This window comes from Nonomuraea zeae, from assembly GCF_005889725.1.
Taxonomy (GTDB): domain Bacteria; phylum Actinomycetota; class Actinomycetes; order Streptosporangiales; family Streptosporangiaceae; genus Nonomuraea; species Nonomuraea zeae.
Genome location: NZ_VCKX01000063.1, coordinates 1 through 49,353 on the forward strand (window position 1 = coordinate 1; position 49,353 = coordinate 49,353).

The following is a 49,353-nucleotide window of genomic DNA, read 5'->3' on the forward strand; positions in this document are numbered from 1 at the left end:
AGGTGTATAAGAGACCGCCCCTGACCCGCCCCCAGCCGGTGCGCCGGTAGCGGAGGACGCGGGCGGCGCGATATCCGAGCGCCGGCCGGATGCCTGGCTGCGGTACCGCAGGAGCGAAGTGAAGATCACCGTGACGCAGCGCAAGGACTGGCCTGAGATGGTGCGGGCGCTGCGCACCGCGCGCAACAGACATCTAGGGTGGAGGCCACTACGGAAGGGACCGGGCCGATGGCGGGCAGGACGATAGTCGTGACCGGGGCCAGCGACGGCATCGGCCGGGCCGCGGCGCGGGCCCTGAGCGGGCAGGGCGAGAACGTCGTCGTGGTCGGACGCTCGCCCGGCAAGACCGAGGCGCTGGCCCGCGAGCTGAAGGCCACCCACCACGTGGCCGACTTCGCGCGCCTGGCGGAGGTGCGGGCGCTCGCCGCGGCGCTGCTCGACCGCTGTCCGGCGATCGACGTCCTGGTCAACAACGCCGGCGGCATCATGGGGTCACGGACGACGACGGCCGACGGGCACGAGACGACCTTCCAGGTCAACCACCTCGCGCCGTTCCTGCTCACCACGCTGCTGTCCGAGCGGCTGGTCGCCAGCCGCGCCACCGTCATCATGACCTCCAGCATGCTCAACCTGCGGGCCCGCCTCGACCTCGACGATCTCGACCTCCGCCGGAACTACTCGGGCGTGCGGGCCTACTCCAACGCCAAGCTGGCCAACATCCTGTTCACCCGCGAGCTGCAGCGCCGCCACGGTGACGCGGGCCTCAACGCGGTCTCCTTCCACCCCGGCGCCGTCGCCACGAACTTCTCCGACGGCACGGACAGCATGGCCCGCCTGGTGTACCGCACGCCGTTGAAGCGGCTCATGCTCACGCCCGAGCAGGGCGCCGACACCCTCGTCTGGCTGGCCACCTCCGTGCCGGGCGCCGACTGGGTCCCCGGCGGTCACTACGAGAAGCGGCGCACCGCGCCCGTCCACAGGCTGGCCGGCGACGCGGACGCCGCGCGGCGGCTGTGGGAGCGCAGCGAGGAGCTGCTCGCCACCGGCTGAGGCCGGCGACCCGGGACGGCCGGACGACCGTCAGGTCACCAGGCCCTGGCGGTAGGCGTAGACGACGGCCTGGACGCGGTCGCGCAGGCCGAGCTTGGCGAGGATGCGGGACACGAAGGTCTTGACGGTCTCCTGGCTCAGCACGAGGGTCGCGGCGATCTCGCTGTTGGACAGGCCGTCCGCCATGAGGCGGAGGACCTCCAGCTCGCGCGGGGTCAGCGGGATGTCGTGCGCAGTGCCGTCGGCGGGCCGGATGCGGGCGGCGTACCTGCCCACGAGCTGGCGGGTCACCTCGGGGTCCAGCAGCGCCGCGCCCGAGGCCACGGTCCGGATCCCGTGCAGCAGCTGGGCCGGCGGTGCGTCCTTGAGCAGGAACCCGCTGGCCCCGGCGCGCAGTGCCTCGTAGACGTACTCGTCCAGGTTGAAGGTGGTCAGCACGAGCACCTTGACGGGCTGCGGCACCCCGGCGCCGGCCAGCAGGCGGGTGGCCTCGATGCCGTCGAGCACGGGCATGCGTACGTCCATCACCACGACGTCCGGGCGCAGCCGGGCGGCGAGGTCGGCCGCGGCCCGCCCGTCCCCGCATTCACCGGCCACCTCGAGGTCGGGCTGGGCGTCGATGATCGTCACCAGCCCGGTGCGGATCAGCACCTGGTCGTCGCAGACCAGGACCCGGATCGGCGCGGTCACGACGGGTTCCCCGCAGGGATGCGCGCGTGGACGACGAAGCCGCCGCCCGCCCGCCGGCCCGCGCTGAAGTCGCCGCCCAGGACGCCGACCCGTTCGCGGAGACCGGCCAGGCCCCGCCCGCTCCCGCCGGGGGATCCGGCCCGCGCGCCGGGGCCGTCCGTGCTGACCTCCACGGTGATCTCGCTCCGGCCGTGGTGCACCAGGACCGAGGTGCGGCGGCCGTGGGCGTGTTTGAGGGCGTTCGTCAGGGCTTCCTGCACGACCCGGTAGGCCACGAGGTCGGCGCTGCCGGTCGACTCCGCGGGCGTGCCCTCCTCGGTGAACTCCACCGGCTGCCCGGCCCGGCGCGTCTGCTCCACGAGCGTGAGAAGCCTGCCGACGGGCGGCGTCCTGGCCTTGACGCCGTGGTCGGGGTTGAGCAGGTCGAGCAGGTGGCGCAGGTCGGTGATGGCCCGCCGGCCGGTGTCGGTGACGGCGGTCAGGGCCTGGTCGAGACGCTCGGGCGCGGCGGTCAGGTAGCGGGCCGCCTCGGCCTGGATGACCATCGCCGTCACATGGTGGGTCACGACGTCGTGGAGCTCGCGGGCGATGCGGGCGCGTTCGGCGGCGCGGGTGTCCACGGCGACGCGGCGGCGGCGTTCGGCCTCCAGGGCCCGGGTGGAGCGCAGCCACGCCCCGATGCCCCACGCGAAGGCCAGCGCCAGGTAGAACAGCGCGAAGTCGCCCGGCGACTCGGCGCCGGAGCCGGCCACGTACAGCGCGACGGCCAGCGGCACGTACGCCAAGGAGAAGGCCAGCGCGGTGGCGCGCCGGTGCCGTTCCAGCCGGGAGCCCACGCCCAGCAGCGCGATGGGCAGCGCGGTGCCCGCGACCACGTGGTAGCCGCGGAGCTGGTCGACGGCGAAGCCGAGCGCCACCAGGGCCAGGCAGACGACCGGCCACCGCCCCAGGCCGGCCAGCGGCAGGCACTGGAGTGCGATGGCCACGATCGCGAGCGCGTCGAACGGGCGGGCGGGCAGGCCGCCGAGCTGCGTCCCGTAACTGTGCAACGCCGGGATGAGCGACGCGGCCATGAGCAGCAGGCCGCCCATCAGGTATCGGAGCGTGCTGTCGATGCGACGCCACCGCTCCGGGAGCCGCCGAAAGGCGATCATCGGGAAAGTGTAGTGGCGGCGGCGCGCGGGCGTCGGGGCACGATGTTGCCGCGCCGGCGGGCCAGCCAGAGGAACGCGATCGTCATCAGCACGCAGAACACCACCGAGTACAGACTTCCCTCGGGGCCGAAGTCACCACCGGTGATCAGCGCCGGGCCGGACATCGAGGCGTCCAGCAGTCCCTGGTTGGCGCCGTTGCCCGAGACCACGGTGCCGAAGATGGCGGAGGCGGCGAAGTTCCAGCCGAAGTGCACGCCGATCGGCAGCCACAGGCTGCGGGTGGCGGCGTAGGCGGCGGCGAACATGCCGCCGGCCTCCAGCATGATCGCGATGGCGCCCCACAGGCTGGCGTCCGGGTTGAGCAGGTGCGACAGGCCGAACAGCACTGCGGTCACCACCAGCGAGATCCAGGTGCCGAACCGTTCCTCGATGATCCGGAACAGGACCCCGCGAAAGAGCAGCTCCTCCGTCACGGCCGCCACGGCCATGAACCCGAACAGGCCGACCGCCGGCGTCAGCGAGCCCGGGCCGTCCACGTGGTAGTACCCGAGGAAGAAGATGTTCGCGATGACGGCCCCGAACAGCGCGACGCCGATGAGCACGCCCCGGGTGATCGTGGACGCGGCGCCCTTTCCGGCCACCTCCGTGACCGGGCGGTGCTCGGTCCGCCGCACCACCCACCTGTAGACGAGCACCGCGACCACCGACAGCACGATGCCGAGTGCGAAGGTGATCCACGGGTTGTCCCCCATCGCGTTGACGCCCTGGCCACCGATGAAGGCGACCGCGACGACGGCCAGGATCTGCCACACCAGTCTCATGAAGACTCCTTCGTCAGATCCGCGGCCGAAGCGCCGCGGCGGCCTAGACGTTACGGAGCCGGCCGCCCGGAATCGTCACCACACGGTGGACACCTGCGTGTAGCTCGCACGGGGGACAAACCCGCGGGCCGGCCATGGACAGCGCTGGCGCGCTCCGGCGATCGGGTCCGGGGTCGCGCATCGGCTCGCCGGGGTCACCGATCTTCCGGGTCGAGCCGGCCGTGGGCCTGCGCCGAAAGGTCCTGCCAGTCGGCCCAGGTCTTGAGCCGGTCGGCGTAGACCTGCTGGAGCATCGGGTAGAAGCCCTGCCCGAAGAGCACCCGCAGGGGCGGGGCGTCGGAGTCGACGATCTTGAGGAGTGCCTGGGCCGCGGCGGCCGGGTCGCCGGCGGGCTGGCCTCCCGCGACCTCCGCGATGCGCCGGCGCAGGCCGTCGTAGACCGGGTTGGCCTCGGCCATGTGGCCGTTGGCGAGCGGATCGGGGTTCTTGCCCGACCTGGTGGCGAAGCCGCCGGGCTCGACGACGGTCACCTTCACGCCGAAGCCGGCGACCTCCTGGGCGAGCGACTCGTTCAGGGCCTCCAGGGCCCACTTGGAGACCTGGTACGCGCCGCCGAGCGGCATCGCCATGAGCCCGGCGACCGAGGACAGCTGGATGACGTGCCCCGCGCCCTGCTCGCGCAGGTAGGGCAGCGCGGCCTGGATGACCCACAGCGCGCCGAACAGGTTGGTCTCCAGCTGGTCGCGCAGCTCCCGCTCGGTCAGCTCCTCGACCGCGCCGATCTGGGCGTAGCCGGCGTTGTTCACGATGACGTCGAGGCGGCCGAAATGCTCCTTGGCCCGCGTGACGGCCTCGAAGACGGCGGCCTTGTCGGTCACGTCCAGCGCCAGCGGGAGCACCGCATCGCCGTGGGCGGCGGCCAGTTCGTCCAGGCTTTCGGCGTTCCGGGCGGTCGCGGTCACCCGGTCGCCGCGGGACAGCGCGGCCTCGACGAAGTTGCGGCCGAGGCCACGGGACGAACCGGTGACGAACCAGACCTTGCTCATGATGTCTTTCCGTTCTCTCCGCGGTGGCGGTGGTGCGCCGCGCGAGTCGTTCGCGCGGCGTCCTGACGAGAACGAGGCGCCGGTGCCCCGCGGTTTGTGACAGCGCGGGCATGTGACGTGCGCCACCCATCTCGCGGGATGTCACACAGCGGTGAGTGACCTCGTCTCGGGCTTGGAGCACAGCCGAGAGCGAACAAGGCGGGAGCCGGCCATGAACGAACACAGCGAGCCGACGACGGGCGCGGCCGGGTCACCCGCCTGCGACGGCCGGCTGGACGGCGCCACCGAGACGTTCGTCGCCCACCGCAACCTGCTCTTCACCGTCGCCTACGAGATGCTCGGATCGGCGGCCGACGCCGAGGACGTCCTCCAGGAGACCTGGCTGCGGTGGATCAAGGTGGACGTGGCGCGGGTGCACGACCAGCGCGCCTACCTGGTCAGGATCACGACCCGGCGCGCGCTCGACCGGCTGCGGGCCATGAGGCGCCGCAAGGAGGCGTACGTCGGCCCGTGGCTGCCCGAGCCGCTGCTCACCGCACCCGACGTGGCCGAGGACGTCGAGCTCGCCGAGAGCGTGTCGATGGCGCTCATGCTCGTCCTGGAGACGCTGTCGCCGACCGAGCGCGCCGTCTTCGTGCTGCGCGAGGCCTTCGACGTGGGCTACGACGAGATCGCGGCCGCCGTCGGCAAGAGCCCCGCGACCGTCCGCCAGATCGCGCACCGCGCCCGGCGGCACGTCGATGCCCGCCGCCCGCGCGAGGTGGTGCCACCGGGCGAGACCCGGGCGGCGCTGGAGTCGTTGCGGCGCGCGTTCGAGACCGGGGATCTGCAGGGCCTCCTCGACGTGCTCGCCCCGGACGTCGTCCTGGTCAGCGACGGCGGCGGCGTCAGGCGGGCCGCGCCGCGGCCGGTCACCGGCGCGGGCAAGGTGGCCCGCTTCATCGTCGGCGGCACGGGCAAGGCCAGGGTCACGCTCACCGGCGACCCCGCCGTGGTCAACGGCAACCCGGCGCTCGTCCTGCGAGTGGACGGCGAGATCGACGGCGTCATAGCGGTCCAGGTCGAGAACGCCCGCATCACCGGCCTCTACTACGTCCGCAACCCGGAGAAGCTGACCCGCATCGGATCCGAGATCCCGCTCGTCCTGCGCTGAGTGCCACACCCGGCCCGGACGGCACGCGACGATCGGTGTGCGATCAGGGCGGGATGCCCGACGGATGGCGGATGATCCGGAGCACGGCAGCCGGGAGGATGACCGGCATGGATCCCGAACTGGAAGCGTTCATCCCGTTCTTCCCCCGGGCCGACCTCACCGACCCGGTCGCCGACCGTAAGAACTACGCCGACCTGGCCACCGCCAGGCCCGCGCCCGCCCCGGCGGGCATGGAGGTCGAGGACCGCACGGTGCCCGCCGACCCGGACGTGCCGGTCCGGATCTACCGCCCGCACCCAGCGCGCGGCGCCGTCGTCTGGTTGCACGGCGGCGGATTCGTCATGGGCGGCCTGGACACCGAGCACCCGTGGGCCACGCTGCTCGCGGACGGCTCCGGCGCGGTGGTGATCTCGGTGGGTTACCGGCTGGCCCCCGAGCATCGTTTCCCGGCCGCGCTGGACGACGCCTACGCCGTGCTGAACTGGGCGGCGGAGCACGCGGCCGAGCTCGGCGTGGACCCGGGACGGATCGCGGTCGGCGGCCACAGCGCCGGCGCGGGGATCGCGGCCGCGGTGGCGTTGCGGGCGCGGGACGAGCAGGGCCCGCCGGTCCGCTTCCAGCTGCTCAACCAGCCCCAGCTCGACGACCGGCAGGAGACCTGGTCGGCGCGGAGCTTCACTGACACGCCCTGGTTGACCCGCGCCAAGGTGGCCGCGATGTGGGGGCACTACCTGGGCTCCACGCCGGCCACGCCGTACGCCGCCCCGGCGCGGGCCGCCGACCTGTCCGGCCTGCCGCCCGCCTACGTCGCCACCGCCGAGTTCGACCCGAACCGCGACGAGGACATCCTCTACGCGCTGCGCCTGCTGCAGTCGGACGTTCCGGTCGAGCTGCACCAGTGGCCCGGCACGTTCCACGGCTCGCAGGCGATCCAGTCCGCCGAGGTGTCGCAGCGGCAGATCGCCGAGCTCGGCCACGCCCTGCGCCGCGTCCTGGCCGGCTGAGACGGGGGCCGGGCCGGCCGGACGCCCGCGCGCGGAGCCGGGCGCCGCGACGAGATCGACGAAGACGGGAGAACGATGACCACCACCGACCTCGCCCAGGCGAGGGAGCAGTCCACACCACCGCCGGACACCGCGTCCACGACGGGGCAGAGCCTGGCCGGGCTGCTACGCCCGCACGCATGGAGTTTCGCCGCCGTGATCGTCTTCCAGGTGATCGGCGCCCTGGCGGGTCTGGCGCCGCTGCTGGCGGTCGTCGAGCTGGGCCGGACGCTGCTGTCGCCCGGCCCGGTCGATCACGACCACGTGTGGTTCGTCGTGCTCGCGGGAGCGGCCGGCCTGTTCGTCCGGCTGCTGTTCACGGCCTCGTCGTCCGGCATCGGGCATCTGCTCGACGGCCAGGTGCAGCTGTCGTTCCGCAGGCAGCTGGCCGCGCGGCTCGGGCGCGTGCCGATCGGCTGGTTCGCCCGGCGCCGGACCGGCGAGCTGGCCAAGGTGGTGGGAGATGACGTGAGCGCCGTGCACCCGTTCATCGCCCACACCCCCGGTGAGCTCATCTCCGCGTTCGTGGTGCCGCTGGTGTCGCTGGTCTACCTGTTCACCGTCGACTGGCGGCTGACGCTGATCACGCTGATACCGGTGGCGCTGGCCGTGGCGCTGGTCCCCCTGATGATGACCCCGGCCAGGCTGCGCGAGCAGCAGGAGTTCGACGGCGCCATGGGACGGATCGCGAGCTCCGTCGTCGAGTTCGTCCAGGGGATCTCGGTGGTCAAGGCGTTCGGCGGATCCGGTCGCGCCCACCGCGCGTTCCTCACGGCCGTGGACGATTTCACCGGCGTCTTCTCCCGGATGGTGCACGGCATCTCCGGGATCGGCGCGGGCATGCAGGTGGCGCTGTCGCCGCCGTTCGTGCTCCTGGTGGTGCTGATCGGCGGGACGGCCCTGATCGCGTCCGGTGGCCTGGCCCCGGCCGACCTGCTGCCCTTCCTGCTGCTCGGGCTGGGCCTGACCGCTCCGGTGGCGGCCCTCGGCCACGGCTTCGACGAGCTGCAGGCCGCGCGGCGCGCGGTCGGCCGGATCCGGGACGTGCTCGGGGTGCCGTCGCTGCCCGAGCCCGCGCGGCCGGTCGCGCCGCGAGGCCACCGGGTGGAGCTGCGTGACGTCCGGTTCGCCTACGACGACGGCCGCGAGGTGCTGCGCGGGATCGACCTGGTGCTCGAACCGGGGACGGTCACCGCGATCGTGGGGCCGTCGGGCAGCGGGAAGTCCACGCTGGTGCAGTTGCTGCCGCGCTTCTTCGACCCGACCCACGGCTCGGTCGTCCTGGGCGGCGCCGACCTGCGCGACATCGGCAGCCGGGAGCTCTACCGGACGGTCTCCTTCGTCTTCCAGGAGGTCCGCCTGCTGCGCGCCTCGGTCGCCGACAACATCGCGCTGGCGGTGCCGCACGCCGGCCGCGACGAGGTGATGCGCGCCGCCCGGCTGGCGAACGTCCACGACCGCGTTCTCGAGCTGCCGCGCGGATACGACTCGGTGATCGGCGAGGACGCCGGGCTGTCGGGAGGCGAGGCCCAGCGGATCTCGCTCGCCCGCGCGCTGCTGTCCGCCGCGCCCGTTCTGGTGCTCGACGAGGCGACCGCCTTCGCCGACCCGCACACCGAGCGGGCGGTGCGCCGGGCCCTGGCGACGCTGACCGGCGATCGGACGATCCTGGTCATCGCCCATCGCCTGGAGACGGTCGCCGACGCCGACACCGTCGTGGTGCTGGAGAACGGGTCGATCGCCGAACGCGGCAGGCCCGCCGAGCTGCTGGCGCAGGGCGGGAAGTTCGCCGCGTTCTGGCGATCCCACCGGTCGGCGACCGCCGGCGAGCCCGAGACCCACCCTGACCAGTTGCGAGGAGACCAGCCCCGATGATCCGAATGCTGCTGCGCGTGCTGGGCCACGAGTACGCCCGGCCGGTGCGCCGCACCGTGGCCCTGATGACGACGACCGCGATGACCGAGGGTTTGTCCTACGCCCTGCTGGTTCCCGTGCTGCGGGCGCTGTTCGGGAGCGATCCCGCAGCCGCCTGGCCCTGGCTGATCGCGTTCGGGGCCGCGGTCGCGGTCTACGCGGCGCTGCGCTACTACAGCGATCTGTCCGGGTTCCGGGTCGGGATCGCGCTGTTGCGCGGCATGTATCGCCGGCTCGGCGGCCATCTGGCCCAGCTGCCCATCGGCTGGTACGACGCCCGTCGCGTCGGGGAGGTGTCGGTCCTGGCCAGCGAGGGCGTTCTGCAGGCGATGAGCGTGATCGCGCATCTGCTGGCGCCGTTCATCTCCGCCTGCGTGACGCCGCTGACGATCGTGGCCGTGATGCTCGCCTTCAACTGGCAGCTGGGGCTGGCCGCGCTGGCCGCCGTCCCGGTCGTGGCGGCGATCCAGGTCTGGACGGCACGCTCCACGGCGGCCACCGACGCCGAGCGGCACGAGCGCGACCAGGAGGCCACCGGGCGCGTCATCGAATATCTCCAGGCCCAGCCGGTGCTGCGGGCCGGCGGCCGGACGGGCGAGCGCTTCACGTTGCTCGACGACTCGCTCAGGGAGGTCCAGCGGGCGTCCCGGCGTACCGTGCTGGCCACGCTGCCCGGCGTGGTGGGCCTGACACTCGCGGTGCAGGCGATCTTCGCCGGGTTGCTGGTGCTGGGCGCGTACCTGGCGCTCGGCGGGGACATCGGGGCGGCGGAGCTCCTGGCGATCCTGGTGCTCGCCGCCCGCAGCGCGGATCCGCTGCTGTCGCTGTCGGACATCGGGGGCAAGGTACGTGGCGCGCGGTCGGAGCTGGCGAGGCTCGACACGGTGTTGCGCACCGAGCCGCTGCCGGAGGCTCGCGAGCCGATCGAGCCGGCAGGCCGTGACCTGGAGTTCGACTCCGTCGTCTTCCGGCACGGCGACCGTACGGTGATCGACGGGGTGTCGTTGTCCGTGCCGGAGGGGCAGCGGCTCGCCGTGGTCGGGCCGTCGGGCTCGGGCAAGAGCACGTTGCTGCAGCTGCTCGCCCGCTTCTACGACGTGGACGCGGGCGCGGTGCGCGTGGGAGGCGTGGACGTGCGCGCGATCGGCACCGAGGTGCTGATGGCGCGGATCGCCGTCGTCTTCCAGGACGTCTATCTCTTCGACGGCACGATCGAGGAGAACGTACGGCTCGGCCGTCCCGGCGCGAGCGAGGCCGAGGTGCGGGCCGCGGCGAGCGCGGCGCGGCTGGACGACGTGATCGAGCGGCTGCCCGGCGGGTGGGCGGCGAATGTCGGCGAGGGCGGCGCGCTGCTGTCGGGCGGTGAGCGCCAGCGGGTCTCGATCGCGCGGGCGCTGCTGAAGAACGCGCCCATCGTGCTGCTGGACGAGGTGACCTCCGCGCTGGACCCGGTGAACGAGGCGGCCGTCCACGACGGCATCGAGCGCCTGATGGCGGGCCGTACGGTGGTGATGGTCGCGCACCGGCTGCGGACCGTCCGGCGCGCCGATCGCATCGTCTTCCTGGACGGCGGCCGGATCGTGGAGGCTGGCGACCACGACGAGCTGCTGCGCCGCGACGGCCGCTACGCCGAGTTCTGGCACGCCTCCCTGGCACCGGTCGTGCGGGAATGACCCCGGCGGGCACCTGACGATGCTCCGGGCCTGCCCGTGGTGGACTCGCGGGGGTCGCGTGTCATGCGACGGAGCATCCGCTTCTAAGATCCGAGGTGTGGCGAGATACGTTGATCTGCATCCGGACAATCCCCAGCCTCGACTGATCAGTCAGGTCGTCGACTTACTGCATGCGGACGGGCTGATCGCGTACCCGACGGACTCCTGCTACGCCCTGGGGTGCCGGCTGGGCAACAAGGAGGGCATCGACCGGATCAGGGAGATCCGCAGCCTCGGCGCCGAGCACCACTTCACCCTGATCTGCCGAGACTTCGCCCAGTTCGGGCAATTCGTTCATGTGAGCAATGCGCTGTTCCGCCTGGTCAAGGCGGCGACTCCCGGCGGTTACACGTTCATCCTGCCCGCGACCAAGGAGGTGCCGCGGCGGTTGCTGCACCCCCGCAAGAAGACGGTCGGCGTCCGGATCCCCGACCACGTCGTCACCCAGGCGCTGCTGGCCGAGCTCGGCGAACCGCTGCTGTCGAGCACCCTGCTGCTGCCCGACGAGAGCGAGCCCCTGACGCAGGGCTGGGAGATCAAGGAACGGCTCGACCACGTGGTGGACGCCGTCATCGACTCCGGCGAGTGCGGCGCCACCCCGACGACCGTCATCGACTGCTCGCAGGGCGAGCCCGAGATCCTGCGCCGTGGCACGGGAGACCCGTCACTCTTCGAGTAGGCATCGCGCCTCGATCACCTCGTCCGGCCCGGAGGCATGCGACATACCGGCCGCATACCCACGCTCATTACGCTGACGGACCTGTCCTTGATCATGTTCGAAGGAACTCCTGGTGATCCGTCTCGCGCTCATGACCGTCTTCGCCGTGCTGCTGCCGGTGATCCCCGGTGCGTCCCACGCCGAGGTGCCTCCCGTGATGGGCACGGCGGGCAACCTCATCCGGGAGGAGGAGCCGCGCGCCGACGGGATCAGGCATGTGGACACCAAGGCGATCATCGCGGGGCTGACGGCGCTCCACGCGGACACTTACGTCTATCCGATGGCCGGTGACAACGTGCACTGGACCGACCTGCGTGACGAGTTCCTGCCGGCGGCCCAGCAGGCCGGGATCCGCGTGTGGGTGCTGGTGTACACGCCGAGCCAGTCCTGCTGCGTCTCCCGGCCGTTCAAGCACGACTACGTCGCGTGGTCCCGCGAGATCGCCACCCTGGCGAAGAGCTTCCCGAGCCTGGCCGGCTGGACCGTGGACGACTACGCCTACGACCTCAAGACGTTCACCCCCGCCTACGTCGGCCAGATGCGGGCGGCGGCCAAGGCGATCAGCCCCGCGCTGAAGTTCGTCCCGACCGTCTACTACAGCCAGTTCACCGACGCGTTCATCGCCGAGCAGATCCCGCTGCTCGACGGGGTGATCTTCCCCTTCCGCGACGAGCCGCACCGGGACACCTCCTGGACGTGGAGCCTGTCGTCCCAGGTCAAGCAGCTCGCCGCGCGTCTCCCCGGCACCGACGTCTACCTCATGCCCTACGCCCATCCGCTGAGCACCGCCGCCCAGAAGCCGACGGTCTCCTACGTCGAGGCGGTCACCAAGAAGGCGATCGAGCACGTACGCGCCGGGGAGCTCGCCGGGGTCCTGCAGTACAAGCTCCCGTTCGTGTCCCGTGACCAGAACTGGACGCGTCCCGCGACCGACAACCTGGCCCGCACGGGCGGCGGACGGCTGAGCTTCGTCGTCCAGACCGGCACGCCCACCACGGCGGGGATGTCCTGCGGGGCGACACGGACCGCGCAGCTGACGCCGGGTGCGGCCAAGCGCGCGGTGAGCTTCTGGCACCGGGACACCCGCGGATCCACGAGCCCGGCGGGGTATCACCGCAAGCAGCTCCTGCTCGACGGCAAGGTGGTCTGGGACCGGGACGTCGCCGCCGATCCGCAGGACACCTGGCAGCGGGTGACGGTCGATCTGGCGGCCGAGCCGGCCGGGGCGACCAGCGTGGCGCTGCAGTGGCGGCTGTCCGAGCGCAAGGGTGTGAGCAACTACTTCGTCGACGTGAGCGTGGACGACATCACGCTCACCGGCCTGACGCTGAGCGACCCCGGCGTGGAGAACGCCACCACCTGGACGGCCGGCCTGGCGCGCAAGGGCGGCCCGGTCTACTGCTCCGCCCAGGTCTACCACCCGAACTACGGCGCCGACCTCGGCACGCGCCTGGCCGGGCTGTACGCCGCCAGGTAGCCACAGACCCCGCCGTCGCGCCGGGCGGCCGGCGCGACGGCGGTCCGTTCTCACGCCCCATCGAGGTCCTGTCCGGCGCGGCATCGGGACCGGCACCATGACCGAGGACTGCACCGCCATAGTTTCCTGAAAATGAACCTCTAACTTCAAAAATAGGAAGTTAGCCTCTAGGATCGGTGCCCTGACCACCGAGAGAGGCGACCGCATGGCTCCGTTGAAAATCGGCTACCTGCTGCCGACGCGTGATCAGGCCGTCCGCGGCGACCACGAGCCGAAGCAGCTGGTCGACCAGGCACGCCGCGCCGAATCACTGGGCCTGGACTCCGTCTGGGCCGGCGACAGCCCCGTGACCAGGCCACGCGCCGACCCCATGCTCCTGCTGGCGGCCGTGGCCGTCGCCACCCGGCGCATCACGCTCGGGACCGCGGTGTTACTGCCCGCGCTGCGCCACCCGATCCTGCTGGCGCACCAGCTCGCCACCTTGGACCAGCTCTCCGGCGGCCGCCTGATCGCCGGCATGGGCGGCGGATTCCCCATTCCCGCCACCGAGGCCCAGTTCGCCGCGGTGGGGGTCGACTTCCGGCGGCGCATCAGCCGCCTGGAGGAATCGATCGAGGCGATGCGCCGGCTGTGGAGCGCGGAGGAGGTCTCCTTCACCGGACGGCACTTCGACTTCCGCGACGTGCGGCTGGCCCCCGCGCCGGCCCGTCCCGGCGGGCCGCCGATCTGGCTGGCGGGAAGCGGCGAACCGGCGCTGCGGCGGGTGGCGCGGCTGGCCGACGGCTGGCTGCCCTATCCGCCCTCCGTCCACGAATATGCCCGCGACCTGGCCGTCGTCCGGCAGGAGACGGTACGTCCGCTCACCCCCGCGCTGTACGCGACGCTGTGCCTGGACGAGGACTCCGAGCGGGCACGCGAGCGCCTGCGGACCAGCATCGAGCGTTACTACAACGCGCCGCTGGAGGCGGTCGAGACCATCCAGGCCATGTTCGCCGGCACGCCGTACGAGGCCGCCGGCTGGGTCAACGCCTACACCGCCGCCGGAGCCCGCCATGTGGTGATCCGCCTGGCCACCGATGACCACCACGCGGGGCTGGAGGAGTTCGCCGACCGCGTCCTGCCCCTGATCCACGCGGAAGGACGCCGATGACCACGTTCGTCCTCGTACATGGCGCCTGGCACGGCCCCTGGGCCTGGGACCGGCTCACCCCGTTCCTGCACCGGGCGGGGGTGCGCACCATCACCCCCGCCCTCACCCTGAACAGCGACATCGGGCTGCACGAGCATGTCGAGGAGGTCCGCACGGCCCTCGACGCCGTGGCCGGCGACACCCGGGCAGACGGTACGCGGGACGATGTGGTGCTGGTCGGGCACAGCTACGCGGGCCTGGTCGTCCGGCAGGCGGCCGATCTGCGGCCCGAGCTGGTGGACCACGTCGTCCTGGTGGAGGGGTGGGCCGGTGGCGACGGCGCCGGCATGTTCGGCCTGGCGCCCGAGTCCTTCGTCCACGCCATCCAGGCCGCCGCCCGTACCAGTGCGGACCACCAGGTCCCCGCCCCGGCCCCGGCGATGTTCGGCATCACCGACCCCGGCGACGCGGCCTGGCTCGCCCCGCGGCTGCTGCCCCAGCCGCTGCGCACCTTCACCGAGACGACCCGGCTGAGCGGGGCCGTCGACCGGATACCGGGCACGGGCATCTACTGCCGGCCGCAGACCTTCGCCTTCGACCGGTTCGCCGCGGCGATCGGCTACCGGCCCGTCGCCCTGGACGGCCCGCACGACGTGATGCTCACCCACCCCGAGGAGCTGGCCCGGCTGATCCTGGAGGCCCACGCCCGCCAGTTCAATAACGAGAAGCTGCCAAATTAGAATGTTGAAGTGGAGCAGCGAACCTACAACCAGTACTGCGCGACCGCGCGCACCCTCGACCTCGTCGGGGAACGCTGGACCTTGCTACTCGTCCGCGAGCTGCTGACCGGCCCCAAACGCTTCGGCGACCTCCAGCACAGCCTGCGCGGCCTGGGCACCGGCCTGCTGGCCGCACGGATGAAGCACCTCGAACGCGAAGGGCTGGTTCGCAAGGTCACCCTCCCGCCACCGGCCCGCACCCCCGCCTACGCCCTCACCCAGGCCGGCGAGGAGCTCGGCCCCGTCGTGCTGGCCATGGCCCGGTGGGGCCTGAAATGGGCGATGGGCGAGCCCCTCGAACAGGAGACCTTCCACCCCGGCTGGGGCGTGCTCGGCCTCAGAGCGTGCTTCGACGCCGAGGCGGCCGCCGGCCTGCACGCCCTGTACGAGTTCCGCGTCGGGGAGGAGATCTTCCACGCCCGCATAGACGACGGCGCCATCGAAACGGTGCACGGCCCGGCCCAGCACCCCGACGTGGTCATCACGATCGGCGACGAGGTCTTCCGCGATCTCGTCGCCAGCCGGTCGACCCTCGCCGAAGCGCTCGGCGACGGCACCGCCTCCGCCTCGGGCGACCAGGAGGCCCTGCGCCGGCTGCACCAGCTCTTCCGGCTCCCCCACCCGCAATCCCGATCAGCGGCACCAGCCCCCGCCGAGTGAAACCGGCACCACCGGCTCGGGATCCCCGGTCACCCGGGGAGGTCCCCTCCGGGCGACCCGGCTGCCCTGCCGGGTTTCCGTGCCCGCTCAACCCATGGCGGGCTCGTCCCAGAACGGCGGGACGAACGCGCCCTCGCGGCACGTCACCACCTTTCCGTCGAGGACGCTGAGCAGCTCGGGCTCATCGTGCTCGTACCAGCGCTGGTAGCCGAAGAAGGACTCGTTCTCGTGCAGCCGGGCGGCCAGCCAGCCGAGCAGCCCGGCCACCTCGGCATGCCCGTCAGGGTGGATCTCCCAGCGGCAGGTCAGCGCCCAGCGTCCGTCGCCGTGGTCATCCGCGCGCACCAGGATCGAACACCCGGCACCGGGAATCTTCGTGGCCGCGTACGGCGAGCCGTCCTCCCACGCCGGTCGCGGGAATTCCTTGATCACCCAGTTGCCGCTCTCGTCGCGCGCCGGCACCTGCTCGTCGTCCAGCAGATCGAGAACCTCGTTGACGATGATCGTCTGCTCTGTGATGTGCTCGGGCCGCGGGCCGAGGCCCAGGTGCCAGCGCAGCTCGGCGAGCTCGGTCTCGGGCAGGTCGCCCCGCAGGTCCATCGCGACCATGAGTTCGTGAATGTCAGACACGGCAGCACCGTACCGACGCGTGCCGACAAACGGGCGGCCCGTACCAGCACGTCCCGGACGTCGGCTCAAGCGATCATCTTTGCCCGTCCAGGACGGGCAGGACGGGCAGGCCGGAGCGGTGGACGTCCTTTCCGGCCCGGCCCAGCTCCCAGCGCAGCTGGGTCTCGCTCGGCGACTGCACCGGGAGGAACGCCGCCTCGCGCAGCCGCCGGTTGACCGGGCTGTCGGTGGCGTAGCCGCGCCCGCCGCTCGCGGTCGCCTCCAGTCGGGTGGCCGCGAGGGTGAGCTGGGCGGCGTCGTACCGCAGCCGCGTGACCTCGTGGGGGTCGGCGGCGGCGGGCGCGCGCTGCGCCCGCCGCGCCTGCTCGGCGACCCCGGCCAGACCCGCCGTCAGCTCCTCCAGGTCGGGGCCGAGCACGGCGCCCTCGCCCTTGATGATCCCGCGCGTCTCGTCCGTGGCCCGGCCCGCCAGTCCCAGGCAGAACGCGGTCTGCAGCAGCAGGAGCACGGGGCGGGCCCGCCGGACGAACGCGGCCAGGTCGTCGGTGACGACGTGGGCGGCGTCGACCCGGGCGGCGGACAGGGTGATCGAGGACGAGGCGGTCGCGTTGAGCGCCAGCAGCCGCTTGGGCGGGGCGACCGTGACGCCCGGGTCGCCGACGCGGACGACCGCCACGATGCGCTCCGAGCCGTCGCCGATCCGGGCGGGCAGCACGACCGCCGCGCCGGGGACCAGGTTGGAGGCCCACCTGATCGGGCCGTCCAGCCGGAACCCGCCGGCGTGCGGCGTCGCGACGACGGGCACGGTCCGCATGCCGGACATCTCCTGGAGGGCGGCGGCCATCGCGGTGGAGCCGACTTCGGTGCCCGCCGCTAGGCCGGCCCGCAGGAGCCCGAGCGGCGTGTCGCGGCCGGCCTCCCGCAGGTACTCGATCACCATCCGGTGCGCCCAGAAGGAGAAGGCGGAGCTCAGGCACTCGGCGGCGATCAGCTCGATGAGCTGCGCGACCTCGGTGACACCGGTGTCGCCCGGCCCGGCGTCCAGGGCGAGCAGCTCCCGGCGACCGAGATCACGCAGCAGGCCGCACGGATCGCTCACGCCGCCCCCGCCGAGGTAAGCGGCCGGCGGGCCGGTCACGCCGCCGCCGGCCCTCGCAGCCGGCGAGCCAGTCGGGCCGGCCGCAAGGCCGTCAGTCGTCGCGGCCTGCGAGCCGGTCATGCCGGCCGCAACGCCGTCGGCGGCAGCGGCCGGCGGGCCGGCGGCACCGCCGTCCACCGTTGCGGCTCGGTCGGCGATGTGGGCCAGCAGTTCGGGCAGGTGCCGCCGCCAGGCGGGCGCCGTCGTGCCGGTCACTCCGTCTCCCCGCCCGGTCCGCGGTCGAGCGCGTAGAGGCGGCTGACCGGGGTGGACACCGCCTCGCGCGCCCGCCGTACGGCGGACTCGCCGGGACCGTCGTACAGGCACAGGCACTTGCTCGTGTCCTCGCGCACATAGGTGCGCAGGAAGCTCACCTCGGGCACTTTCGCGTACAGCGGCGCCTTGGCCTTCTTGCGGGCGAGATAGTCCTCCATCCCGATGTCCGCGGGAATGTCCCACTCCACCAGGTAGTCGACCGTCCGCTTCGCGGCCTTGACCTCCTCGATGCCGGCGCCGACGAGCCGTACCTCGTCCGGCCCGGCGATCGAGGAGATCCCGGGCAGGGCCTCCCGGTCGAGGCTCAGGCCGGCGCACGAGCCGGCCTCGATGACGACGTACACCCGGGACAGGTCCCCCGTCACCTGGGACTCGATCAGCTCGCCGCCGAGTGCGGCGGCCTGCCGGCCGACTTCGGAGATGGCGGCCTCGACGGCGGATCGGTCGGCGGTCGTCGCGGTCAGTTCGATCAGATAGAGCGCCACAGGGCCTCCAGTCGTCGGTGCACCCCGGCCCGTGCGTGGCGGGGCCGGTGTGGCGTCGGAGCGTGCAACAAGGTCGAAGCATAAAACAGATCTGTCTGATCGGGAATACTAGAGCATCGTCAGCGCCGCCCGGCGTACACTCCTCGGATGGCCGACCTCACCTCCATCCGCCCAGCCGACCGCCTGCTGGACGCCGCCACCCGGCTGTTCACCCTGCTGGGCATCCGCGCGGTGGGCATCGACCAGATCGTCGCCGAGGCCGGGGTCGCCAAGTCGAGCCTGTACCAGGCGTTCGGCTCCAAGGAGGCTCTCGTCGTGGCCTATCTCGAACGCCAGGACGCCGCCGACCGGGCCGCGTACCGCGCCGCGGTGACCGGGGTCGGCGACGGCACCGCGCGGGTGCTGACCTCGTTCGACCTGGCCATCGCCGGCGCGGGACGGCGTTCCTACCGTGGCTGCCTCTACCTCAACGCCGCCACCGAGTTCCCCGACGCCGGCCACCCGGTGGGCGAGGCGGTCGAGGCGCACCGCGCCTGGGTGCGCGCCCGGTGGTCGGAGGCGCTCGGCGAGCCCGGCCCCGAGCGCGACTCACTGGTCGAGCGGATCCAGATCCTGTACGACGGCGGCATCGCCGGGGTCAAGTGCGCCCGCTCGACGGCGCCGATCGTCCTGGCCCGCGCGATGGCGGCCGAACTCCTCGCCACAAACCCCTCTCGATAAAAACCTTCCTGTCTGGTAGGTTTTGCGGCCAACGGCGGTTCGCCCTGCTCTGGGGACCGCCTGCCCACCCACCGTGCCGCGTTCTGGGGACAGCCCTATGCCACAGAAGATCGCCGAACTGGCCGCCGTCAGTGTTCGCTACGGGGAGCACGACGCTCTGTCCGGCATCGACCTGCAGATCGAACAAGGCGAGCTCTTCGCCCTCGTCGGACCGTCGGGAGCCGGGAAGTCGACCCTGCTGCGGGTGCTGTCGGGCCTCCAGGCACCCACGTCGGGCGCCGTGCGCCGCCCCGATGACGACGGCGGCGCGACCCGCTCGGTCTTCCAGTACCCGCACCTGCTGCCGTGGCGGACCGTCGCGCGCAACGTGCGCCTCGGCCTGGAGTACCGCGCCAACGGCGGGCACTGGCTCCGCGGTAAGGAGGCCGCCGACCAGCGGGTGCGCGAGGTCCTGTCCGATCTCGGCATCGGCGGGCTGGCCGGCCGCTACCCCGCGCAGCTCTCGGGAGGCCAGGCCCAGCGGGTCGCGGTGGCCCGCGCGGTCGTCGCCGGCCCCTCCCTGCTCCTCCTCGACGAGCCCTTCGGCGCGCTCGACCCCCTCACCCGGGCCGACCTCCAGGACTGGCTGCGTTCGGTGCACGCGAGGCTCGGCCTGTCCACGGTGCTGGTGACCCACGACCTCGACGAGGCGCTGTACCTCGGCGACAGGATCGGCCTCCTGCACACCGGGGGCCGCCCCCTGGAGGTGGTGACCTCCCCGGTGACGCGCCGCGAGCAGCTCACGGACGGCTCGGCCCGGAGGGAGCTGCTCGCTCGTTTCAGCTCCCCGGCCGAACGCGCCGCGCTGAGCGGCCACGACGGTCCTGAACGCGGCTCCCCCACGACGCTCGGAAACGCCAAGCTCGGAAACGCGAAGCTCGGAAACGCGGAGCCCGAAAGCCCTGGGGCCGGAAGCGCAGAGCCCGGAAACGCGGAGACCGAAAGCGCCGGGGCCGGGGCCGGGGCCGGGAGGGCGCGGACGCGGCGGGAGGCGCTGACCATCACCGGGGCGCTCGCCCTGCTCACCGCCCCCGTCGTCGGCTCGATGCTGACCTCCGGCGACCGGGCCGGCGCCACCGCCACCACCGCCGGAGCCAACCCGGGAGCCACCGCCGGAACCACCGCCGGAACCACCGACGCCAGGGCCGCGACCCTGCGCATCGGCTACCTGCCCATCACCGACGCCGCCCCGCTGCTGCTGGCCCACGACTCCGGCCAGTTCGGCAGGCGCGGCATCACCACGCCCGCGCCCGTCCTGTACCGGGGCTGGGCCCCGCTCGTCGAGGCGCTCCAGGGCGGCAACGTGGACATCGTCCACCTGCTGATGCCGCTGGCGATCCAGCTCCGCTACGACGCCAAGGTGCCGGTGAAGGTGCTGGCCTGGAACCACGCGAACGGCTCGGCCCTCACCGTCGCCAAGGACGTCGGGCGCGTGGAGGACCTGGCCGGCACGAAGGTCGCGATCCCCGCGTGGTTCTCCGTGCACAACGTGGTGCTGCAGAAGCTGCTGCGCAAGGCGGGCATCACCCCCGTGCTCGACACCGTGCCGAGCGCCCGCGCGCGTACGACCCAGCTCGTCGTGATCCCCCCGGCGGACATGCCCACGGCGCTGCAGTCGGGCTCCATCTCCGGCTACATCGTCGCCGAGCCGTTCTGCGCGGCGGCCGAGGTGCTCGGGATCGGGAAGATCCTGCGCTTCACCGGCGACGTGTGGAAGGACCACGCCTGCTGCGTCACGGTCGTCCGCGAGGACCTGGTGCGCGACCGGCCGGACGTGGCGCAGCGGGCCGCCGAGGCGATCATCGCCGCGCAGCTCGCCATCAGGGGCGACCGCGAGGGGTCCGCCCGCCGGCTGTCGGAGGGCCGCTACCTCCCGCAGCCGCTGCCCGCGCTGGAGCGGACCTTCACCGCGCGCCCCGACCCGGCCTACGTGTCGTCCGGCGCCATCCGGCATCCCGAATGGGATTCGCGGCGCATCGACTTCCAGCCCCATCCCTATCCCAGCTACACCGGCGAGCTCGTACGCGCGATGAAGGAGACGGTCGTGGACGCGAACGTGGCCTGGCTCGATGACCTCGATCCCGCGGAGGTGCACGGCGACCTGGTCGCCACCGGCATCTCCGCGGCGGCACTCGACGCCACGGGCGGGCTGACGGCCTTCGGCGCCGCCAGGGTGCGCACGGAGATCGTCGAGCCATGAACGCATCGGTCGACACTCTGAGGCGCGGCGAGCGCCGGACCTCCTCCCCTGCGCCGGACGCGCGGCGCCACCGGCCGGCGGCGTGGGCGGCCTGGCGGGTGGCCGTGGTGATCCTGGTGATCCTGCTCTGGGCGCTCATCGCGGACGTGCTCTTCGCCGGCAACGCCGTACTGTCCCGCATGGGGCCGGTCTCGGCGATCGGCGCGCTGGCCGGGATGCTGGGCGAGGACTTCACGCTCTCGGCGATCAGCGTGTCGCTCGGGCGGCTGCTGTCCGGCCTGCTGATCGCGACGGTGCTCGGCGTGCCCCTGGGGCTGCTGTTCGGGTCCAGGGCGCTGGTGGAGTACGCCACCGCCCCGGTCGTCCAGTTCCTGCGCATGACCTCCCCGCTCGCCTGGGCCCCGCTCGTCATCGTCCTGCTGGGCTCGGACGACGCTCCCGTGATCACCCTCATCGCGCTGGCCGCGCTATGGCCGATCGTGCTCGGGGTGTCGTCGGGCACGCGGGCGCTCGACCCCGGCGCGGCGCTCGTCGCCCGCTCGCTCGGGGCGACCCGGTGGGAGCTGGTCCGCAGCACGATCATCCCCGGGCTGGCCGGGCCGCTGCGGACCGCGCTGCGGGTGGCCCTCGGCATCGCCTGGGTGGTGCTGGTGCCCGCCGAGATGTTCGGCGTCTCCAACGGGCTCGGGTACGCGGTGCTGAACGCCCGCGACAACCTCGACTACGAGCGGCTGGCGGCGACGATGCTGCTCATCGGGGCGGTCGGCTTCCTGCTCGACCGGCTGCTCAGCGGAGGCCGCGCCGAGCGCCGCTGATCCTTCCGGCAAAACGATCGCCCGGAGCGGGAACAGATCGGCATTCCCTGGCATTCCTACCAATATTGCAGTGAATTGGGACGAGAGAGGGATGAGCCGACCATGACCGATCGTCGCCTGTTGCTCGCCATCGACCTGGACGGAGACGGCGCCCACCCGGCCGCCTGGCGCCACAGCGGCCGTCCGCCCGCGCAGACGCTGACGGCCGCCGCACTCCGGCGCGTCGTCGGGAACGTGGAGGCGGCGGGCTTCGCGCTCGCGACCTTCGACGACGCCCCGCTGCCTCCGAGCCGTACGCATGACGCCGCAGGTCGCCTGGAGGCGGGCACCCGGGCCGCGTTCGCCGCGACCCTGACCCACCGGATCGGGCTCGCGCCCACGCTGCACACCACCACGACCGAGCCGTTCCACCTGGCCACGCAGCTGGCCAGCCTGGACCACGCCAGCCGGGGCCGGGCGGCCTGGGTGGTCGGGGCGGCCGGCACCGAGGACGACCTGGCGACGATCGGTGCGCAGGCGCCGGCGCGGGAGGCCGTGCGGCGCGAGGCGGCCGACGTCGTGGAGGTGACGCGCCTGCTGTGGGACTCCTGGCAGGACGACGCGGTGATCAGGGACGTGGCCACCGGCCGCTACCTGGATCCCGGGCGCGTGCACCACGTGAACTACACGGGGGAACGCTTCACCGTGGCCGGGCCGCTCATCACGCCGCGACCCCCGCAGGGGCAGGTCGTCGTGCTGGCCCCGGCCGAGCTGGAGCTGGACGCGCACGCCGACGTGGTGCTGGTGGGCGAGCCCGACACCGGCGCGCTCGCCCGGCGGGCGGAGCGGGCCAGGGAGGCGGGGGCGGCGCTCGTGTTCGCCGAGATCGAGGTCGTCCTGGACGCCGGCGAGCCGGGGACGCGGCGGCTCGCCGCGCTGGACGCGGCCACGCCGTGGCCGGGCTCCGGCCGCCCGCGCTACACCGGGCCGGCGAGCGGGCTCGTGGACCTGCTCGTCTCGCTCGCGCCGGTCGTTGACGGGGTACGCCTGCACCCCGCCGTGCTCGCCACCGACCTGCCGGTGCTGGCCGGGGACGTGCTGCCCGCGCTCGCCGCGACCGGGCTGCACGCCGCGCCCGAGCCGGGGGCCACGCTGCGGACGACGCTGGGCCTGTCCCGTCCCGCCAACCGCTTCGCCGTCGCGGCGAGCACGACCGCCTGAGAGGACGACCATGACCTCCTCCAGCCCGACCGGCGCGCCGTACGACCCGGACGCCCAGGTGCATCTCGGCGTGTTCTACACCGGGGTCGGCCCGCAGCTCATCTGGACGAACCCGGACACCGCGCCCCACGTCGCCATCGAGACCTCCGTGCAAGTGGCACAGCTCCTGGAGCGCGGGCTCTTCGACGCCTTCTTCCTGGGCGAGGGGCTGCGGGTGCGGGAGAACCGCGGCCGCGTGTACGACCTCGACGTGGCCGGCCGCCCCGACGCGATCACCCAGCTCTCCGCGCTCGCCGCGGTCACCGATCGGATCGGCCTCGTCGCCACGCAGAACACCACCTACAACTTCCCCGCGGATCTCGCGCGCCGCCTGGCGAGCCTGGACCTGCTCTCCGGCGGGCGGGCCGGCTGGAACATCGTCACCACCGACAACGCCTGGACGGGCGCGAACTTCCGCCACGGCGGCTGGCTCCCGCACGAGCGGCGCTACGAGCGGGCCACGCAGTTCGTTGCGGCGGCCAAGGAGCTGTGGGCGTCGTGGGCGCCGGACGCGATCTCGGAGTCGGGCGAGGCGGCGTCCTGGGCGCGGCCCGGCGCGATCCGCGACGTGGAGCTCGACACCGGCCTGGTCCGGCTGCGCGCCCGCGCCACCGTGCCGGCCAGCGCGCAGGGGCGGCCGGTGCTGTTCCAGGCGGGCGACTCCAGCGGCGGCAGGGAGCTGGCCGCCCGGCACGCCGACGTGGTCTTCTCGGCCAACACCGAGTACGACCAGGCCGTCGCCTACGCCGCCGACCTGCGCGCCCGGCTGGCCCGCCACGGCCGGTCGCCGGACTCGGTGCGCATCCTGCCCGGCGCCGCGGTGATCCTCGGCGACACGCCCGAGGAGGCCAGGGAGCTCGCCGAGTGGGTGCACGCGGAGCAGGTCTCGCCGCCCAGGGCGATCGCGTTCCTGGAGCAGTACTGGGACACCGACCTGTCGGCGTACGACCCGCACGGCCCGCTGCCCGACATCGAGCCGAGCGAGGCGGAGCTGGACCCCTCGCGCGGCACGATCCCGATCGAGCGGCGCACCGGCAAGCTCGCGCTCATCGCCCAGTGGCGGGAGCAGGCCGCGGCGGAGAACCTGTCGATCGTGCAGCTAGTCCGCCGGGTCACGCCGCGGCAGCGCTCCTTCGTGGGCACGCCGTCCCAGGTCGCCGACGAGTGGGTGCGCTACGTGCGCACGCGGGCGGTGGACGGGTTCAACATCAGCCCGCACCTGCTCCCCTCCTCGCTGGAGGACATCGTGGACAAGCTGGTGCCGGAGCTTCAGGAGCGCGGCGCGTACCGCACCGAGTACACCGGGACGACGCTGCGCGAGCACCTCGGCCTGCCCGCGCCGGTCTCGTGAGCTCGCGCGCGGCTCAGTCCGCGGGCCCACGGCGGTTCGCGGCGAGCGAGACGGCACACGCGAAGGCGGCCACACCGGCGCAGGTGAGCACCGCTTGCCAGTAGGCCGTGCGGTGGCCGCCCGCCGGCGCGCCGTACAGGTAGATCCCCGACACCGCCGAGACGCAGATCGCGGCTCCGATGCGTTGCGACATCTGCAGCATGCCCCCGGCCACCCCGGCCGCCTGCCCGGGGGCGTGCCGCAGGACCGACGCCTGGAGCGGGGAGACAACGAGCCCGGAGGCGGCGCCCGCGCACATGGCGCACAGCGCCAGCAGGACGGGCAGGTGCTCCCCCGGGGCGAGCAGGGCGGCGAGCCCGGCGGCCAGCATGGCGGACGCCGACAGCGCCAGACCGGCCGGGACGGCGTGCCGGCCGAACCGGCGGGCGGCCCGCCAGGCCAGCGCGGAGCCCGCCACCATCGCCAGTGCCGACGGCAGCGTGACGGCGGCGGCGGTGAGGGCGGGCAGCCCGAGCCCCTCCTGGAGGAACATGGTCAGCACCAGCGAGTTCGCCAGCCCGGAGCCGAAGTACCCCATCGCCACCACCGTGCCCAGCGCGAACGACGGCGACCGGATCAGCGCCGGATGCACCAGCGGGTGACGTCCCGATCGCGCGTAGCGGTGCTGCCAGCCGAAGAACGACAGCGCGAGCAGGCCCACCGCCGGGATCCACCCGAGCGCCGCCGGACCGGCCACGGGCGCGACGAACGGCAGCATGAGAGCCAGCGTCAGCCCGCCCATCAGCAGCAGTCCGACCAGGTCGAGGTCGGCGGAGCCCATCCGGCCCCGTGCGGGCGGCAGGTGGCGGGCCGCGAGCGCCAGCGTGGCCAACCCGGACGGCACGGCGAGCAGGAAGACCAGCCGCCAGCCCGCGTCCGGTCCGGCCGCCGCGATCACGGCGCCGCCCAGCGGCGGCCCGAGCCCGCCCGCGATCCCGCCCGTGACCGCGTACAGGCCGAGCGCGCGCGTCCTGGCGTGCCCCTTGAACACGTCCTGCATCGTGCCGATCATCTGGGAGTTGACCAGGCCCGCGCCGAGCCCTTGCAGGAGCCGCGCCGCGACCAGCGCCCAGGGGTGCGGAGACAGCCCGGCCAGCGCCGCCCCGGCCGTGAAGATCGCCATTCCGGCCAGGAAGTACGGCCTGCGCCCCCGCACGTCCCCGAGCCGGCCGCCGGGGATGAGGGCCAGGCCGAAGGCCAGGGAGTAGCCCGCCACCATCCACTGCACCTGCGTGGCGTCCACGTGCAGCGAGCCGCGTAAGGCCGGCAGGGCGAGGTTGAGCACGGAGTTGTCGAGCAGGGTCGTGAATCCGCCGGCCGCGCAGACCAGCAGCACGCGACGCCCGGCGGCGTCGAAGCCGGCCGTCACGCCACGGGCCGCCCGGTCTCCGGCATGAGGGACGGGGGGACTTCCCTCATGAGCGGCTCCTTCCGGTCAGGCAATACCAAACTATTCAGGTAGGAATAATGGGATGTCAAGCCCGCCGGAACGCCTCGTGTTCGACGGCTTCGGAGCGGTCCGGGCGTCGCTCCTGCGCCGCAGGTCAGAGCCGGTGACTCCGAACCTCTACGCCCGCGGCGCACATCGATCGTGGCGATGAGGCATGTGCGGGTCTTTGCCGGGCAGACGCTGATCAGCTTCATCCCCCAACCGCAGGGAGCTTGACATGACCGTCACCGGCATCATCACCGCCATCGTCATCGGCGCCATCATCGGTGCGCTCGGCCGCCTGGTCGTCCCGGGCAAACAGCACATCCCGATCTGGCTGACCATCGTGGTCGGCATCGTGGCCGCCTTCATCGGCACGTTCATCGCCAGCGCGTTCGGCGTGGCCGCGACCAGCGGTATCGACTGGATCGAGCTGCTGCTCCAGGTCGCCGTCGCCGCGGTCGGCGTCATCATCACCGTCAGCCTGTACGGCCGGCGCGGCGTACGCCACTGACCCGTGCGCTGCCGGGACGCCCTTCGCGGGGCCGCCCGGCACCCACGAGGACGGGGTGCGGCACATCCGCGGCCGCACCCCGGGAGCAGGCGCCGCCCGTCCCCCGTGTCAGGTCCGGGGTGCGGCGCCGCCGGCTCAGGGACGCGGCGGGACCGGGCCGAACTCGGCGCGAGTGTCGATGACCTTCCCGAACCGGACCCAGCGATCCCCCTCGAAGCGCGTCAGCTGCATCGACTCGATCGGGAATCCGTCGCCGGGCCCCGTGGACAGTGTGATACCGGGCAGGAGCAGATCGAGCTCGACGTCCGGCAGGCTGCGCATCGCGTCCCGCAACCCCTCGCGAGAGGGGCACCTCATGCGTTCGAGCACCTTGACGAAGGCCTGCGCCGCCGTCCACCCGAAGACGGCCTGCTGGCCGGCGGGGTCGGTCTCGGGCGCGTACCGCGCCATCGCCGCCAGATAGGTGCGCATCCCCCGGTCGTCGGCCCACTCCGGAGCGCCGGGCTCCTTCTGGAACCCGGCCGTCACGACGCCCTGGACCTTCTCGTAGCCGACGGGCTTCAGTACGGCGGGCGAAGCGGCCACACCGTTGAGGATGTGCAGCGGGTTCCAGCCGGTCATGGCCGCGTCGGTGGCCAGCGCCTGGGCGGCGAACTTCGGCGTGCTGACGTCGAGCAGCACGTCTGCCCCCGAGGCGGCCAGGTTGGCCAGCTGGCCCTGCACGCTCGGGTCGGTCACCTCGTAGCTCAGCGCGGCCACGATCCGCACCGACGTGCCGGCGATCGCCCGGCGGAAGCCGTCGAGCAGGTCGTGACCGAAGTCGTCGTTCTGGTACAGCACCGCGACTCTTGCCTCTGGCCTGGCCTCGGCCAGGTAGCGGGCGTAGACGCGGGCCTCGGCGACGTAGCTGGGCTGGAAGCCGATCGTCCAGGGGTGCCTGGTGTCGCTGCCCCACTGGGTGGCGCCCGTGGCGACGAACGCCTGCGGCACCCCCCACCGGTCGGCGTACTCGCGCACGGCGGCCGTGGACGGGGTGCCGAGCGTCTGGAACAGCGCGAACGCCCGGTCGTGCAGCACCAGGCGGCGGGCCTCCTCGACCGCGCGGGCGGGCTGGTAGGCGTCATCGCGGACCAGGAACTCGATCCGCCGCCCCTGCACGCCGCCGCGCGCGTTGACGTGGTCGAAGTGGGCGCGGACGCCCTGAGCGACCGCCGCGTAGGCGGAGGCCGGCCCGGACAGCGGGTAGATGCCGCCGACCTTGACGGAGCCGGCGGTGATCCCGGTGCCCGACTGCCCCGCGCAGGCGCCGGTGAGCGTCACCTCGCCGGAGGCCAGGCGGCAGCCCGGCGCCAGGAGGACGAGCAGCCCGGCGAGACATCGGGCGAGCAATCTGGCCGCGCCTTTCATGCGCGCCTCCTGACCACTGACGAGCAAGCCGGCCGCCCCTCTCATGCTCGCCTCCTGACCACGCCCCAGGCGGCCTTGCGCAGCAGGCCGGCCAGGCCCGTCGGCGCCGCGTAGACGACCAGGACGATCAGCAGGCCCGAGACGATGCCCGGGGCGGCGGGATTGAGCTCCTGGGCCACGACGGGCACGCCCATCACGACGAACGCGCCGAGCAGCGGTCCGGCCAGCGTCGCCGGGCCGCCGATGACCACCCCGGCGAGCAGCGTGATGGACAGGCTGAGGGTGAAGGAGTCCGGGGACACGAAGCCGACCGTCCAGGTGTAGAGGGCGCCCGCCGTGCCCGCGTACATGGCGCTCCAGGCGAAGGCGTGCGTCATGTGGGTGGCGGGGCGCATGCCGAGCACCTCGGCCGCCGCCCGGTGCTCCCTGATCGCGGTGAGCGCCCGCCCGCCGCGCGAGGCGGTCAGGTTGCGGATCCACAGCGAGCCGGTGACGGCCACCGCGAGCACGAGGAAGTAGACCCACTGGTCGTCGTCCAGCACGGGCGCCCGCGGGGTGCGTACCGGCAGCCCCATCGCCCCGCCGGTGATCGACGGGAAGCGCTTGAGCAGGGGCGGCAGCACGACGGCGACCGCGAAGGTGACCATGGCCAGGTAGAGGCCGCGCAGCCGCAGCGCGGGCAGCCCGGCCGCCCAGCCGAGCGCGAACGTGAGCAGCGCCGCGACCGGCAGGGTCAGCGGGTACGGCAGGCCGAGCCGGGCGATCAGGACGGCCGCCGTGTAGGCGCCGACGCCGAAGAACGCACCGTGCCCCAGGGAGATCTGCCCGCCGTGCCCGACCACCAGGTCCAGGCCGAGCAGCGCGATGGCGTAGACCAGCACCAGGGTGGCCTGGAACAGCAGGTACGGCGGCAGCACGAACGGCAGCGCCACGGCGGCCACCGTCACCGCGCCCAGCCCGGCGCGCCGCCACGGCCACGTCTGCCGGCGGTCGCCGGCCACCTGCCCGACCGGCAGCCGGCGGTGACCGGCCGCGACCGTGTTCACGCCCGCTCCACGGGCGCCGAGCCGAACAGGCCCTGCGGTCGCAGGAGCAGCACGGCGACGATGAGCACCAGCGGCACCGCGATCTTCAGGTCCGCCCCGACGAAGCCGAGGTACGTTCCCGCCAGGGTCTCGGTGACCCCGACGATCAGCCCGCCGACGACCGCGCCGAGAGCGCTGTCGAAGCCGCCGAGCGTGGCGGCGGCGAAGGAGTAGACCAGGACACCGGTCATCATGGTGGGCTCCAGGAAGAGGATCGGAGCGAGCAGGACCCCCGAGACCGCGCCGACGGCCGAGGCCGCGCCCCAGCCCAGGGCCAGGACGCGCCCGACCCGGACCCCCGACAGCCGGGCCGAGCGCGGGTCCGCGGCGACGGCGCGCATCACCAGGCCGAGGCCGGTGTGGCGGACCACCAGGGCGGCCGCGCCGAGCACCAGCCCGGCGACGCACGCGGCGGCGAGCGCGGAGGCTCCGGCCGGGGCGTCGGGGAAGGGGCTGGGGAAGGCCCGCAGGGCCGAGGTCCACACGAGCGCGGCGATCGCGTTCACCATGACGTACAGGCCGATCGTGGTCACCACGAGCGTGGCCTCCCCCGCGCCCTGCTCCACCCGCCGGATGACGGTCCGCTCGGTCACGACCCCGGCCAGGAACGCGATGGCGACGGTGACGGGCAGCGCCACCCAGTACGGCATGCCGGAGTCGACCAGCTGCCACGCCACGTAGGCGGCGAGCATGGCCAGCTCGCCCTGCGCGAAGTTCACGATCCCGGTGAACCGGTAGGTGAGCACCAGGGCCAGCGCGAGGGCGGCGTATCCCGCGCCCGCCCCCAGCCCCTCGATCAGCTGCTGGAAGAACACCTGGTCACCACCTCCGGCGGGCCCGCAGGTCGGCGATCCGGCCCGACTCGACGAGATAGGCCCGGTGCGCCACCTCCAGCGCCGCCGCCACGTTGTGCTCGACGATGATCATGATGGTTCCCTCGTGCCGGTTGATGGCGTGGATGGTGCCGAACAGCCTGCTCCTGGCCTGCGGCGCCAGGCCGCGGGTCGGCTCGTCCAGGAGCAGCAGCCGCGGCCTGGCCATCAGCGCCCGGCCGATGGCCAGCATCCGCTGCTCCCCGCCGCTCAGCGTGCCGGCGGGCCGGCCCAGGTGCGCCTGGAGCACGGGGAAGTAGGTGAACACCCGCGACACGTCCTCGCTGACGCCGCGGCGCGGCCACGGGCGGGCCTGCGCTCCGACCCGCAGGTTCTCCTCCACGGTGAGCGGCCCGAACGTGCCGCCCTCCTGGGTGACGTGGGCGACGCCGAGCCTGGCGATCTCGTCGGGCGCGCGGCCCAGCAGCGCGACCCCGTCGAGTGCGGCCGCCCCGCGCCCGCCGACCAGCCCGGACAGCGCGCGCAGCAGCGTGGTCTTGCCCGCGCCGTTGGGGCCGAGCAGCACCACGATCTCGTTGTCCCCCGCGGCCAGGTCGACGCCGTGCAGCACGCGGGCCGCGCCGTATCCGGCGCGCAGGCCGCGCACGTCGAGGCCGCTCACCGGATCACCCCCATGCAGGCGGCGGTGACGGCCGGGTCCTGCCGGACCGCGCCGGCCGGGCCGTCGGCGATCTTACGGCCCCGCTCCAGGCAGACGATCCGGCGGCACAGCGCGAGAACGAAGTCCATGTGGTGCTCCACGACGATGATCGTGACGCCGCGTTCGCGGTGGATCTGGCTGATCAGGTGGGCGAGAGCGGGCACCTCGCCGGGGGCGAGCCCGCTCGCGGGCTCGTCGAGCAGCAGCAGCCGCGGCTCGGACGCCAGCGCCCGCGCGATCTCGGCCCACTTCGTCAGCCCGTACGGCAGGCCGCCGGCCGGATGGTCGGCGTAGTCCGCCAGGCCGAACCGGTCGAGCAACGCGTCGGCCCCGGCCCGCAGCCGCCGTTCCTCGGCCGTGGCCCGTCCCAGCGCCGCGGCCCAGAACCCCGCCCGGCCGTGCCGGTGAGCGCCGGTCATGACGTTCTCGCGCACCGACAGGCCGGGGAACAGGGCGGTGTTCTGGAAGGTGCGGGCGATGCCGCGATCGGCCACGAGGTGGGCGGGCAGGCGGGTGAGATCCTCGCCGGCCAGGCGCATCGAGCCTTCCTGCGGCCCGCACCGCCTGGTCAGGCAGTCGAACAAGGTGCTCTTGCCGGCGCCGTTGGGCCCGATGACGCCGAGGAGCTCACCCTCGCGGACGGCGAGGTCGATGCCCGACAGGGCGGCGACCCCGCCGAACCGCACGGTGAGCCCGCCGACCTCCAGCAACGCGGCCACGGTCAGCCGGCCGGTGGCACGGAGTACTCCTTGGCCAGGTCGGACACCGCCGCTTCCTTGAAGATCGTCGCGCCGCCGACGGCCTTCTTGTCCGGCTTGACGATGTAGGAGGAGCGCGAGGCGGGCTGGTCGAAGACGCTGAAGTCCATGGGCACCCCGCCCAGGCCGGCCTCCCACGCCTTCTGCCCCCGGTGGGCCGCGACGATGCCCGCCCGGCTGAGGTCCTTGGCCTCACACGCCTTGCGCAGCGCGTCGCCGACGATGATGGCCGCGGTCCAGCCGGCCGCGACGCCGCTGTCCAGGGGCTGGCCGGCGTACTTGGCCTGGTAGTCGGTGATGAGCTTCTGGTAGGCGGGCAGCGGCGCGCTGATGGGCGCGCCCGCGGTCACGTAGTAGAAGTCCTTCAGCAGCGCGGGCGCCGCCGGGGTGTCCAGCAGCTGCGGGCTGTAGGCGGAGTTGCTGCCCACGAAGGGCACGTCCATCCCGCCCGCCAGGGCGACGCCCACCAGCGAGGCGGCCTGGCGCGGGCCCACCGAGACCAGGACGGCCTTGACGCCCGCCTTCTTGAACGCCGCCACCTGGGCGGTCATGTCCTGGTCCGTCGCCTTGATCTTCTGCTCGACGAGGGAGAGCCCGAGCTTCTCGGAGGCGTACTTGGAGCCGGCGAGCGCGCTCTCGCCGTAGTCTCCCTCGAAGTACAGGTGACCGATCTTGTCGCCGGCCTTGATGCCCTTCTCCTTCGTCAGGAAGTCGACGCCGTTGACCATGTCGATGTCGTAGGTGGTGCCGGTGACCTGGATGGCCTCGCTGCCGAGCAGGCCGGTCGCCCACGCCATGGGAATGGTGAGGATCTTGTCGGTGGTGATCTTGTCTTTCAGCGCGGTCACCATCGGCGAGCCGATGAACTGCGGGATCGCGGCCGTCTTCGGCGCGACCTCGGCGTAGGAGGCCATCGCCTTCTGCGCGTCGTAGCCGTGGTCGCGCACGATGGTCTCGATCTTCCGGCCGCAGATCCCGCCGGCCTGGTTGACCTGCTCGAAGTAGAGCTGCTGCGCCTGGGTGAGGCTCTTGCCGAGCGAGGCGTAGGGACCGGTCAGGTCGGTGAGGAGGCTGAGGCCGATCGTGTCGGCGGTCACGCCGGGGCCGATCTTGACGCCGTCGCCGCCGGCGGCGGCAGTGGCGGGCGCCGAGTCGCCGCCGGTGGCCTTGCCGCTGGCACAGGCGGTGGCGGCCAGCCCCAGCGCCACGAGCGCGGCCAGGGCGGCCGTACGGTTACGGGACATGTGAGCTCCTGGTTTCGGGGGACGGAGTGGATGAGGCGGTGGGTGATGCAGCGGATGACGCGGGCAGCCGGAGGCCGGACAGCCTCAGGCGGAGCGAGCGGAGCAGGCCGAGCAGGCCGCCGGGGAGGAAGAGCACGACGGTGACCACGACCGCGCCGTACAGGATGCGGGCGGCCTCGGAGGGCGAGACGCCGGCCGAGCCCGGCGCGGCCACCAGCGGGATGGCGTCGCTGTAGCGGGTGAGCAGTTGCGGCAGCAGCGAGACGACGACGGCGCCGATCACCGCGCCGCCCACCGACCCGAGCCCGCCGATCACGATCATCGCGAGGTAGTCGAGGGAGAGCAGGATGCCGAAGTAGTCCGGCACGGTCCGCTGGAAGACCAGGGCGAGCAGCACGCCCGCGAGCCCGCCGTACATGGACGACAGCACGAACACCCCGGCCCGGTAGCGGGTGACGGGCACGCCCATCACCCCGGCCGCGATCTCGTGGTCGCGGATGGTGTTCATGGCCCGGCCCGGACGCCCGCGCAGCACCCCGCGGGCGAAGAGCGCCGCCGCGAGCAGCACCAGCCCGCCCAGGAACCACAGCCGCTCCAGCACCCCGAACGGCACGTTCGCGATGACCAGCTCCGGCGCGTCGGCGAAGGTGAAGCCGAAGATCTCCATGGCGGGCACGGCCCGGCCGTTGAACCCGCCCGTGATCGGCTCGGCGTTGAACAGCAGGTGCTGCCCGCCGAAGATCAGCGCCAGCGTGGCGATGCCCAGGTAGGCGCCCTTGAGCCGGCCGGCGATCGGGCTGAACAGCCCGCCCGCCGCCCCGGCGACCACGACGGCGAGCACGGCGGCCAGCGGCGTGGGCAGGCCCAGGCCGCCCAGGGTGCGGGTGGGCTCGGCGGCGAAGTACACGTAGGCGTAGGCGCCCACGGCCAGGAAGAACGCGTGCCCCATCGACAGCTGCCCGGTGGCCCCGGTGAGCAGGTTGATGCCGATCGCGCCGATCGCGGCCGACATGGCGAACAGGCCGGCCTGCAGCCAGAAGCCCTCCAGGTAGAAGGGGACGGCCACGAAGGCGAGCAGGACGGCGAGCAGGCCGATGATCTTCGACACGGGGAGCTCAGACACGGGCCAGCTCCTTGGTTCCGAACAGGCCCGCGGGCCGCAGCAGCAGGACCACGATCATGATCAGGAACGGCGCGACGTCGCCGATCCCCCGGCCCAGGAACGACAGGTCGTTCTGGTAGCCGGTCATGAGCGCCTCGGTGACGCCCACGATCAGGCCGCCGACCAGGGCGCCGGTGGTGGAGTCGAGGCCGCCGAGTATGGCGGCGGGAAAGGCCTTGAGCGCCGCCAGCGAGGAGCTGCGGTCCAGGCCCGGCGTGGGGAAGACGCACAGGAACAGCGCGGCCACCGCCGCCAGGGCGCCGGCCACCGCCCAGGCGCTGAGCGAGACGCGGCCCAGCCGCACCCCCATGAGGGCGGCGGTCTCGGGGTCCTCGGCGGTGGCCCGCATCGCCACGCCCCAGCCGGTGAACTTGAACGCCAGCAGGAAGGCCGTGATCAGCGCGCCGGCGGCGAGCAGCGCGACGATCCTGGTCTCGGCGATCGTGATGCCCCCGATGTGCAGCACCCGCGACTCCCACGGGTCGCCCATGGCCAGCACCTCGGTGCCGATCCGCCGGGTGAGCTCGGTGGTCAGCACGATGTCCACGCCGATGGTGACGATGGCCAGCACGCTGTGCGTGGCCGCCTTGGACCGGCGGATCACCAGGAACTCCACCAGCGCGCCGATGAGCGCGGCCGTCGCGATGCCGATCAGCAGGGCGAGCCAGAAGCCCACGTACGGGTGCAGCCGCGCCACCACGTAGCCGCCGGCCAGCAGCAGCGAGGCGTGGGCGAAGTTGACCACCTCCGTCGCCTTGAAGATGACGACGAAACCGAGTGCGATCAGCGCGTAGACAGCCCCGATGGAGATCCCGTTGACGAGCAGCTCCAGAAACGTGATCACGCAACCTCCTCCGTGCCCAGGTAGGCACCGATGACCTTGGGGTCGTTCTGCACCTCGGCGGGCGTGCCGTCGGCGATGCGGCGGCCGAAGTCCAGGACGGTGACCCGGTCGGCCAGCCGCATGACCATGCCCATGTCGTGCTCGACCAGGAGGATGGAGATCCCCAGGCTGTCCTTGACCGACACGATCAGCTCGGCCATCTCGACCCGTTCGCCGCTGTTCATCCCGGCGACCGGCTCGTCGAGCAGGAGCAGCCGGGGCTCCATCGCCAGCGCCCTGGCCAGCTCCACCCGCTTCTGCACGCCGTACGGGAGCAGCCCGACGGGTGTGGCCAGCAGCGCGGCGATCCCGACGAACTCGGCGATCTCCACCACCCTGGCGGCGTGGACGCGCTCCTCGCGCCGGGCTCGGGGCAGGCCGAGCCCGGCCGACAGGAAGCCGGCGCGGGTGAGCCGGTGGCGGCTCAGCAGCAGGTTGTCCCGTACCGGCAGGCGGGGCGAGAGCGCGATGTTCTGGAACGTGCGCGCGACGCCGAGCGCCGCCACCTCGTGCGGGCGCAGGGCCGTGAGCTCGTCCCGGCCGAATCGGACGCTGCCCGAGGTGGCTCGGTAGACGCCGGACAGCACGTTGAAGCAGGTGGACTTGCCGGCGCCGTTGGGCCCGATGATCGCGTGCACCGTGCCAGGGGCGACGGTGAAGCCGACGCCGTCGAGAGCCGTCAGGCCCGCGAACCGGACCGTCACGTCGCGGACCTCCAGCGCGGGCATACCGTCCAGTTGGTATGTCGTGGTCATGCCGTCCACCTCGACAGCCCGGCCCTGCTCTCCAGCGCCGGCGACTCCTCGCCGATGCCCAGGTACCGGTGCCTGACCTCGTCGCTGTCGGCGAGCGTGGCCGCGGGTCCCTCCAGGGCGACCGAGCCGACCTCCAGCACGTACGCGTAGGACGCCAGCGACAGCGCCGTGGCGACGTTCTGCTCGACGAGCAGCACCGAGGTGCCCGCCTCGTTGATCGCCCTGATCGTCGCGGCGATCCTGGCCGCCATCTGCGGCGCCAGGCCGAGCGTCGGCTCGTCGAGCAGCAGGACCGACGGCTCGGCCATCAGCGCCCGGCCGATGGCCAGCATCTGCTGCTCGCCGCCCGACAGCAGCCCCGCCCGCTGGTGCGCCCGTTCGGCCAGGACCGGGAACAGCTCGCGCACCCGCCCTCTGGCCCTGGCCGCGGCCCTGCGGGGGGTGCCCAGGCCGCCCGCGCGCAGGTTCTCCTCCACCGTCATGCGGGCGAACACGCGGCGGCCCTCGGGCACGTGCGTGACCCCCCGCCGGACCACGGCCGCGGCGGGCACCCCGTCGACGCGCGTGCCGGCGACGGCGATCTCGCCCCTGGCCACCCGGCCGCGCTGGAATCGGAGCGTTCCCGACACCGCACGCAGCAGGGTCGTCTTGCCCGCGCCGTTCGCGCCGAGCACGGCCACGACCGAGCCGGACGGAACCCGCATCGAGACCCCGTCCAGAGCCCGGACGGGACCGTAGTCCACCACCAGATCGTCGACAGTCAGCTCCGCCATTCGATGTCCTCACAAGACCCCATGTGGGCTCACCCAAACCGCCGACGTGCACTGTCGTCCAGATGCCGCGGTGAAGTCAGGCGTGCTGCCCACCCTGGCCGGGGGCTTGTTGTGCAGCCGCACAACGGCAGATCACAAAACGCTACAGAGCCTTGTTCTAGAGCGAGCCGGGATGGCAGCCTCGATGGATGCGTCCCCCTACGGTCGTGGACGAGGACGTCCGCCAGACGCTGCGCACCGCTGCCAGGGCCCTGCTCGGACGCCTGCCCGAGCTCACGGACGAACTGGTCAGCCGGACGCGTGGCGGCGACATGGTGTACTGCGCCTGCGTGCCCTACGACGAGCACTGGAAGAGCACCCAAGAAGGCGTGCGCCTGGGCCTCACCGCGATCCTGCAGAAGCCCTCGGAGCGGCGCGACCTGGTCTTCACCGCGGCCATGGCGCAGCGCCGGGGCGAGCAGGGGGTGCCGCTGGACTCCCTGTTACGCATGTACCGCCTGGCCGGCCAGGTCACCTGGTCGGCGATCGTGGAGCACATGGAGCGCGAGCGCCCCGAACGGCTGGCCGTCCTGGTCCGCGCGGCCAGCCACGTGTGGCACGCGATCGACCGGCAGTCCATGGTGGCCTGCGACATCTACAGCAGGCGGGAGCAGGAGATCCTCGGCCGCAGCCAGGAGCGGGTCAACGCCCTACTCGACGCGCTGCTCGACGGCACCGCCGACACCGGGATCGTACGGGCCGCCGCCGCGGCGCTCGACCTGCCGGAACGGGGCCGCTACGCCGTCGTCACCGTGCGCTTCCCCCGCTTCCGCCACCATCACGACGTACGGCTGCCCGCGGCCCTGGGCGCCACGCGGCTGCTGTGGCGGATGCGCCCCGGGCACGAGGTCGCCGTGGTCGCGCTCGGCCAGGCCACGCTGGACGAGCTGTGCCAGGAGCTCAGCCTCCTCGTCAGCGGCGTGGCGGGCGTGAGCCCGGTCGTGGACGGCCTGGACCAGCTGAGGACCGCACACGACCTCGCCTCCCTGGCCATGCGGACGTGCGTGGACGGCGGACCCGAGATCGCCCGGCTGGACGAGCGGGTCCCGGCCGTGCTGATGATCAGCCAGCCGGACGTCACCGGCCACCTCGTGGAGGGCGCGCTCGGGCGGCTGCTCGCGCTCGACCCCGCCGACCGCGACACCCTGCTGACGACGCTGGAGACGTGGCTGGCCTGCGACGGCTCGGCCGCCAGGGCCGCGGGCCGGCTCTTCTGCCACCGCAACACGATCATCAACCGGGTACGCCGGATCGAGCAGCTCACCGGCCGCTCGCTGGCCCGGCCACGGGACATCGTGGACCTCTCGCTGGCGCTGGAAGCGGTGCGCCTGCTGAGCGGCGAGCGCTGACCGGTCCCGATCTCCGGCCCCGGTGCCCCGTCGTGACGCGTGAGCGTGGTCGGGGCCCATCCCGGATGGGCCCCGACGGCGCTACTTCTGGCGCCGGAGGGGTGTCGGAGGAGTTCGCCGTGTATCTGTGCGAGCGGACGTCCGGGCTGCCGTTCGCGATCCAGGAGATGGTGGCGCTGCTGCGGGAGCGGGTGGGCGCGCAAGACCATCGACGAGCTGAACGTGCCGGGCGCGGTCGGCCGGTCGGCGGTGCGGGTGCGCGACACGGACGGAGCCGCCCGCGCCGCGATCGTCCTGGCGTCCAGCGCGACCTCCTCGCCCCGGAACGTGACCACCACCGACAACCCGGGCGGCGGCTCGCCCATGAGGTATCCGAGGAAGGCCAGAGTCTGCTCGTCGGCCCAGTGCAGGGTCCTGCAGCACGAGTACGGCCTCGCCCAGGGAGCCCAGCAGCTCCCACGGCGCCCCGACCCCGCTCGCGCCCTCGCCGGTGCCGCGCGGCGGGTCGAGGAGCGGGCCGGTTGCCGCGCAGGGCGTCGAGGATCGGGCCGAGCGGGAACGGCTCCCGGAGGTGCGTCCCGCTTTGACTCATCATGATCGAGCGCAATTCAAGCGCCTGTCACCCTTTTTGCCACGAGTTCGAGCGGGGGAATCGGTCACGCTTAAGTCCCGCCCAGGCACCGATCAGCCGGCGCGCGGCGGTCTCGCCGCCTGCTCCTTGACCTTCCGGCTCTCGGCGAGGTAGATCGCCAGCATGCCGCCGAAGCCCGCCAGGCCGATCAGGATCATGCCCGCGATCACCGGCCACTGCCACGGCTCCGGCATGTACAGCGCGAGGAACCACACCCGGTCGGCCGAGCCGCTGAGCTTGATGCCCAGGGGGACCAGGCCCTGCGGGAACAGCCCGAGGATGCCGACGGCCATGCTGCCCCACATGAGCAGCTGCCGCTTGGCCCCCATCGTCTCGAACGCCGACGGCGCCCGCGTCTCCCGGTCGGCGACGGCCGGCCGCTTGCCCGACCGCATCAGCTGCAGCAGGTCGGGACCCTGCGCGCGCAGCCGGCGCGCGGCCAGCACGCCGAACCACGCGTAACAGACGAAGCCGGTCAGGAGGGCGACCGGCACGCTCGCCCACAGGAGCGGGGGCCGGTCGAGCAGCTGCCCCGCGAGGGCGACGCCGAGCGCGGGCAGGACGGCCACCGCCGTGAGGAGGAGCGTCAGGAACGACTGGCCGGTGACGTCCCCGTGGTCCAGCGGCGAGTTCTTGCTCCTGTGCGGGTCCGGCCCCGGCACGAGGTCCGCGACGGAGATCCAGATCAGCACTCCGGCGCCGCCGCCGAGCGCGGCGAGGTTGGCCGCCAGCGCCCACGGCACCAAGGACGGGTCCCCGTGCAGGAGCGAGCCGCCGGCCGTCATCGCGAGGGTCAGGGGGCCGAACAGCGTCAGCCAGGCGAGCTGCCGGGCCCGCACGTCCTCCTTCTCCTTGCCGGGCAGCATCAGCGTCATCCACAACGCGGTGCCGTCCTGCCCGTAGAGGTTCGCGCACGTCGCGGCGGCCATCAGCGCGGTGGCCGCGCCGGCGAACGGGAAGAGGCCGGTGAAGCCGAGCACCAGCGGGAACAGCACGGTGATGATCGAGAACGCGACCGGCAGCGCGATGTTCTGGGTACGCAGCGGATCGCGCCACCACGTGCGCATCTCCCTGAGGTAGAGCGCGCCCTGATCGCCGCGCGGCCACCTCGGCGACGCCGCCCGCGCCGCCGAGGACCCGCGTACCACCGCGCGGGCGAGGCGGCGCGGCCCGAGCAGCCTCGTCCACACGAGGAAGAGGCCCGCGACGAGTCCGGCGAGCGCCGCCAGCGGCCCGGCGGTCCACCACCAGTCGCCGCGGCCCGCGGCCTCCACGGAGAGCAGGACCCAGCTGGAGGGCAGCCACCGCAGCACCGTGGAGAGCAGGGGCGGGAACCCGTGTTCGAGCAGCAGGTAGATCCCGACGAAGATGATCCAGGAGAACGAGGCCAGTGCGATCATCGCCGCGGTCACCGTCGCGGTGACGACCCCGCCGACGCGGGACATGGCCAGCGTTCCGAACAGCAGCGAGCACACCCGCGACAGGAGCACCACCAGCAGGAGCAGCAGGATCACCGCGGGGACGGAGACCATCACGGCCCCCAGGCTCAGCCGGGCCGCGAAGACGATCAGCGAGGTGAACGCGAGGAGCGTGACCACGGTGGTGACGGCCACCATGGCGGAGGCGAGCAGGCCCAGTGCGAGCGTGCCGCGCGGTATCGGCTGACGGTGGAAGTGCCGGCCGTTGAGCGGAGGCTCGCCGGCGAACGTCGGGCCGACCATCCAGCCCAGGGCCCACAGCGCGAAGGTCACCGCGAGCAGGTCCATCAGCATCCGCGGGTGCGAGAAGTCGAAGAACGCCAGGACGACGGTGGCGATGGCCAGGCAGAGGCCGACGGTCCCGCCCAGCGCGGCCCAGGCCGTCTTGCCGTCGCTCGCGGTGTTCCGCAGCACGGCGAACTTCATCCGGATCAGGACGCCAACCACGACAGCCCCTCCCCGCCGCCGATCTCGACCCCGACCAGGTCGACGAAGGTCTCCTCAAGCGAGCGGCCGCCGCGTACCTCGTCGAGCGGTCCTTCGGCCACGACCCGGCCCTTGGCCATCACGGCGACCGTGTCGCACAGCTGCTCGACCAGCGCCATGACGTGGCTGGAGATCAGCACCGAGCCGCCGCCGGCGACGAACCGCTTGAGGATCTTCTTGATCGTGGCCGCGGAGACCGGGTCGACGGCCTCGAAGGGCTCGTCGAGCACCAGCAGCCTCGGTCCGTGCAGCAGCGCGGTGGCCAGGCCGATCTTCTTGCGCATGCCGGTGGAGTAATCGACGACCAGCGTGCGCTCGGCCGAGCCGTCGAGCTCCATGACGGCGAGCAGCTCGCCGGTGCGCCGCGCGGCCTCGGCGGCGTCCAGGCCGTGCAGCTGCCCCAGGTAGGTGAGCAGCTCACGGCCAGTGAGCCGCTCGGGCATCGCCAGCCCATCGGGCAGCACCCCCATGAGCCTGCGGGCCGCCAGCGGCTCCTGCCACACGTCGACGCCGTGGACCGAGGCGCTGCCCTCGTCCGGCCGCTGCAGGCCGACCGCCATGGACAGCATGGTGGTCTTGCCCGCGCCGTTCGGCCCGACCAGCCCGTAGAAGGATCCCGGAGCGACCGTGAGGTCGGCGTGGTCCACCGCCGTGTGCGTGCCGAACGTCTTGTGCAGCCCCACCAGGCGGAAGGCGGCCACCTCCGTCCCGGTCGTCCGAGCGGCTCCTGAGTGCTGCACCTTGTTCTCCTCTTTCTCTGTCCGGAACGCGGTGACACCGCGATGATCACGGCGGGCACGTTCCATCAATCTCTGTCCTTCCGGGCCGGTGCCGGAGCGGCACCCCGGAAGCGGCGGATCGGCCGCACGCAGGCGGCCCGCCAGGCGGTCCCGGCCGCGACGGTCATGAAGAGCGCGGCGACGAGGACGTCGCCGGGCGAGACAGGCATCGACCAGCCGCCCCAGTCGAGCGCGTCCAGGAACACGGGGTTGAGCGCCTGACCGGACACGAGCAACCACAACAGGGGCAGCGCGATCGCGAGGTCCAGCGCGAATGCGCTGACCCGCAGCGCCGCCGTCCACCCCCTGCGGCCCACGGCGATCGCCGCGCCCGCCTGCAACGCCAGGGCCACGATCACGAACGGCCACCAGAACGCCCACCCGGCCGGGGCCAGCAACGGCACCGCCGCGGACTCCGCCGAGCACGGCGACACCACGCGCTGCGCGAAGGCGAAGGCGATGCCCGCGACCGCCGAACCGGCCCAGAGCAGCGTCTCCACCCGGCCGGGCCGCGTCCGGCCGGAGCTCACGGGCAGGTAGGCGGTCGACCACGGCACCTCCGGCTCGGCGGGAGCCGGCCACCAGCGATCGACGAGCACGAAGGCCAGCGTCGTCCAGAACATCACGTGCACGACGGCCTCCACCGCGGCGAGGGCGGCACCCCCGAGGATCTCGGCCACGCTCGCACCGTGCGCGACCTCGACGGCGAAGGCGGCTCCCGCGCAGATCGGGACCACGATCGCCAGGAGCAGCCGCACCAGCGTTCTCCACGCGGGATAGCGCACGCTCGAGATCAGCCCGAGCGGCCGGCCGCGGTAGCGCGCGGCGAACTGGAGCGGATCCCCGAACTCCGCCAGCACCGCCTCGACCGCGGCGGCCTCGTCGAGGCCCGCCTCGATCCGCTCGGAAACGCCTTCCTCGATCGCGTCACGGAGCTCTCTGCCCGCATCCTCCCGCTCGCCTGGGGCGACACCGGCGACGGCGACCTCCAGATAGCGCTCAACCGTCGAGCTCAACATCGCTCCTCTCCTGCAAGGCGGCAAGAGCCGACCGCATCCTGTCCAGGTCGTCCCGCAGCGCCGCCGCCACCCGATCGCCCTCGGGCGTCGTGCGGTAGAACTTCCGCGGCCGCGGCTCATCGGTGTTCCACGCGCTGACGAGCAGCCCCTGCGTCTCGAGGCGGCGCAGCAGCGGGTAGAGCGTGTTCTGCTCGACCGCGAAGCCCGCCTCCTCAAGGCTGCGGCTCAAGGCGTAGCCGTAGGCCGGGGTGGTCAGGACGGTCAGGCAGGCGATGACCACGCTGCCACGCCGCAACTCCTGCAGATGGCCGGCGAGGGCTGGATCCTCCATGGCGGCTCACCATACTGTGCCGCGATACAGTATCCAAACTCGATCACATATCAGATCGCGAATCCGCACTCCATCCAGCTCTTGGGATCGGCAGCGATGGCGGTTACCGCCGTGCCGCTCACGGACGAAGCGATCATCAAGCAACTACGATCGGTGACTGTCAATACACGATGAGCAACCAGAGGAGATGCTGATGTTCTCAGCGCTACGCCGGACCTCCATCGGGGTCGCCGCCGGCGCCGCACTGGCCATCACGCTGGCCCTGCCCGCCGCCGGCCCGGCCGCAGCCACGCCGCCGCCTGGCCTGCTGTCCGACAACCCGGGGTTCGACAAGGCCCTGCCGATGTTCGGCGCCGTGTTCCCTGTCCTCAGGAACCTGGTGATCAGGGTGACCAGCTCGCCGCTGCTGATCGTCCAGTAGCGGCGCGCGCGCAGCCGCAAAGGGGCTGCGCCGGATCAGCCCCGAAGAGGTGAGCCACCCCAGATCACAGCTGGTGATCTGGGGTCGCGCCCGGGGTTCCCACCGAGCCTCACCGCGCCGCGTCGGCCGGGACGCGGATCAGCAGGGCCTTGGGGGCGACCATGATCCGGGTGGTGACACCGGACTCGATCAGGTCCCCGTCGTACTGCCTGGGCATGGGCCTGGTGGTGTCCATCCGGATCGTCCGGGCGGTGAATCGCTCGATACGCCGGTCCTCGCGCGGCGATCGGGTCAGGAGCCGGACGGCGACGCCCAGCCAGTCCCGCAGACCGTACGGGGCGAGCACCAGGACGTCGAGGCGCCCGTCGTCGGGCTCGGCGGCCGGGAACAGCTGCAGCCCACCCTGCACCCGGCCGACGTTGCCGACCAGCACCATCCTGGCCCGCCGGGTGAAGGGCGGGCCGTCGTCCAGGCGCAGCGTGACCCGGATGGGCCGATCGCGCAGTCGCGACAACGCGCCGGCGACGTAGGCGAGGGCGCCGAAGCGGCTCTTGGATTTCTCGGTGGTGCTCTCCAGCATCGCGGCGTCCAGCCCGATACCCGCCATGACCGCGAACATCTCGCCGTCGATCACACCCAGGTCGACGACCCGGGTGCGTCCGGTGACGCCGGTGGCGATGCCCTCGGCCAGCGACGTGCCCAGGGCGAGGTTCTGGGCCAGCAGGTTGCCCGTGCCGACGGAGAGCACCGCCACCGGCACCCCGCTGCCGACCAGCCCGTGAATGACCGCCCGTACGGTGCCGTCGCCCCCGCAGGCGAAGACCAGGTCGACCTGCTCGTCCACGGCCCGGCGGGCCAGGCCGTGCCCGCCGTCCTCGACCGTGGTCTCCAGCCAGAGCGGTTCGGCCCAGCCGTGTTTGGCCAGCTCAGCGGTCACTTCAGTCCGATGCAGTTCCAGGTCGGGCACTTTGGTGGGATTCACGATCACAGCTGCGCGCGGCATGTCCCTGCTCTCATCGAAGACGTGGCCTCAGCGCGAAGGCCACGGAGATCCTGCGGACGACGGCGAGCACGGCCTCACCGCGTCGCGTGGTCGTCGGCGAGCGGCATCAGCTTGTGCAGGACGTTGCGGTAGGCGCGCAGGGTCATCCTCAGCCGCTCGGTTTCCGTGTCGTCCCGCTCGGTGTTCTTCCAGGGCTCCCGGAGCTCGTCCAGGCGGCGTTCCAGCGTCTCGCGGATCGAGGTCATCACCTCGTCCATGAGCGAGTCGGCGCGCTGGACGGCTTCGCGCGGGTCGTCCACGAAGGACGCTTGCAGATCGTGCCACCGGTCCAGGACGCCGTCCGGGTCGCTGCCGAGCAACGAACCGCGTTGCGGCGGCGCGGGCTCGGCCGCCGGGTCGAAGACGAGCTTGTCTGAGGTGGGGACCGGCGGCGGGATGTCGATGGCCTGGTCGAGAGGCTCTCCGGCGTTGCGGGTGTCCATGCGATCAGCTCTCTCAGGGTCGCCGTGCGGGGCCGGGTGGTGGTCCCGGGCCAGGAGATTCACCCAGGTGGCCGGCCTCTCGCGGGATCGCCGGGGCCGGCCGTCGAACTCGTTCTCCTTGAGCCAACATCCCTGTGTCCGGTACGGACACCGTTAATCCCGAAAAGCCTCATCATCACAGCCGATGACCGGGCGGAGCGGGAGCCGAGGACTCTCCGGCACAGCGCCCTCAGGACCTTACCGATCGTTGGCCATGCCCACCGCATCGAGTCCCAAGTGCACAGAGCGGTGATCAAAGCACCAAGAGAGGTGCGTCGGCCCACCAAGCGCCACCAAGAGACGACCGCGACGTTCGCGGCGAGCCACGGGTTCTCTTGCGATCGACCAAGAAATCTTGATTGTGGCGATGCGGGGTGGCTCGTGACGAAAGCGCCTGCGCGAACTTACTTTCGGTGATGATTCATCTCCGTAATTGAGGAGTTACCCATGCTCCGTCGTCCCCGGCCGCGCGGCCCGGTGAACGTGCGGCGGGCGCTGCGACCGCCGCACAGCGCCCGCCGGCCTGCCGCCATGCCCGGGCCGCCGTCCCGGCGCCGCCGCCGCGGATCCACACCGGGCGGCCGTCGGCGTTACGCGGATCAGATCGGCTGACCGACCGCCGATCTGATCGAACTAGCTATTTTCGGAGATGCAGTGGCTGTAAGCGTGAAGGTCGACCACCTGGTGACGCGGTGGGCGGCAGACCATGGGTCACGACTGTGGATGGTCGTCCAGCCGCTCAGCCTGGTCTGCATCGACCTGAGTTGCATGGCGCTCACTGCGGCCAGCGCGGGACAGGACATCCCGCGGATCGCGTGTGCGGCGATCCTGGTGGTGGCGGCCAACGGCATCGGCCGCGTCTACCTGCCGCGGCTCCTCCCGTCCTGCCTTGATCGCGGCTTCTGGCTCGCGGGATCCGGCCTCGTGTCCACTCTGGTCGCCTTCTGGGGGACGGCATCGCCCCTCATCGTCGCGCTTTGCGCGCTGGTCTTCACGTTCCTCGCCCTGTGTGGCAGGAGCGTCCTCTACTTCGCGACCCGCAAGGCCCGCCGGCGCGGCCGGACCAGCCCCGCGCTGGTGATCGGGGCCGGGACGCACGGTCACCGGCTGGCGGCGAGCCTGCTCGCCTACCCGGAGTACGGCCTGCTCCCGCTGGGCTTCCTGGACGAGAGCGCCGACGGAAGCTCCGGCCTGCCCGTTCTCGGCCGGCTCAGCGACGTCGCCGACGTCGTTCAGCTGCACGAAGTCCGCGCGGTGGTCATCACCGGGCAGGCGGAGCAGTCACTCGCGCGGACGGCGCGGGCGCTGGGGTGCGACGTCTATCTGGCCCCGGACCTGGGCGAGCTGATCGTCGACTTCATCACGCTGCAGGAGCACGTCCACGGCTTCCCGCTGCTGCGCATGCGGCCGGAGACGGAGCGAAGCGTCTCCTGGCCGCTGAAGCGGGCGCTGGACATCGCGGTCGCCTTCGCCGGGCTCATCGTGGCCGCGCCGATCCTCGCGATCTGCGCGCTGATCATCCGTACGGAGATCGGCCCCGGCCTGCTCTTCCGGCAGCGCCGCGTGGGCTACCGGGGGAAGCCGATCGAGCTCATCAAGCTGCGCACGATGAAGCCCACGGACGCGCACGAGTCCGCGACCCTGTGGAGCATCGCCCACGACAGCCGCGTCGGCCCGGTGGGCCGGCTGCTGCGAAGAGCGTCGGTGGACGAGATCCCGCAGCTCTGGAACGTTCTCAGAGGCGACATGAGCATCGTCGGCCCCCGGCCCGAGCGCCCGCACTTCGTCGAGGAGTTCTCCCGGACGATCCCCGGCTACGGCCAGCGGCACCGCATGCCGGTCGGGATCACCGGCTGGGCGCAGATCCACGGCCTGCGCGGCGACACCTCGATCGAGGACCGCGCCCGTTTCGACAACCACTACATCACCGGGTGGACGCTCCGCTCGGACATCAAGATCATGATGAGGACCTTGTGGTCGCTGCTCCGGCTGGGCGGGAGCTAGACATGGCCGCCCTCTTCCGCCCCAGCTCGGCGGCGGCCGTGACCGTGCTGCTGACCTGCCTGCCGGCCGGCCGCGAAGACCCGTCCGCCGGCGTGCACTTGACGGTCGCGGACGTGGCCTCGCTCGTGCTCGCCGTCGTCGCGGGCGCCGTCCTGCTCGCGATCCGGGGGGCCGCCCGGCTCCCCGCCCGCGCTCTGGTGCTGGCGCCCGTCGCGGGCGCGGTCAGCATCGCGGCACTGGCCTCCTCCGACACGCTGGCGAGCGCCCCCGGCTACGTCAGGTACGTCCAGGTGTTCGTGCTCATCCCGCTGGCCGTGCTGGTGACGGTCCGCGACCGGGCCGACGCCGTGATCGTGGGCGGAGCCCTCGTCGGGGCGGCCTCCGTCCAAGGGCTGGTCGGCTGCGTCCAGGCGCTCACCGGCACCGGCGCGTCGTACGCGGGCGAGCGGGTGCGGGCGGTCGGCACCTTCGGCGCGCTCGACGTCATGGGCATGGCGGCCGTCGTCAGCTACGGGGCGATCATCCTGCTGGCCGTGGGCCTGACCCTGCGCGGCGGGCGCCGTGCCGCCGCGCTGGCCGGCGCCGCGCTGCTCGGCGTCCCCCTCGCGCTGTCGCTCAGCCGCGGCACCTGGCTGGCCCTGCTGTGCGCGGCGCTGGTCGTGCTCTTCCTGCACAGCCGGGTGCTCGCCGCCCGGGTGGTCCTCGCCGGCGCGACCGCGGCGATCGTGCTGGCCTTCGGCGTGGGCACCGGAGAGGACGTGCTGGGTCGGCGGATGGCCTCGGTGACCTCCGCCGTGTCGCAGCCGGACCAGTCGCTGAGCGACCGCTACAGCCTGTGGCACACCGCCGTGGGCATGTGGCAGGAGCACCCGCTGACGGGGGTCGGGCCGCGCAGATTCGCGCAGCTGCGCGACACCTACGCTCCCATCGAGCTGTCGTCGGGCAGCGACACCGACGACCCGGTGAACGGCTTCCAGCGCCAGCCGCTGCTCTCTCCGCACAACATGTACCTGCTGACGCTCAGCGAGCAGGGCCTGCTCGGGCTGGTCGCGCTCGGCGTGTTCCTGGGCGCGATGGGGTGGTGGGCGCTCAGGGGCGCCTCGCTCGTGGCCGCCGGGCTGATGACCTGGCAGATCATCGACTTCGCCTACGGCGACATCGGCGGCTCCCCGACGCTGGTCATGTCCGTCATGCTGGGGCTGGTCCTGGCCCTCGTCGCCCGGCCCGGGATCGTGGCGGCGCCGGGCGCCGGACCGGTCGCGGCCGGCAGGACGCGATGACGACGGCCGCCTCGCCCGCCGTCCGGGCCGTCAGCGTCACCGCCCTGCTCATCGGGCTCGGCTCCACCCTCGGTTTCGTCCGCGACCTGATGCTCGGCACGACGTTCGGGGCCGACGCGGAAACGGACGCGTTCCTCGTCGCCTGGACGATCCCGGAGACCGCCGCGCCCTTGCTGATCGAAGGGGCGATGGCCTTCGTCCTGGTCCCGCTGTTCAGCCGCGCGGTGGAGGCGGGTGACGACCTGCGGAGCCTGGTGTCGTCGACGCTGCCGCACCTGTGCCTCGCGCTCGCGGCGCTGAGCGCGCTGGCCGCCGCCGGCGCGCCGTGGCTGGTCGGCGTGCTCGCGCCCGGCATCCCGCGCGGCGACCTCGCCACCGACTGCATGCGGGTGGCGTCCGTGACGATCCTGACGTTCGGGCTGGCCGGATACCTGAGCGCGGCGCTGCGCGCCCGCGAGGCGTTCGCGCCGCCGGCCGCCATCTACGTGGCCTACAACGCGGGCATCATCGCCTGCGTGTGGGCGCTGCGCGATCAGGGCGCGTACGGCGCCGCGGTCGGGGTGGCCGCGGGCGGCGTGGGCATGGTCCTGGTGCAGGCTCCGGCGTTCGTCCGGCGCTTCGGGGCGCCTGGCCGGCCCACCCGCGGTGTGGCCCTGCCGGCGGCCGCGTTCCTGCCGGTCGCGGTCTTCACGCTGGCCCGCCAGTGCCAGGTGTTCATCGAGAGATTCACCGGCTCGTCGCTGGCCGAGGGATCGATCTCGCACCTCAACTACGCGCAGAAGATCGCTCAGGTGCCGATGGTCCTGTCGCTGGTCGTGGCCACGGTGACCTTTCCCCGGCTGGCCCGCGCCATCGCCGCCGGCGACGCCGCCCAGGCGCGGCGCAGGATGATCGACGACCTGGTCACCGCCGCGGCGATCGTGCTGCCGGCCACGGCGGCATTGGTGGTGTGCGCCCCGGACGTCGTGGCCGTCCTGCTGGAGTACGGCGCGTTCACCGAGGCCGACACCGCCGCCACCGCGCGGATCATGCAGGTGTACTCGCTGGGGCTGCTCGGCCAGGCGCTGGTCGGGGTCGGGTGCCGCGCGTTCTTCTGCGGCGCCCGCGCCTCCTGGTACCCGGTTCTCGCGATGTCCGCCGGGCTCGCGCTGACGGCGGCGCTGGCCCGGCCGGCGTGGGGGGTCACGGGGATCGCCGCGGCCAACGCGGCCGGGATCACGCTGACCGCCGCCGTGCTGGTCGCGGGCCTGCGCGGGCGGGTCATCGCCCTGCCGCTCCGCGCGGTGGCCGGGCCGGTCGGCAGGCTGGCGCTGGCCGCCGCGGTCGCCGCCGGGGCCGGCTGGGCGACCCGGGGGCTGCTGGCCGGGCTGCCAGGTCCGCTCTCCCTGGTCCTGAGCTCGGCCGCGATCGCCGCCGCCTTCTGCGTCGTTGCGGTGCTCACCGGTGCCGTGACCGCGCTCCCCGACATCGCCGTGATCACCCGCCTGACCGGAATGCGAGGCCGTCCATGACCGCCATGCCGCTCGTGCTCATGTACCACTCCGTGGAGAAGTACGACAGCGACCCGTTCCGCATCACCGTCTCCCCCGGCCGCTTCGCCCGGCAGCTGGACTGGCTGGCCGCGCACGGCCTGGCCGGCGTCTCGATGCGCGAGCTCCTGCGCGCCCAGGCCGAGGGGAACGCTCGCGGCCTGGTCGGGCTGACCTTCGACGACGGGTACGAGGACTTCCTCAGCGAGGTCGTCCCCGTCCTGCTGCGGCACCGGTTCACCGCCACGGTCTTCGTGCTGCCCGGCCTGCTCGGCACGTACAACAGCTGGGACGCCGGCGCGCCGCGCAAGCCGCTCATGGACGCCGACGGCGTGCGCTGGGCCGCGGAGCAGGGGATGGAGGTCGGCTCGCACTCGCTCGGGCACCGCTCTCTGGTCGGCCTGGACGAGGCCGCGCTCTGGAGCGAGGTCGCCGACGGCAAGGCGGCGCTGGAGGACGTGCTCGGCGCCCAGGTCAGCGGATTCTGCTACCCGTACGGGCACGCCGGCGCCCGCGAGACGGCCGCCGTCCGCCGGGCCGGCTACGACTACGCCTGCGCGATCTGGCGATCAGGGCTCACCGGCAGGTACGCGCTGCCGCGCACCTACATCGGCGACCGGGACGGGGCGCTGCGGCTGTCCGCCAAGCGGGCACGCCACCGG

The 49,353-nt window shown here is 72.8% G+C and carries 46 protein-coding genes and 1 pseudogene; 23 read left to right on the forward strand and 24 right to left on the reverse strand.

All coding sequences use genetic code 11. From position 1 onward, the window contains the following. Nucleotides 1–249: 249 nt before the first annotated feature. Nucleotides 250–1,050, forward strand: coding sequence for an SDR family NAD(P)-dependent oxidoreductase (locus ETD85_RS21335; protein WP_240779279.1), 801 nt, complete (start codon nucleotides 250–252; stop codon nucleotides 1,048–1,050). Between the two features lie 30 nt (nucleotides 1,051–1,080). On the opposite strand, the gene ETD85_RS21340 is transcribed toward ETD85_RS21335, so the two are convergent. From ETD85_RS21340 to ETD85_RS21355, 4 genes are all read right to left on the reverse strand, one after another. Next, nucleotides 1,081–1,740 carry a response regulator gene (locus tag ETD85_RS21340; protein WP_138691516.1) on the reverse strand — a complete coding sequence of 220 codons (660 nt, stop codon included), beginning with the start codon at nucleotides 1,738–1,740 and terminating at the stop codon, nucleotides 1,081–1,083. After that, on the reverse strand, nucleotides 1,737–2,894 hold the full coding sequence (locus ETD85_RS21345) for a sensor histidine kinase (protein ID WP_138691517.1): 1,158 nt from the start codon (nucleotides 2,892–2,894) through the stop codon (nucleotides 1,737–1,739). Before ETD85_RS21345 ends, ETD85_RS21340 begins: the two co-directional genes overlap by 4 nt. Continuing rightward, the gene (locus tag ETD85_RS21350) at nucleotides 2,891–3,715 is read right to left on the reverse strand and encodes a CPBP family intramembrane glutamic endopeptidase (protein WP_138691518.1); all 825 of its coding nucleotides are present in this window, start codon (nucleotides 3,713–3,715) and stop codon (nucleotides 2,891–2,893) included. The genes ETD85_RS21345 and ETD85_RS21350 overlap by 4 nt, the downstream gene beginning before the upstream one ends. Before the next feature lie 194 nt (nucleotides 3,716–3,909). Next, nucleotides 3,910–4,761 carry an SDR family NAD(P)-dependent oxidoreductase gene (locus tag ETD85_RS21355; protein ID WP_138691519.1) on the reverse strand — a complete coding sequence of 284 codons (852 nt, stop codon included), beginning with the start codon at nucleotides 4,759–4,761 and terminating at the stop codon, nucleotides 3,910–3,912. A gap of 211 nt (nucleotides 4,762–4,972) precedes the next feature. Here ETD85_RS21355 and ETD85_RS21360 point away from each other — a divergent pair, with 211 nt between their 5' ends. The 9 genes from ETD85_RS21360 to ETD85_RS21400 all read left to right on the forward strand — a co-directional run bounded on the left by ETD85_RS21360 (nucleotide 4,973) and on the right by ETD85_RS21400 (nucleotide 15,346). Further along, complete coding sequence (locus ETD85_RS21360) at nucleotides 4,973–5,914, forward strand: RNA polymerase sigma-70 factor (protein ID WP_138691520.1); 942 nt, start codon at nucleotides 4,973–4,975, stop codon at nucleotides 5,912–5,914. Nucleotides 5,915–6,021: 107 nt separating this feature from the next. Next, complete coding sequence (locus tag ETD85_RS21365) at nucleotides 6,022–6,918, forward strand: alpha/beta hydrolase (RefSeq protein WP_240779280.1); 897 nt, start codon at nucleotides 6,022–6,024, stop codon at nucleotides 6,916–6,918. Nucleotides 6,919–6,993: 75 nt separating this feature from the next. Beyond that, a complete protein-coding gene (locus tag ETD85_RS21370) occupies nucleotides 6,994–8,832 on the forward strand; it encodes an ABC transporter ATP-binding protein (RefSeq protein ID WP_138691522.1) in 1,839 nt (612 codons plus the stop codon). Then, on the forward strand, nucleotides 8,829–10,544 hold the full coding sequence (locus ETD85_RS21375; RefSeq protein WP_138691523.1) for an ABC transporter ATP-binding protein: 1,716 nt from the start codon (nucleotides 8,829–8,831) through the stop codon (nucleotides 10,542–10,544). The genes ETD85_RS21370 and ETD85_RS21375 overlap by 4 nt, the downstream gene beginning before the upstream one ends. A 97-nt stretch (nucleotides 10,545–10,641) precedes the next feature. Beyond that, nucleotides 10,642–11,262, forward strand: a complete 621-nt coding sequence (locus ETD85_RS21380; RefSeq protein ID WP_138691524.1) for an L-threonylcarbamoyladenylate synthase — start codon at nucleotides 10,642–10,644, stop codon at nucleotides 11,260–11,262. 112 nt (nucleotides 11,263–11,374) lie between these two features. Further along, nucleotides 11,375–12,778, forward strand: a complete 1,404-nt coding sequence (locus ETD85_RS21385; protein WP_138691525.1) for a hypothetical protein — start codon at nucleotides 11,375–11,377, stop codon at nucleotides 12,776–12,778. A gap of 205 nt (nucleotides 12,779–12,983) precedes the next feature. Beyond that, nucleotides 12,984–13,928, forward strand: a complete 945-nt coding sequence (locus ETD85_RS21390) for an LLM class flavin-dependent oxidoreductase (protein WP_138691526.1) — start codon at nucleotides 12,984–12,986, stop codon at nucleotides 13,926–13,928. Next, nucleotides 13,925–14,647, forward strand: coding sequence for an alpha/beta hydrolase (locus tag ETD85_RS21395; protein ID WP_138691527.1), 723 nt, complete (start codon nucleotides 13,925–13,927; stop codon nucleotides 14,645–14,647). The genes ETD85_RS21390 and ETD85_RS21395 overlap by 4 nt, the downstream gene beginning before the upstream one ends. Nucleotides 14,648–14,656: 9 nt before the next feature. Next, complete coding sequence (locus ETD85_RS21400; RefSeq protein WP_138691528.1) at nucleotides 14,657–15,346, forward strand: winged helix-turn-helix transcriptional regulator; 690 nt, start codon at nucleotides 14,657–14,659, stop codon at nucleotides 15,344–15,346. An 87-nt stretch (nucleotides 15,347–15,433) separates the two neighbouring features. On the opposite strand, the gene ETD85_RS21405 is transcribed toward ETD85_RS21400, so the two are convergent. The 3 genes from ETD85_RS21405 to ETD85_RS21415 all read right to left on the reverse strand — a co-directional run bounded on the left by ETD85_RS21405 (nucleotide 15,434) and on the right by ETD85_RS21415 (nucleotide 17,875). Continuing rightward, nucleotides 15,434–15,976, reverse strand: coding sequence for a hypothetical protein (locus ETD85_RS21405; protein WP_138691529.1), 543 nt, complete (start codon nucleotides 15,974–15,976; stop codon nucleotides 15,434–15,436). A gap of 73 nt (nucleotides 15,977–16,049) precedes the next feature. After that, nucleotides 16,050–17,330 (reverse strand): acyl-CoA dehydrogenase family protein, encoded by a 1,281-nt coding sequence (locus tag ETD85_RS21410; RefSeq protein ID WP_138691530.1) that lies wholly within the window; start codon nucleotides 17,328–17,330, stop codon nucleotides 16,050–16,052. Further along, nucleotides 17,327–17,875: a DUF4242 domain-containing protein gene (locus ETD85_RS21415; RefSeq protein ID WP_138691531.1), complete on the reverse strand. Its 549-nt coding sequence runs from the start codon at nucleotides 17,873–17,875 to the stop codon at nucleotides 17,327–17,329. The genes ETD85_RS21410 and ETD85_RS21415 overlap by 4 nt, the downstream gene beginning before the upstream one ends. A 147-nt stretch (nucleotides 17,876–18,022) precedes the next feature. Here ETD85_RS21415 and ETD85_RS21420 point away from each other — a divergent pair, with 147 nt between their 5' ends. The 6 genes and pseudogenes from ETD85_RS21420 (at nucleotide 18,023) to ETD85_RS21440 (ending at nucleotide 24,239) form a co-directional block, all read left to right on the forward strand. Continuing rightward, nucleotides 18,023–18,595 carry a TetR/AcrR family transcriptional regulator gene (locus ETD85_RS21420; RefSeq protein ID WP_138691532.1) on the forward strand — a complete coding sequence of 191 codons (573 nt, stop codon included), beginning with the start codon at nucleotides 18,023–18,025 and terminating at the stop codon, nucleotides 18,593–18,595. A 97-nt stretch (nucleotides 18,596–18,692) separates the two neighbouring features. Then, a pseudogene (locus tag ETD85_RS67890) lies at nucleotides 18,693–19,166 on the forward strand (ATP-binding cassette domain-containing protein); the annotation flags it as partial. A 96-nt stretch (nucleotides 19,167–19,262) separates the two neighbouring features. Then, nucleotides 19,263–20,834, forward strand: coding sequence for an ABC transporter substrate-binding protein (locus tag ETD85_RS21425; protein ID WP_476739301.1), 1,572 nt, complete (start codon nucleotides 19,263–19,265; stop codon nucleotides 20,832–20,834). Then, nucleotides 20,831–21,649 carry an ABC transporter permease gene (locus tag ETD85_RS21430; protein ID WP_138691534.1) on the forward strand — a complete coding sequence of 273 codons (819 nt, stop codon included), beginning with the start codon at nucleotides 20,831–20,833 and terminating at the stop codon, nucleotides 21,647–21,649. Before ETD85_RS21425 ends, ETD85_RS21430 begins: the two co-directional genes overlap by 4 nt. A 102-nt stretch (nucleotides 21,650–21,751) precedes the next feature. After that, on the forward strand, nucleotides 21,752–22,849 hold the full coding sequence (locus ETD85_RS21435) for an LLM class flavin-dependent oxidoreductase (RefSeq protein WP_138691535.1): 1,098 nt from the start codon (nucleotides 21,752–21,754) through the stop codon (nucleotides 22,847–22,849). 10 nt (nucleotides 22,850–22,859) lie between these two features. Then, nucleotides 22,860–24,239 (forward strand): NtaA/DmoA family FMN-dependent monooxygenase, encoded by a 1,380-nt coding sequence (locus ETD85_RS21440; protein WP_138691536.1) that lies wholly within the window; start codon nucleotides 22,860–22,862, stop codon nucleotides 24,237–24,239. Nucleotides 24,240–24,252: 13 nt separating this feature from the next. Here the strand turns inward: ETD85_RS21440 and ETD85_RS21445 are convergent, their stop codons facing one another. Further along, a complete protein-coding gene (locus ETD85_RS21445; protein ID WP_138691537.1) occupies nucleotides 24,253–25,647 on the reverse strand; it encodes an MFS transporter in 1,395 nt (464 codons plus the stop codon). 298 nt (nucleotides 25,648–25,945) lie between these two features. On the opposite strand from ETD85_RS21445, the gene ETD85_RS21450 reads away from it, so the two are divergent. Continuing rightward, nucleotides 25,946–26,221 carry a GlsB/YeaQ/YmgE family stress response membrane protein gene (locus ETD85_RS21450; RefSeq protein WP_138691538.1) on the forward strand — a complete coding sequence of 92 codons (276 nt, stop codon included), beginning with the start codon at nucleotides 25,946–25,948 and terminating at the stop codon, nucleotides 26,219–26,221. Nucleotides 26,222–26,356: 135 nt separating this feature from the next. Here the strand turns inward: ETD85_RS21450 and ETD85_RS21455 are convergent, their stop codons facing one another. From ETD85_RS21455 to ETD85_RS21500, 10 genes are read right to left on the reverse strand one after another with little or no spacing between them, the layout of a single operon-like run. After that, nucleotides 26,357–27,628: an ABC transporter substrate-binding protein gene (locus tag ETD85_RS21455; RefSeq protein WP_138691539.1), complete on the reverse strand. Its 1,272-nt coding sequence runs from the start codon at nucleotides 27,626–27,628 to the stop codon at nucleotides 26,357–26,359. Between the two features lie 41 nt (nucleotides 27,629–27,669). After that, on the reverse strand, nucleotides 27,670–28,674 hold the full coding sequence (locus tag ETD85_RS21460; protein WP_138691540.1) for a branched-chain amino acid ABC transporter permease: 1,005 nt from the start codon (nucleotides 28,672–28,674) through the stop codon (nucleotides 27,670–27,672). Next, complete coding sequence (locus tag ETD85_RS21465) at nucleotides 28,671–29,528, reverse strand: branched-chain amino acid ABC transporter permease (protein ID WP_138691541.1); 858 nt, start codon at nucleotides 29,526–29,528, stop codon at nucleotides 28,671–28,673. Before ETD85_RS21465 ends, ETD85_RS21460 begins: the two co-directional genes overlap by 4 nt. Before the next feature lie 4 nt (nucleotides 29,529–29,532). After that, nucleotides 29,533–30,207: an ABC transporter ATP-binding protein gene (locus ETD85_RS21470; RefSeq protein WP_138691542.1), complete on the reverse strand. Its 675-nt coding sequence runs from the start codon at nucleotides 30,205–30,207 to the stop codon at nucleotides 29,533–29,535. After that, nucleotides 30,204–30,965 carry an ABC transporter ATP-binding protein gene (locus tag ETD85_RS21475; RefSeq protein WP_138691543.1) on the reverse strand — a complete coding sequence of 254 codons (762 nt, stop codon included), beginning with the start codon at nucleotides 30,963–30,965 and terminating at the stop codon, nucleotides 30,204–30,206. Before ETD85_RS21475 ends, ETD85_RS21470 begins: the two co-directional genes overlap by 4 nt. Before the next feature lie 2 nt (nucleotides 30,966–30,967). Continuing rightward, entirely contained in the window at nucleotides 30,968–32,248 is a 1,281-nt protein-coding gene (locus ETD85_RS21480; protein ID WP_138691544.1) for an ABC transporter substrate-binding protein, read from the reverse strand. Then, nucleotides 32,238–33,371: a branched-chain amino acid ABC transporter permease gene (locus ETD85_RS21485; RefSeq protein ID WP_206058443.1), complete on the reverse strand. Its 1,134-nt coding sequence runs from the start codon at nucleotides 33,369–33,371 to the stop codon at nucleotides 32,238–32,240. The genes ETD85_RS21480 and ETD85_RS21485 overlap by 11 nt, the downstream gene beginning before the upstream one ends. Further along, on the reverse strand, nucleotides 33,364–34,254 hold the full coding sequence (locus tag ETD85_RS21490; RefSeq protein ID WP_138691545.1) for a branched-chain amino acid ABC transporter permease: 891 nt from the start codon (nucleotides 34,252–34,254) through the stop codon (nucleotides 33,364–33,366). Before ETD85_RS21490 ends, ETD85_RS21485 begins: the two co-directional genes overlap by 8 nt. Beyond that, complete coding sequence (locus ETD85_RS21495) at nucleotides 34,251–35,048, reverse strand: ABC transporter ATP-binding protein (protein WP_240779281.1); 798 nt, start codon at nucleotides 35,046–35,048, stop codon at nucleotides 34,251–34,253. The genes ETD85_RS21490 and ETD85_RS21495 overlap by 4 nt, the downstream gene beginning before the upstream one ends. Further along, nucleotides 35,045–35,821, reverse strand: a complete 777-nt coding sequence (locus tag ETD85_RS21500) for an ABC transporter ATP-binding protein (RefSeq protein WP_138691546.1) — start codon at nucleotides 35,819–35,821, stop codon at nucleotides 35,045–35,047. The genes ETD85_RS21495 and ETD85_RS21500 overlap by 4 nt, the downstream gene beginning before the upstream one ends. 188 nt (nucleotides 35,822–36,009) lie before the next feature. Here ETD85_RS21500 and ETD85_RS21505 point away from each other — a divergent pair, with 188 nt between their 5' ends. Further along, a complete protein-coding gene (locus ETD85_RS21505) occupies nucleotides 36,010–37,209 on the forward strand; it encodes a PucR family transcriptional regulator (protein ID WP_240779282.1) in 1,200 nt (399 codons plus the stop codon). Nucleotides 37,210–37,893: 684 nt separating this feature from the next. On the opposite strand, the gene ETD85_RS21510 is transcribed toward ETD85_RS21505, so the two are convergent. The 4 genes from ETD85_RS21510 to ETD85_RS21525 form a co-directional block, all read right to left on the reverse strand. Beyond that, nucleotides 37,894–39,765 carry a hypothetical protein gene (locus ETD85_RS21510; RefSeq protein WP_138691547.1) on the reverse strand — a complete coding sequence of 624 codons (1,872 nt, stop codon included), beginning with the start codon at nucleotides 39,763–39,765 and terminating at the stop codon, nucleotides 37,894–37,896. Further along, nucleotides 39,750–40,544, reverse strand: coding sequence for an ABC transporter ATP-binding protein (locus tag ETD85_RS21515; RefSeq protein WP_379507304.1), 795 nt, complete (start codon nucleotides 40,542–40,544; stop codon nucleotides 39,750–39,752). The genes ETD85_RS21510 and ETD85_RS21515 overlap by 16 nt, the downstream gene beginning before the upstream one ends. 65 nt (nucleotides 40,545–40,609) lie before the next feature. Continuing rightward, the gene (locus ETD85_RS21520) at nucleotides 40,610–41,602 is read right to left on the reverse strand and encodes a permease prefix domain 1-containing protein (protein WP_138691549.1); all 993 of its coding nucleotides are present in this window, start codon (nucleotides 41,600–41,602) and stop codon (nucleotides 40,610–40,612) included. Beyond that, the gene (locus ETD85_RS21525; protein WP_138691550.1) at nucleotides 41,583–41,933 is read right to left on the reverse strand and encodes a PadR family transcriptional regulator; all 351 of its coding nucleotides are present in this window, start codon (nucleotides 41,931–41,933) and stop codon (nucleotides 41,583–41,585) included. The genes ETD85_RS21520 and ETD85_RS21525 overlap by 20 nt, the downstream gene beginning before the upstream one ends. A 193-nt stretch (nucleotides 41,934–42,126) precedes the next feature. On the opposite strand from ETD85_RS21525, the gene ETD85_RS21530 reads away from it, so the two are divergent. Beyond that, a complete protein-coding gene (locus ETD85_RS21530; RefSeq protein ID WP_138691551.1) occupies nucleotides 42,127–42,354 on the forward strand; it encodes a hypothetical protein in 228 nt (75 codons plus the stop codon). A 109-nt stretch (nucleotides 42,355–42,463) separates the two neighbouring features. Here ETD85_RS21530 and ETD85_RS21535 read toward each other — a convergent pair whose 3' ends face one another. Together ETD85_RS21535 and ETD85_RS21540 are read right to left on the reverse strand one after the other, a co-directional pair. Beyond that, nucleotides 42,464–43,336 carry a diacylglycerol/lipid kinase family protein gene (locus tag ETD85_RS21535; RefSeq protein WP_170246781.1) on the reverse strand — a complete coding sequence of 291 codons (873 nt, stop codon included), beginning with the start codon at nucleotides 43,334–43,336 and terminating at the stop codon, nucleotides 42,464–42,466. 95 nt (nucleotides 43,337–43,431) lie between these two features. Further along, on the reverse strand, nucleotides 43,432–43,839 hold the full coding sequence (locus tag ETD85_RS21540; protein WP_138691553.1) for a hypothetical protein: 408 nt from the start codon (nucleotides 43,837–43,839) through the stop codon (nucleotides 43,432–43,434). Nucleotides 43,840–44,532: 693 nt separating this feature from the next. On the opposite strand from ETD85_RS21540, the gene ETD85_RS21545 reads away from it, so the two are divergent. From ETD85_RS21545 to ETD85_RS21560, 4 genes are all read left to right on the forward strand, one after another. Continuing rightward, nucleotides 44,533–45,882 (forward strand): sugar transferase, encoded by a 1,350-nt coding sequence (locus tag ETD85_RS21545; RefSeq protein ID WP_138691554.1) that lies wholly within the window; start codon nucleotides 44,533–44,535, stop codon nucleotides 45,880–45,882. Between the two features lie 2 nt (nucleotides 45,883–45,884). Further along, the gene (locus tag ETD85_RS21550) at nucleotides 45,885–47,162 is read left to right on the forward strand and encodes an O-antigen ligase family protein (protein WP_138691555.1); all 1,278 of its coding nucleotides are present in this window, start codon (nucleotides 45,885–45,887) and stop codon (nucleotides 47,160–47,162) included. Then, the gene (gene murJ / locus ETD85_RS21555; RefSeq protein ID WP_138691556.1) at nucleotides 47,159–48,673 is read left to right on the forward strand and encodes a murein biosynthesis integral membrane protein MurJ; all 1,515 of its coding nucleotides are present in this window, start codon (nucleotides 47,159–47,161) and stop codon (nucleotides 48,671–48,673) included. The genes ETD85_RS21550 and murJ overlap by 4 nt, the downstream gene beginning before the upstream one ends. Then, nucleotides 48,670–49,353: polysaccharide deacetylase family protein (locus tag ETD85_RS21560; protein WP_138691557.1), on the forward strand; the 684-nt coding region annotated here is incomplete at its 3' end. The genes murJ and ETD85_RS21560, both read left to right, overlap by 4 nt.

What these genes read in the sequence shown, in the direction of transcription:
- ETD85_RS21525 (WP_138691550.1), bottom strand. Translation starts at nt 41,933, where the DNA reads ATGGAGGATCCAGCCCTCGCCGGCCATCTGCAGGAGTTGCGGCGTGGC.
- ETD85_RS21365 (WP_240779280.1), top strand. Translation starts at nt 6,022, where the DNA reads ATGGATCCCGAACTGGAAGCGTTCATCCCGTTCTTCCCCCGGGCCGAC.
- ETD85_RS21370 (WP_138691522.1), top strand. Translation starts at nt 6,994, where the DNA reads ATGACCACCACCGACCTCGCCCAGGCGAGGGAGCAGTCCACACCACCG.
- ETD85_RS21455 (WP_138691539.1), bottom strand. Translation starts at nt 27,628, where the DNA reads ATGAAAGGCGCGGCCAGATTGCTCGCCCGATGTCTCGCCGGGCTGCTC.
- ETD85_RS21395 (WP_138691527.1), top strand. Translation starts at nt 13,925, where the DNA reads ATGACCACGTTCGTCCTCGTACATGGCGCCTGGCACGGCCCCTGGGCC.
- ETD85_RS21495 (WP_240779281.1), bottom strand. Translation starts at nt 35,048, where the DNA reads ATGACCACGACATACCAACTGGACGGTATGCCCGCGCTGGAGGTCCGC.
- ETD85_RS21345 (WP_138691517.1), bottom strand. Translation starts at nt 2,894, where the DNA reads ATGATCGCCTTTCGGCGGCTCCCGGAGCGGTGGCGTCGCATCGACAGC.
- ETD85_RS21530 (WP_138691551.1), top strand. Translation starts at nt 42,127, where the DNA reads ATGTTCTCAGCGCTACGCCGGACCTCCATCGGGGTCGCCGCCGGCGCC.
- ETD85_RS21540 (WP_138691553.1), bottom strand. Translation starts at nt 43,839, where the DNA reads ATGGACACCCGCAACGCCGGAGAGCCTCTCGACCAGGCCATCGACATC.
- ETD85_RS21360 (WP_138691520.1), top strand. Translation starts at nt 4,973, where the DNA reads ATGAACGAACACAGCGAGCCGACGACGGGCGCGGCCGGGTCACCCGCC.
- ETD85_RS21435 (WP_138691535.1), top strand. Translation starts at nt 21,752, where the DNA reads ATGACCGATCGTCGCCTGTTGCTCGCCATCGACCTGGACGGAGACGGC.
- ETD85_RS21440 (WP_138691536.1), top strand. Translation starts at nt 22,860, where the DNA reads ATGACCTCCTCCAGCCCGACCGGCGCGCCGTACGACCCGGACGCCCAG.
- ETD85_RS21550 (WP_138691555.1), top strand. Translation starts at nt 45,885, where the DNA reads ATGGCCGCCCTCTTCCGCCCCAGCTCGGCGGCGGCCGTGACCGTGCTG.
- ETD85_RS21390 (WP_138691526.1), top strand. Translation starts at nt 12,984, where the DNA reads ATGGCTCCGTTGAAAATCGGCTACCTGCTGCCGACGCGTGATCAGGCC.
- ETD85_RS21520 (WP_138691549.1), bottom strand. Translation starts at nt 41,602, where the DNA reads ATGTTGAGCTCGACGGTTGAGCGCTATCTGGAGGTCGCCGTCGCCGGT.
- ETD85_RS21355 (WP_138691519.1), bottom strand. Translation starts at nt 4,761, where the DNA reads ATGAGCAAGGTCTGGTTCGTCACCGGTTCGTCCCGTGGCCTCGGCCGC.
- ETD85_RS21350 (WP_138691518.1), bottom strand. Translation starts at nt 3,715, where the DNA reads ATGAGACTGGTGTGGCAGATCCTGGCCGTCGTCGCGGTCGCCTTCATC.
- ETD85_RS21480 (WP_138691544.1), bottom strand. Translation starts at nt 32,248, where the DNA reads ATGTCCCGTAACCGTACGGCCGCCCTGGCCGCGCTCGTGGCGCTGGGG.
- ETD85_RS21505 (WP_240779282.1), top strand. Translation starts at nt 36,010, where the DNA reads ATGCGTCCCCCTACGGTCGTGGACGAGGACGTCCGCCAGACGCTGCGC.
- ETD85_RS21420 (WP_138691532.1), top strand. Translation starts at nt 18,023, where the DNA reads ATGGCCGACCTCACCTCCATCCGCCCAGCCGACCGCCTGCTGGACGCC.
- ETD85_RS21450 (WP_138691538.1), top strand. Translation starts at nt 25,946, where the DNA reads ATGACCGTCACCGGCATCATCACCGCCATCGTCATCGGCGCCATCATC.
- ETD85_RS21375 (WP_138691523.1), top strand. Translation starts at nt 8,829, where the DNA reads ATGATCCGAATGCTGCTGCGCGTGCTGGGCCACGAGTACGCCCGGCCG.
- murJ (WP_138691556.1), top strand. Translation starts at nt 47,159, where the DNA reads ATGACGACGGCCGCCTCGCCCGCCGTCCGGGCCGTCAGCGTCACCGCC.
- ETD85_RS21430 (WP_138691534.1), top strand. Translation starts at nt 20,831, where the DNA reads ATGAACGCATCGGTCGACACTCTGAGGCGCGGCGAGCGCCGGACCTCC.
- ETD85_RS21500 (WP_138691546.1), bottom strand. Translation starts at nt 35,821, where the DNA reads ATGGCGGAGCTGACTGTCGACGATCTGGTGGTGGACTACGGTCCCGTC.